The sequence below is a fragment of the Microcoleus sp. B5-D4 genome (assembly GCF_036705145.1).
Lineage (GTDB): Bacteria > Cyanobacteriota > Cyanobacteriia > Cyanobacteriales > Microcoleaceae > Microcoleus.
The window spans coordinates 57,672-109,609 of sequence record NZ_JAUBTV010000014.1 but is presented as its reverse complement, the minus strand read 5'-3'; the positions used below and the strand labels follow the sequence as shown (position 1 = coordinate 109,609).

Here is a 51,938-nt window from a genome sequence, read left to right as displayed (position 1 = left end):
TCCCAGATTTTCAGGGTTTTATCGTATGAAGCAGAAATCGCTGTTTTACCGTCTGGTGCGATCGCCACTGCTGTTACATAGCTACTATGACCGGTGAGGGTTCGCAGTTCGGTGCCTGTCTCGGTGTCCCAGATTTTCAGGGTTTTATCGTATGAAGCAGAAATCGCTGTTTTACCGTCTGGTGCGATCGCCACTGCTGTTACCGCATAGTTATGACCGGTGAGGGTTCGCAGTTCGGTGCCTGTCTTGGTGTCCCAGATTTTCAGGTCCGATGAACCGGAAATCGCCGTGAGGCCGTCGGGTGCGATCGCCACTGCACTTACCCCGGAACTATGACCCGTGAGAGTTTTCAGTTCCCGGCCTGTCTCGGTGTCCCAGATTTTCAGGGTTGTACCATCGGAATCCGAAATCGCTGTTTTACCGTCTGGTGCGATCGCTACTGCATTTACCCCGGAACTATGACCCGTGAGAGTTTTCAGTTCCCGGCCTGTCTCGGTGTCCCAGATTTTCAGGGTTTTATCCGATGAAGCGGAAATCGCTGTTTTACCGTCTGGCGCGATCGCCACTGCATTTACCCCGCCAGTATGACCGGTGAGGGTTCGCAGTTCGGTGCCTGTCTTGGTGTCCCAGATTTTCAGGGTGTTATTCCGTGAAGCGGAAATCGCCGTGAGGCCGTCTGGTGCGATCGCCACTGCATTTACCGAGTCAGTATGACCGGTGAGGGTTCGCAGACACCCTTCTCCCGATCGCTCTAAACTAGCCCTCAAAGGCCGCAGCCAAGGACTATCTTTCCACTGCTTTGCCTGTTCCAACATCCCCCGAATCTCAGGCATTTCAAAATCCACCAACCTCCCCCACAAATGCTCTACCAGTTGCGTTTTATCCAATTCCAAAACGTGCGCCGACTTGCGAATTGCCCCTTGAATCAACTTCAGAGTTTCAGTTTGCCCCTCCGACAACAGAACATCAGAAACTCTCGCCAAATCGTAATCCTCAATTAACGCTTGAACCCCCAACGCATCCAGCTTCGCCTCAATAAAATCAAAATCCGTCAACAATTGATGCAGCCGTTCCCCTTGAACACTCTCTGCCAAATGCCCCGGCAGAGTTTCCAAAGCATAAAGCCGCTTTTTCGGCGACAGTTTCCCCAACCGTTCTTTAAACTTACTCATCGCCGTACAAATCCTCCCACAAATTATCAGAAATCGCCGCTTCGATATCCCGCAGCGAAACCCCAGCTTTCTGCACTACATCCTTACGATGCAGAAATCTTTGGAAACTCGCGTGATAGATACTGTAATCTGGCGGAGTGTCGCTGCTACGGCGCAGAAACTGTTCCCAATCATCCAGAACTTCTTGCAAATCTAAAGCATCTTCCTCAGCAAAATCCGCCAAAATATCGCAGGAAACAGGCTTACGAGTTTTAGTCAACAAATAAATCACCTTCAACTTCCGGCGGCGCAATTCTTTATCTCTAACCGCCATTTCCATGCGCGCCCAGTGCTTCTCATAATATCCTTCCAACTCCCTCGGCAAATCTTGCAAATTCACATCGCTGTACTTGCCGCTATCGATATCATTCAGCACATAGCGCAGGTACATAAAGTTATTCTGGCTTTTTTCAGCTACCGCCGCCACAAACTGTTCTCGCTGCAAATTTTGACGGTTAATCCAACTCTGAATTGACGCGCTGTTGCTGGTGCGTTTGTCAATATAAAGCTTGACATCCGCCAAACTTTCTGCACTGTACTGCATCAAATCAAAAACCTGATGATTTGGCAAAGGCAGAGATTCCGGTCGCTTCGAGACAATAAAATAAACATTATCCGGCAAAGCATCAGGCAAATAGAGGACATTGCTGCCACGCCCATGATCGCTCCGATCTACTTCATCCAGGGCATCCACAATAAAAACTAACTTTTTTCCGCCCAGTTTAGCACTGACTTCCCCCAACAATCGACTGAGAAAATTGCCATCTGTAGTCGCATTTTCTGGCAATTTTGGGTAATCCAGTTTAAAGGCTTGAATTAACTGAGTGCAGGCATTTTCCAGAAATTGCTTTGCCTTAACCGTGCCTTGAGATTGCGAGTTAAAATGGACAACACAGCGCCGCTTCATCAGCAGCACTAACTTTGCCATAATTGAACTTTTGCCGACACCCGGATCGGCTTCTAAAACAAAATATCCTTTGGGATTTTTCTGCAAGAATTCGATAATGGCTTCAAAGACAAATTGGCGGCCGGTAAAGTCTTGAGTGCGGTCTTGAATAATCGTTTCGCACTCGTAGGGAAGCGGCAATCGGGGCGCGGAAGTATCAACAAATCGTTCCAGCAAATTCTGAACTTGCGCCAAATCGGATCGGATACCAATTTCTATGGCTTCCAATTTGACCATCACTTGACAAATCTGCTGCCCAGTTGCCACGGCCTCCAATTTGTCCAGAATTTCCCCATTTTGCAGCCCCAAATCTTTGAGTTGTGCCAAAGCAATTTGGTGCAGATTCAACAGCATCGCGGCAAACTTTTCTCCTCCCTTCGCGGCATCCAGTTTCAGCACTTCGCGGTACGCTTTCGGGAAAGTTGCGTACAGTTTCTCCGCGACAAATTCCACAATTTCCGCATCGAAGGATTTGCCCTCGCTGGCGGCGAATTCGTTGACGAAACTTGCCCAATCTGCCGTTGTCAATCCGGTAACTCGATCGAACTCCTCGGCCTCCGCAGAAAAAATCTTGGTTAGCTGGTCTTCGGAAATATTTAAACCCCTTGACAAGTCGGCTGTATTCGTGTTAATATCCAGCCAGTATTCAGGAGTTTTCTCTGCTAATTGACTGAGTGCTGTTTCTGGATAAGGCAAATTTTTGGTTTCGGCGATCGCAATTAGGCGATCGGACTTCGCAACCTCTCTCAAAATATAGCCGATCGCCTCACCCGCCGCCTTAATCAAATCGTGATTATCGAGAATCCTCGGATTTTTGCTCAACCCTTCCGTCAGCCGATTTCCGAGGTCATTAGCCGCGATATTCCCCGCTATACCAGTAGCAATCGCTGCTAAGATAGAAGCTCCCCCAAGTGCGATCGGGCCGCCCATCATACCCGCTGCTGCTTGAGTTGCCGGATTGGCGATCGCACTTGAAATAACTTGTCCAATAGCCATCACCGCACTGCATCCAATTACCCTAGTTTTAAAATTAGCTAAGTCCATTAGTGGCATACAATAAATATTTTTCTTTTCAAAAGTTAGGAGTAATTATATCTTGCCGGCTGCCGTTTAGTCCGTCGGGGGTTGAAATCCACATTATGCACCATTCTCACTAAGTCTTTCATGAACAGGCAAGATGCCTGTTCCACAAAGAGTAAATTTCTTGTGGAACAGGCATCTTGCCTGTTGCTGACGCAAGATGCCTGTTCCACAAAGAGTAAATTTCTTGTGGAACAGGCATCTTGCCTGTTGCTGACAATATTAATTATCTCGAAGTTCTTTTTCTTGCAAAAGTTGGGTAGCCCAAACCCGATCTTCTTCCGATAGAGACGGTACGGGTTCTTGATTATAGTCGATCCGATAATCATAGCCAGCGCGATCGTAAACACCTGCAAATATTTCTGGGAAATTAACAATAGGTTCTACATCTTCCTCGCGCAAGGGAAGCGGAAATATAGGTAGAGAATCGCGGAGATTAAAAGCATAAAGTTCGGCAAACGGACGGCGATTACTGGGACTGACCAAAACCCGATAATCGCTTTGAATAGAATTATTAAGAATGGGCATAGATTCCCATTTTCGTAGTAAATCGATTTCGACTAAATTGGTTAAGCTACCTAAAATACTCTGGCGTTTTTTGAGATAAGTAATTCTTCCTTCTCCACTACGTTTGTTGACAGGAGAAAGAATTTCAATTGCGGTGACAACTTGTTTCGTTGCCATTTCTCGCACTTCCAGGTAAGTCTGTTTAATTTTTTCAGGAGCAGGCACTTTAACGGTAGTCGGAAGTGTTATATTTAAAGTGGCAACTGAACCTGTAGGAAGATTCGGGTTATTAGATTGACGCTTAATCGCCACATCGGGGATACCTACTAAAAGGGAGTCGCTGTTACTGTCATTTGGATCGGTAATTTCATAGATGCGTTTGTCGATTGCAACCTCATATTTAGGGCGAATTTGAGGCATGATGGTATCAGCGATCGCGATAATCAATCGATTGTGAGTTTCCTGCCAGAAATCGGGGTGTTCTAAGTAGGGGTCCATTCCAGGAAAAGGTGAAGGCATAGGACTGTTTTCCGATGTATTGACTTTCAAATCATTTTAGCATTTTTAATTTGGTAGGTGCGTCGCTTTAAAGCGAGGCAGAGCCTCTGGATATAGGTTCCCAGGCTGGAGCCTGGGAACCAGTTAAAGCTTGTCAAGAACAGGCATCCTGCCTGTTCCACAGTAATTATTGGAGATGTCTATTTGTAGATGAATTTAATCTGTTGTGGAACAGGCCGGAAAGCCTGTTGATTTTGGGCGGGCAAGATGCCCAACCCCTACTCCCCACAACAAATTTAATCTACTGTGGAACAGGCCGGAAAGCCTGTTCATAAAATCAGAGACACCCCAAATATCAACTACAAAACAGCAGCAACACTTGCCATCAGCAACCCTTGAAACAATTTCACCCCATCAGTTTCGCCCAACATCGGATCGGAAGCCCTCTCAGGATGCGGCATCATTCCTAATACATTGCCCGCCCGATTACAAATACCGGCAATATTATTTAACGAACCGTTGGGATTGCCAGCATCGCTAATTTTGCCCGCCGGAGTACAGTAGCGAAACAGCACTTGCTTGTGCTCTTCTAGTTCTGCTAAAGTATCGGCATCGGCATAATAGTTGCCTTCGCCGTGGGCGATCGGCAAATCGATGATTTCACCCGTAGTATAAGCCGCAGTCCAACGAGTATTACCGCGCTCGACTTTCAAAGAAGCCCGATCGCAAATAAAATTCAATCCCGCATTCCGCACCAGAGCACCGGGCAACAAACCAGCTTCAGTCAACACCTGAAAACCGTTGCAGATGCCCAGTACAAGCTTTCCTTGTTTCGCGTGTTCCGCAGTAGCCCGCATCGCCGGAGAAAAACGGGCGATCGCACCGCACCGCAAATAATCTCCGTAACTGAAACCACCGGGAATTACAATGATGTCAATATCCGAAATATCGGTATCTTCGTGCCAAATCATCCGCGTCGGTTGGTGGAGTAACCCTTGAGTCACCCACACCACATCGCGATCGCAATTTGAACCAGGAAAAACAATAACTCCAAATTTCATAAGCTGAAGGAAGAAGGAAGAAGGAAGTTCGGCAACGGATTATGTAACGGATGTAACGGATGTCAGGAAGAAGGAAGAGGTGTCAACATAAGACTAAAATCTTATGTTTTTCTCCCTTGTATCGAAGTCTCGATCCCCCTAAATCCCCCTTAAAAAGGGGAGTAGGGGTTGACTTTGAGTGTTCCGAGTGCCCGCTTTTTAACAGAGATTTTGAGAACCTCTTGTCCCCCCCTTATTAAGGGGGGTTAGGGGGGATCTCCGGGTTTAAAAACACCCTAGGGACGATCGCATTTATGCTGCCGCTGTCTCCACAGCAACAGGAATTTCAGTCAAATCAAAGCGATAATTTTCAATCACTGGATTGGCCAAAAGTTGGTCGCAAACGCGATCGAGTTGTTCGCGGGCCTCCGACTCACCAGCAGCAGTCAGCGTCAATTCAACGTATTTCCCAATACGCACGCGCTCAACATTGTCGTATCCCATGTGTTGCAAACCAGACTGTACGGCAGTGCCGGCGGGATCTAAAACAGAAGGGCGGAGGGTAACATAGATTTGGGCAAGATATTTCTGAGTCACGGGAATGTTGCGGTAGGTGATGTGAAAGTTAGCCCCATTGTATTCTACAACCGAGCAGCGCGCCGATCGCCCTTTGGTTCGCCCAAGTAAGATAGCCTAGAAACAGGGACTGATTTGACTCTAGCAGATTACACAAAAAAATTATGAGAACCAACCGCACCCGCAGTCAGGAGCGTATTTTACACTTGCTCAAGCACTTGAATCGATCGCTCTCAGCACAAGATATCTACTTAGAACTGCGTAACAGCGACCAAAGCATGGGCCTAGCAACAGTTTACCGCTCCCTCGACGGTTTAAAGCGAGAGGGGTTCGTTCACGTCAGAACGCTTGCTAGTGGCGAATCTCTCTACGGTGCCGCCCACCAAGACCAACATCACTTAACTTGTCTGGAATGTGGCGCGTCAATTACGATCGACGAATGCCCCGTCCACCACTTAGAAAGCCAACTACAACAATCTCATTCTTTCAAGATTTATTATCACACTTTGGAGTTTTTCGGATTGTGCGCTCGATGTACTTTGGCTCAAGAATCTTAGAGAAGTTATTAGTCATGAGTGATATCAATTCCGGTTGCACTCAGAAAGGATAGTTGACTGTTGACTGTTGAGTGTTGACTGTTGACCGAAAGCATCCAGGATACCAGCCCCCGGATTCATTCCGAAAGCAGACTCAGGACCCAGAAATAAAAAACCTGTATCCGATAAAGGAGCCCCCGAATTTATCCGTGGGGTCAATGCTTCAATCTAAAATCTAAAATCTAAAATCTAAAATCGATTGACTCGGTGTCGAACCGCGCAGGCTGGTTTTGTTTGTGTAGCGACAGATTTCAACCTGTCGTTTTATTAACTAGCTCAAGGATTCAAAAACTCTAAATGGTCTCCTGGAATCGCTCGCAATTTTGCAGCCGAGCCTTGCATTTTCAACCGGCCGCGTTCTAACATGATAATCCAATCGGCGCGATCGATCACTCGCGGCCTGTGACTGATAAAAATCGTCGTTTTCCCGTGCCGATACATCAACAACTGTTCTAAAACTTCCGCTTCGCTTGCGGGGTCAAGCCCTGCGGTAGATTCGTCTAAAATCAATACGGGCGGGTTGTTGAGAATGGCGCGGGCGATCGCCAATCTTTGTCTTTGTCCGCCAGAAATATTCGCTCCAAACTCCCCTAAAACTGTTTGATATTTATCCGGCAATTGGCTGATAAATTCATCCGCCCCCGCAATTTTGCAGACTTTAACAATCTGTTCAAAGCTGATATCTGGACTGCCCAATCGAAAATTTTCCATAATCGAACGGCTCCAAAAATGCGCTTCTTGAGGAACCAATACTACCTGCTGTCTGAGACTGTCGAGAGACAAATCCTGTAAGTTGTAACCGCCAATTCTAATATTACCAGATTGCAGCGGGTACAGACCAGCAATTACTTTTGCTAGCGTACTTTTTCCGCAGCCGGAATTGCCGATTAAAGCAATTGCTTGACCGCCGGGAAATGTGACAGAAAAATTTTCCAGCAAGTCAAGTCTGCCGGGGTAGTGAAAATTAACACTCTTGCAAACAATACCGTCGCGGTCTTGAATAGTTACAAAAGGTTTATTCGTATCGTCTTTAGTTTCCGGTTCAGCATCGATGACTTCCGACAGCCGTTGAGTAGCTGTCTGCACGCGAGTCATCTCATCAGTAAATCCTACTAGCGAATTCACCCAAGTAGTAACGTTTTGATTCATGCTAATAAACGCTAGCAACTGACCTATACTCAATACCTTGTCAATCACCAAACCGCTACCAAGCCACAGCAGAGTAATGCTGCCAGCAGAGGCAACAAAACCAGAAAATATATTGTTGAGAATGCCAATTTGTGTAGTGCGGAAAGTGAGCTTTGCTAAGCGACCGAAGCGGGTTTGAAATTCTTCCCAAAGTTGCTGACCGCTGCTAGTAGTTTTGACAGTCAGCGCGCCTTTAAAAGTTTCTACTAAAACGCCTTGAGTTTCTGCTTCCAGCACAAATAAACTGCGCGTTTTTTGCTGCAATACGGGCAGAAATACCACTGTAGAGGCAGTCATTAACAGAGCTATAGCTGTAGCTGCTAAAGTCAGTTCCTTGCTGTAAAATAACATAAAAATAAAAGAAACTACAGCGATAAAAAATTGACTAGGCAAGCTGATAGCGACTTGAGAAACTAATTTATTGATTTCTTGGATATCTTGTAATCTACTGACGATTTCGCCACTGCGTCTGGTTTCGTAAAAGCTCAAAGGCAATCGCAGGAATTTGCGCGCGAATTCCATCACCAATCCCAATTCTAAACGCTGGGAAAACTGAGCAATTAAGTTCGACTCTACCAATCCTAAACTGCTGCTAAAAAGGTTCATAACTATAACTGCGATCGCCACACTCGCCAGGAGTTGTCTGTCGCCCCGCACCAGGATGTCGTCGGTGAGCAGTTGAACTAGAAAAGGCGAAGAAATCGACAGCAAACCCAACACCATATTCAGCAAAAATGCTTCCATTAAAATCGGGCGATAAATCCCAATCCGGCGCATCCATTTTTGTAAGGAATTAGCGGGCGGTTGACCCTCTGCTGCTGCAAAAAACCGCTCCGCATCGGGTTCTACTAGCAAGCACAGCCAATCTGTCCAAGCTGCTGCTAATTCTGCTTTAGAAACATAGCGCATACCGACGGCTGGATCGCCGATCGCATATTTGTTGCCCTTTTTGCCGTACAAAACAACCCAGTGATAGCCGCTCCAGTGAATAATCATCGGTAGAGGGGCATCATCGAGCTTGTCTAAAATAGCAGCCGCTGCTCGCACCGATCGAGCATTAAAGCCGATCGCCTCACCGCCTTGTTTCAAGCCCAGTAAAGTCGTTCCTTGCTGGCCGGTACCGACCAATTCTCGCAAGCGACTAATTGTAAAGTTCTGTCCGTAAAATTTGGCGATCGAAGCCAGACAAGCTGCACCGCAATCTTCTTCGCTCTGCTGGAGAACAACCTGATATTTCAGAGAATTATTTGTTTTTCCATAGAATGGTATTCCTGGGAAAAATGGGATATTTTTTAGCATTTTTTCAAATGAGTAGAGCCTAAAGAACAATACCCACCGCCGCCTGGCCAATCAGCAAAAAGCACCCATAAAATTATGGGTGCTCGCTTTCTTCACAGTTTTCTAACTGAATTAAATGAAACAGCCCTGGGGGTTAGGGGGCTGGGGGGTTAGGGGCAGGGCGGTTTCATTCTCACGAAAATCGCGATTTTGACTCTTGTAGTGTCCTGAATGCCTACCCCCCCACAGACAACTTCACAGGCGTTTGAGACATGGGGGCAGCCACGGGGGGCAGCCCCTACAAGAGAATGAAACAGCCCTGGGGGTTAGGGGGGTGGGGGTTAACTGAACCGTATTGGTACAAAATCTATCCAAATAATAAGAAATATGTAGAGTCTATTGTATAAGTCCTGTTCAGTATGCTTATATAGATTCAAGGCTTTGGTATAGCCCTACACAAGTAGCACCTAGCCAACTTAGACGATTGATCCTCGGTCATCCTAAGTTCCCTCGTCTGGCAAGCATAAGATTGTGCAGCACTAAAACTAATTCCTAGGGATAAACCAATTGTCCTAATTTTTCTTTTCAAAAATTAAATTTGTGGCAGCATACGCACCACTAGTTTACCTTGAAGGTAAAAACGCACGTATCTATCAATAGGTGTAAAAAAACTACTCTATGCTGATTAGTGTTTGGAATACGTTTAAATGCTAGATACATTAAGTACGCTCTCCCAGGGAGATAGTAGTATTTGTATCGCCGTTTTGGATGGTCCTGTTGACCAAAATCATCTTTGCTTCCAAGGCGCCGACTTAACGTTTCTTCCCACCTTGGTTAAAGCCCAGGCCCAGGTCGGTGGCAATATGTCCACCCACGGAACCCACGTTGCCAGCATTATCTTTGGGCAACCGGGCAGTCCGGTGGAGGGGATAGCTCCCAAATGTAAGGGAATAATTGTCCCTGTCTTCGCCGACGATCGCCTCAGAACTTCCCAGCTAGATTTGGCTAGGGGGATCGAGCAAGCAGTCAATGCCGGCGCCAATGTTATCAACCTGAGTGGGGGACAACTAACCGACTTTGGCGAGGCCGATGGCTGGTTACAGAATGCCGTTCGTCTGTGCCGAGAGAACAACGTCTTGCTCGTCGCTGCCGCTGGCAACAATAGTTGCGATTGCTTGCACGTACCCGCTGCCTTGCCCTCTGTGCTAGCAGTAGGCGCGATGGATGCTAATGGCAAACCCTTGGACTTTAGCAACTGGGGCGAAGCCTACAAAGACCAAGGCATCCTTGCCCCAGGCAAGGACATCCTGGGAGCTAAACCCGGTGGTGGCACCGACCGCCTGAGCGGTACGAGCTTCGCCACTCCGATTGTCTCAGGTGTAGCAGCCGTGCTGCTGAGTCTTCAGCGGGAGCAGGGAGAAACCCCCGACCCCCACAAAATTCGTCAAGTGTTGTTGCAGAGTGCCTTACCCTGCGATCCTGACTTGCCAGAAGAAACCCGTCGGTGTCTCGCGGGCAGACTGAACATCTCTGGAGCCATAACGTTATTAAGAAAAGGAGGAAAAATGGCTGAGAATTTCGCATCGGTGGGTGCATCAGAAGTAGAAGCCGCAGGCTGCGGTTGTGATGGCGGCTTAACCAACGCCAGTGAAGCGATGGCTAATCAAGGGCAACCGGCTCCTAGCTTGGTTGCTGCTGCCGCCAAGCCAGGAGCGGCTGAGGCTGTCCCTAGCAACACCCCTAACTTGCAAAACTTGATGCAATCGTTTCCTACATCTGTAACCCAACAACAAATGATGCCCAACATAACTGCTAACTCCGTCACCGCCAGCCAAGCCCCCAGCGAACTTCCCGATCTCGGTCAGATTGTTTATGCCCTAGGAACCCTCGGCTATGACTTCGGGAGCGAAGCCCGCCGGGACTCGTTCAAGCAACTGATGCCACCGTTTGACATAGGGGGAGGGGTGATGGTGCCCGCGAACCCCTACGACGCCCGCCAGATGGTGGACTACCTGGGCGACAATATTTCTGAGGCCCGATCGCTCATTTGGACACTCAACATTGAATTGACTCCAGTCTATGCGATCGACCCCACGGGTCCCTTCGGAGCCGAGTCCTACCGCGCCCTCCACGAACTGCTATCCGGTCAAATCCAACCCGAAAACGATGCCGAATACGTTGAGCGCGTCAGCATCCCCGGCATCTTGACCGGGCGCAAAGTCAAGCTCTTCTCCGGTCAAGTTATCCCGGTAATTGAACCCCAAAGCACCCGCGGCATCTACGGTTGGAAAGTCAACAGCTTGGTGAGAGCGGCGATGGCAGCGGTTCAAGCTGAAGACGGCACTGCTGATGAAGACCGCATCCGCAACACCTTAGATGGCTTCCTCAACCGCATCTACTACGACCTCCGCAACTTGGGAACCACTTCCCAAGACCGCGCCCTCAACTTCTCCGTCACCAACGCCTTCCAAGCCGCCCAAACCTTCAGCCAAGCGGTTGCCGTCGGCATGGAACTCGACAGCATTACTGTTGAGAAAAGCCCCTTCTGTCGCATGGATAGCGACTGCTGGGATGTGAAGTTGAAGTTCTTCGACCCTGAAAACAGCCGCCGTGCCAAGAAGATTTTCCGCTTCACCATTGATGTCAGCGATCTGATTCCGGTCACATTGGGCGAAGTTCGTTCTTGGTCTTCACCGTATTAAAGGGCAATACAATTGCGGTGAGAGTTCCACAACAAAATGGACTCTCGCCAAGACATCTAGATTTGTTCACCCTATCCATACGGAGAATCCTTAACCATGCGACTTCCTGTATTGTCTCCCCCCGTCAAACGGCCTCATTTCATCCAGCCTGCGCTGTGCGTGGATGTGGAAGATGGTCTTACCGAGGATTTGGTGCATATTCGGATGGATCTGCTCCATGGCGCTAACTATAACGATCCTTCAGCCTATGCCAACCGTAGTTTCAACCAAGTGATGCACTCTAGTGTCAGCCCGAGTTCAGCCAGCCAGGGCTGGGGCGGCTTTGGGGGCATGGGACGATTTTATTAACGGGCCACTGATAAGCCCCTAATCACGATGCCTCAGCAAACTGAAACCCTATGGCAAATTGGTCAAGCTGGTAAAGGAGGTCAGGAGTTTTCGCAGGTAGGTGGCTGGCAAGAGGAATTTACCTACGTTGTTGGGTCAGATCCAGACCCGATTAACCAGCCCCAAATGCCATCGTTGCTCGTGGTTCCCGGTCGCAAGACCAAACCAAAGAGCAAAGGAAAGCAGCTTTTTTCCACCGACAAACTGAATATCCAATTCACTCTTGCCCAAAGCTACAGCACAGGCGAACTTACGCTCTTTTACAACTTTTTTGGATCTCAAGTTGACACCCTGTGGGTTGATGGTGAGCCAGTGACCGAACTCGTCGGGGTCGGGTCAGGCAAGCCAACCAAAACCCAGATTCCCTTGCCAGCCCTCAGCGCTGGGCAACATACCCTGACCCTGACCACAGATCGTGGGTTGGGAGATGGGGCACACCGGATCGACTACCTCAAGCTAGAGGGGGTTGTGGTTCCCCAGCAACGGCAAACCCTCCAAACACCCCAAACACCCAAGGAAACTAAGGAAACTAAGGAAACTATGGCTAACGAGAAAAAGGAAACGGTGGCTAAGGAGAAAACAGAAGTAAAACCCTCGGATGTCTCCTCCACCCTTGAAGAGAAAAAGTCTTACGTGCCCACTTCCCAGACCGGGCTGCAAGATTATGCCTACTGGTGCGACTACGCCAAGAAGCAAGCCAAGGAGTCAAAGAGACACCCTAAACCCTTCCGCCGGGGCCGCATCTGGTCCTAATCCCTAGCCTGTCTTGTTATCGTCCACTTAATGACTGACTGTTCGCTCTATGCAATCCACCACACTCCTCCAAATTAAGCCGCACTTTCATGTTGAGGCGATCGAGCCAAAGCAAGTCTACCTCCTTGGCGAACAGAGCAACCACGCCCTCACCGGGCAACTCTACTGCCAAATTGTGCCCCTCTTGGATGGGCAATATACCCGGGAGCAGATTGTCGAAAAGCTGGGTGGGGAAGTCCCAGAAGAATACATCGACTATGTACTCGATCGCCTCGCAGAGAAAGGCTACCTCACCGAGGTTGCCCCGGAACTATCCTCGGAAGTCGCAGCATTTTGGAGCGAGTTAGGGATTGCACCCCCCGTAGCAGCCGAGGGGCTACAGCAGCCGGTCACGCTGACAGCGGTGGGCGATAACATCAGTGAAGTAACCGTTGCTGCCCTCGCAACTGCCCTGCGGGACATGGGCATTCCGGTGCAAAACCCCACAGACGCGGGTTCGGAGGCGGCGCTCAACATCGTCTTGACCGATGACTATTTGCAGCCGGAACTAGCCACCATCAACAAGCAGGCTCTGGAGCGCCAACAAACTTGGCTGCTCGTCAAGCCTGTGGGCAGTGTCCTCTGGTTGGGCCCAGTGTTTGTTCCCGGAAAGACAGGGTGTTGGGGCTGTCTGGCTCATCGGCTGGGGGGCAACCGCGAAGTTGAGTCGTCGGTGTTGCGGCAAAAACAAGCCCAACAGCAGCGCAATGGTCAAAACGGGAGTGTATTAGGCTGCTTGCCCACAGCACGGGCGACGCTGCCTTCGACCCTGCAAACGGGGTTACAGTTCGCCGCGACTGAGATTGCCAAGTGGATTGTCAAGCAACACGTCAATGCCACTGCACCGGGAACGGCACGCTTCCCCACCCTCGACGGCAAGGTTATCACCTTCAACCAGACAATTCTGGACTTGAAAAGCCATATCTTGATTAAGCGGCCGCAATGTCCGACCTGTGGGGACTCGGGAATTTTGCAGCGGCGAGGGTTTGAACCGCTAAAGCTAGAATCGCGGCGCAAGCAGTTCACCCGTGATGGCGGTCATCGCGCCACCACTCCAGAACACACGGTGCAGAAATATCAGCACTTGATCAGTCCAGTGACGGGCGTGGTGACGGAACTGGTGCGGATTACCGATCCGGCTAATCCGTTGGTACATACCTACCGGGCGGGGCATAGCTTCGGCAGTGCTACCTCCTTACGGGGTCTACGCAATACCCTGAAACACAAGAGTTCGGGCAAGGGTAAGACCGATAGCCAATCGCGGGCGAGTGGCTTGTGTGAAGCAGTGGAGCGCTATTCTGGCATCTTTCAAGGGGACGAACCTCGTAAACGGGCAACCTTGGCGGAACTGGGAGACTTGGCGATTCATCCAGAACAGTGTTTGTACTTTAGCGAGGCGCAGTATGCCAACCGGGAGAGCTTGAACGCGCAAGCAACGGCGGCTCACGATTGGATTCCCCAGCGGTTTGATGCGAGTCAAGCCATTGACTGGACTCCGGTGTGGTCGTTAACAGAGCAGACCCATAAGTATCTGCCTACGGCGATGTGCTACTACCACTATCCCTTGCCCCAAGATCATCGCTTCAGCCGGGGAGATTCCAACGGTAATGCTGCCGGGAACACCCTCGAAGAAGCCATTCTGCAAGGGTTTATGGAACTGGTGGAGCGCGACGGTGTGGCGCTGTGGTGGTACAACCGCTTGAGGCGTCCGGCGGTGGACTTGACGAGCTTTGATGAGCCGTATTTTGTCCAGTTGCAGCAGTTCTACCGGGAAAATGACCGAGAATTATGGGTGCTGGATTTGACAACAGACTTAGGCATTCCAGCTTTTGTCGGGGTGTCGAATCGGAAAACGGGAAGCTCGGAACGATTGATTCTCGGCTTTGGGGCGCACCTCGACCCCACTATTGCCATCATCCGCACCCTCACAGAGGTTAACCAAATTGGCTTGGAACTGGACAAAGTGCCAGACGAGAACCTGAAAAGCGACGCAACGGATTGGTTACTCACTGCGAAGCTGGCGGATCATCCCTACCTTGTCCCTGATGCCACACAACCCCTCAAAACAGCCCAGGATTACCCCAAGCGTTGGAGTGATGATATTTACGCCGATGTCCTCACCTGCGTAGACATTGCCCAACAAGCGGGACTGGAGACCTTGGTGGTGGATCAAACCCGACCGGACATTGGTTTGAATGTGGTCAAGGTGACAGTGCCAGGAATGCGGCATTTTTGGTCGCGCTTTGGGGCAGGGCGGCTCTATGATGTGCCGGTGAAGCTGGGGTGGCGAGATGAACCGCTCGCTGAGGCTCAGATGAACCCCACGCCGATGCCGTTTTAAGTTTTTTAAAGTTTGCGGGCGATGGGTAGTCGCTACGTACCGGATGTCGCCCGACTAAGCTTCTTCTTACGAAGAAGGGGACTGGCCCACCCCAACGGGTCAATACGCCAAACAACACAATGAGGATTATTCTCATGAACAAGAAGAACATCCTGCCCCACCAGGGCAAGCCCGTACTCCGCAGCACCAACGGTAAACTCCCCAGCCACCTGGCTGAACTCTCTGAGGAATCTCTCGGTGGTAATGGTGTGGGTGCGTCCCAGTGCTTCGTAATCTGCTCCTATGACGACGGTGTGGGCGCGTCTCAGTGCATGCCCTGCGTCTGCGTCCCCGTCTGCTCCTACGACGGTGATGATGCCTAAATGCCTCTGATTTAGTCATCGCCAGCGAGCGATGCCATCTTGATCTTCTAAGTTCGGTAACATTAGGATTAATTATCCTATGCATCGAAACGAAGAAAAGCTGGGCTCTGAGCTAAAAACGGGGCTAACAATGCTTGCACAGTAGACGTTATTTTCAAAGTCTGGTGTTCCTTCGTTAGCCTCGTTTTTTATTTAAAGTGCTATTACACTGACAGTCTAATCATTCTTTTGGCTCATCATCTTCACTGGAAATCATGAACAGCAACCTCATCCGTCCTCATATTTCTACTCAGAGCAATCGGGCTGCTGAAGTCGAAAAAGTTCGTACTTTTTATAACAAAAATTCTATCAACTTTAGTCGAATGGTTCCTGATGCAGTAGCTAGATCGCACAACCTTAGTCTAGCGACTCGGATGGGAATACAGCCCGGAAACTATATATTTGATGCTGGTTGTGGAGCAGGAATTCCGGCAATTCATATTGCCCAGTCGTTTCCAGGAGTGCGGATTGAGGGTCTCACGATTTCTGAGGTGGAAGCGGCAGAAGCCCAAATTCGGATTGCCCAAGCAAATTTAGTGGATCGGGTACGGGTACAAGTGGGTGATTTTCATGCCCCACCCTTTCCTGATGCTGTTTTTGATATCGTTTTTTTTAATGACAGTATTAAGTATTCTAATCAGTTGCCTCAAGTTCTTGCCGAAGTTAAGCGTTTACTCCGGCCAGGGGGGACTTTGTACATCACCGGTCTCTTTGTCAAAGAGCCTCCTCTCTCCGTTCTGGAAGAACAAGCCTTGAATGAAATCAATCAACAAGAGTTACAAGGTAGCCATGTTATTCCGCTGAATAATTTGGTTGAAGCTGTTAGACAAGCAGGTTTTCAAAACATTGATTATGACAAAGATCAAACCCTTAAGATCCCAACCTTGGCTTTACGTTTAGCTAATGCAAACTTGATTCATCCTCATCTACCATTATTTTTTGGCGATATTAAAGCAGTCAGGCCTGCAAAAGTCAAGGTTCAAACTCAAAAGCATGGTGTTTTTGTCGCCTCTAGCCATATTGCGAATCGTCACGAAGATAACTTGCGTTACATCGAAGAACACAAACAAATCTTTGACATTGAAAACACCTATCTCCTCAACTTGTTTGAGGAATTTGTTGGCAAGCGGCGTCAAGATAAAGGCGGGTCTATCTCCTGTTGCTGCAATATTGAATGCGATCGCTACTATCCAGGGCGCTTTTATTACCTTTCTGAGGTTTATGTCCCCAATCCAGCGGTCAGATTGATTGATCTTGAAGATTTTCTGACGTTCTCTCGCCAAATCGAAGCCCGGTCAGAAGTGCAGCTTAATTTGGGACTACTTCAGCAGTTTTTGGCTGCGGGTCTAGATCCTTCTAAGCTAGATATGGTCAGTGTTGGTATTGATGTTCGTTCAGAACTAAGACCGTCGCGGATCAAATTGTACTTTAACATTAGGGACTATCCAGAAAAGACGGCAATTGCAACTGCGCTTTGTGGAGAACAGCGCAATTGGGAACAATTAATTGTCAATGGAACATTGTTGGTTGGGTTTGACTTTTTCTTTGACAATCGAGCAGCCGTAGAGGTTTACCCCACGTTCTACCCCAATGACCTTCAGCGGCCAGATGTCCAAGGCTATCTAGCCGACATTCTCCCAGCCAGAGCATTTCAGCTCGTCAAGGAGACTCAGGTTCTTCAAATCGGCATTAGTAGCGAGAATGATAGTGATGTGATATACTTTTGCATGGTCAATTCTCCGAACAGCTTCGTTGACTATCTTGGGAATGAGATGGTTAAGCAAGTTCACGAGCCCTATCGAAATCGAGTTTTTCATGGTTTATATATTGGTGTTCCTGAATCGGAGTTTGCTGCCAATTCAATCCAAAGGGTAAAAATGTACTATCACATGAATGACTCTGTGAACCAGACGAAATTAAGATGAAGATCAACTCAGGACAAACTCTGAATGAGTGCATATAATTCGCCTTAGATCCTTAAAAAACGTTGTATGAGGAAATACGATTATGACGATCACTTCTGTGTTTTCACCTGATTATCTACGAGAGCAGCGCCTTCGGTTCATGCGGACTCATCAAGATGGTTTTGATGTAGAACCTAGTTTTCCGATTCCTCTTTTTGAAGAAGCTGTTCTTAAAATAGAAGGCTCGTGTGGTGTTGAGCCTACTTGTAACGTTGAAGGCAATCGGTTATTCGCAGGAGACTTTCAAGTTGCTAATTACGGACACACTTGGCCTAGATCTCTGACCGATGCCTCAAATTTTTTAGACAAAATTGAAAGCAGAGTAGGTGTTAAAATCAATCGTCACTTGCTCGATCAATTTTCAGCCCTATACATTGGCTCTAGCAAAATCGAAAATAACACTATAGGCATTGACTTACGTCCGACACTTCAAGATTCTCTGATCAAGATATATATGCATATACATCCTGGGGAAAGTAACGGAGATTTAGTGATGACAGCGATCGCACTTGATAGTGCCAAATATTCGGCTGAGTTGACAGAAGTTCTGCTCAGAGATGTTGTTGTGATTGGATTTAATCTTTTCTTGGATGGTCGTAGTAACATAGAAATATGGGCGGGTTCTCCAGGAGGAAAATACCAAACTCAAGAAAATTTTGGAAGATATCTCGCTGCCTACATACAAAAAAGATCCTCACGCAAAGTAAATTCTATTTTTAATGTTTCAGATTCGATCTCGGCGAGTTTTTCTAGGGAAAAGATAGAGCCACTCTTCCATTTTCACTTTTTTGATATCAAAGACATACCACAATATTTTGCGTTCAATAGCTTGGGCGATAAGATTTATGACTTTTGTCAGAGTCAGGATTGCGTTACCTATGCTGGTATCACCGCTAAAGCGAGAGATTTGGAAAGTATTCGATTGGAAAACTATGGTTTTTTCTACAACCAAAGTGATACATGTCAACCGGATATAGATATAGGTAGATTGGCGAAATTTGTTTAAGAGTGAGTCATTTGTGCTTGTCGATGTTGCTGCGACTAATCTTCAAACAAAATACCGCTCCCGATCGCTTCACCGATCGCTGCCGTCATAAACTCACTTTCCCAATCATCGTTTCCCATTATCCATCGCTATGAGCAATCACCCCTTCGCTGTTTCCCTCAATCCCAATATCCAAGTTAAAAGCACCGAAGACCACTACACGCTGCACTCGGCAGAATCAGATCCGACTGCTTGGCTCACCCTAGCTACAACCCCTGGATTCGGTATTGCTCTCGATCGTCTCAAGGCAGGCAACACCACCCCCGACTCACTGGTGCAAGGGTTAGCCGAACTCGATGGTCGGGTAGCCGGGGAACAGTTCGCACTGACGCTACAACAATTGGATGAGCGAGGTTGGCTCAATTACGCCGTGTTGCCGCTGGCAGTGGCGATCCCGATGGTGGAATCCGCTGAATTGAATCTGACAGAACCCTACTGGACACAAACCCGTCTCACCCTCTCCCGCTTTGCCTATCAGCATCCCTACGATGGCACAATGGTGCTTGAGTCCCCCCTCTCGAAGTTTCGGATTAAACTCCTGGACTGGCGAGGGAGTGCGCTCCTGGCTCAACTCGCCCAGCCTCAATCCCTCGCAACACTTACGCCACCCCCCAACCTGGGGCCAGAAACCGCCTATCAGTTCCTCAGCCTGCTGTGGGCTGCGGGATTTCTGACGGCTGACCCCGAACCCCCCTCGCTCCAGCTTTGGGACTTTCATAACCTACTGTTCCACAGTCGCAGCCGCTTGGGCCGCCATGACTATCTAGCAGAAGATTTTAACATTGGGCAGTGGTCAGATTTCCCAATGGTGAAACCGGCTATGAGCGACCAGATTGTGCCGTTGCCGCGTCCGAACTTGGGGGCGTTGATGTGTAACGATGCCACGCTCACGGAAGCGATCGAAACGCGGAAATCGATTCGAGAATACGACGAGGCACATCCAATCACTATAGAACAACTCAGTGAACTGCTTTATCGGACTGCCCGTGTCAAAGAATTGCTTCACCCAGAGGAGTGGTTCGGTGAGCAGTTCGGTGAGAATTGGCGAGAAGTAATAGGTTTTGACGCGGACATGGACTATGGCGAGTTGAGCCGTCGTCCCTATCCGGGTGGCGGAACAATGTATGAGCTAGAAATTTATCCGGTAGTGCGGCGTTGTCAAGGATTGGAAAAAGGGTTGTATCACTATGACCCACTCAATCACCAATTAGATCAAATTTCCGAATCAGAGGATGTCTTAGCTCTGCAACCTTATGTGTATTACCAACCCCAACCACAAGTCCTTCTCGTGGTTACGGCACGGTTTGGACGGCTGTTCCGCAAGTATCGCTCTGTAGCCTATGCGCTAGTGCTGAAACACGTCGGAGTGTTGCAGCAAAATCTCTATCTAGTGGCAACGAATATGGGTCTGGCTCCCTGCGCGTTGGGGGCTGGGGATAGCGAGGGTTTTGGACAAGCAGCAGGTCTGGACTATGTGGAAGAGTCGGCGGTGGGTGAGTTCATATTGGGGTCACTGCCGAAGCGCGATGTGCAAGCGAGTGGAGTTGAGTCAGTTGAAGACGTCGATCCCTCGGATGAGTCTGCGGAGGTAGCAGTCTCGGTGAGCGCGGTTGAGTTGGATAGGGGTGAGGCGGAACCTGAGCCTGCTGATGTTGGGTTTCGTTCCTCAACTCAACCTACATCTGAACTAGATGTTGGGTTTCGTTCCTCAACCCAACCTACAGAATGGGTGGAGACAACAGAGGCAGCGGTTTCGGTGAGTGAGGCTGAATCTGTATCCCAGACGACGACTGAAGTCATGGACTCAGAGGCTTCCGAGAGTGAAGTGGAATCGGATGTTGTAGTGAATGAAACTGAATCTGCGGCTATTTCAGCCAGTGGGGTTGAGAGTTCTGCAACCCCACTCTCGGCAGCACTTCACCCCCACGACCTTGACGATCGCATCCCTGGACTGGCTGACCTACGCAACCAAACTCTTGGCGACCCCCGCATCACCATTGTAGTTATTGAAGGCAACCCCGACCACTCCCTGTCCTGTTTCCAGGGAGCCGAAATTTCTAAAGTCTTTCCCTACTGGCACGAGAATCCAGAGCCAATTTCCTCAGAAGAATACGCAACTTTCCGATCAATTGAGGACAGTGATCGCACAAAACAGGAGAAACAAGAAGCACTCAAAGCGGCTTTTTCCGAACCGCTTATCATGCGTCTTAAAATTGATGACCATACTTGCCACGTCACCAGCATCATTGTGGGTCAAGAGAACACCCCTTCTGCTGGTATTGTTCCCCACTGTCGTGTGATTAATTTACCGCTTAACAACAGGGGGATTACAGAAGAATTTATCTCTCCCCTCAACCTAGCCCGCGCCTTTGAGTTAGCCCTCAATTTAGGGGCGAATATCATCCACTGTGGAATCTGCCGCCCCACCCAAACCGGAGAAGGGGAAGAGCTATTCGCTCAAGCCGTACAGAAGTGCCTAGATAACAACATTCTGATTGTCGGGCCGGCGGGTAACAATTTAGGTGAATGCTGGTGTCTCCCTGGTGTATTGCCAGGAACCCTGCCTGTAGGAGCAATGGATCTAGGCAGTCCACCCGCCCACTACAGTAACTGGGGAGGCAATTATACCGAAGAGGGGATTATGGCTCCGGGTGACGACATTTGGGGAGCGCAACTGGCAACCGAGAAACCCAGACTCAGAACGGGAACCAGTGGAGCCGCCCCCATCGTGACCGGAATCGCCGCGCTGCTGATGAGTTTGCAACTGCAAGAAGGCAAAACCGTCGATGCCGAAGCCGTCCGAACAGCACTGCTCAATACCGCGATTCCCTGCGATCCGGCAGTTGTCGCCGAACCGGAGCGCTGTTTGCGCGGCTTTGTCAATATCTCCGGCGCAATGAGGGTGCTGTTTGGGCAACCCTCCCTCACCATTTCCTTCGCGGGCGACAAAGTGATCCGCACCGAACGGGCAGGCTATGCCGCCCCCGTCGCGAGTCATGCCCCCCCCAGTACCCAAGAGGTTGCTGCCAGTGCAGCGATGCCTGCTGTCTTGCCCGCCACTCCTGCCGAGGAACCCGTCACCGCCGCCGCGACTCCCGCAGACACAGGCACTGTCGAAGCCAGCACCGCCTACTCTGGCAACGTTTACGCCCTAGGGACGATCGGCTACGACTTTGGGGATGAAGCCCGCCGCGACACTTTCACACAACAGATGGCTCCCGCCGAAGTAAACGGCATCATAGTGCCTGCAGACCCCTACGATGCTCGCCAGATGGTCGAACACCTCGATCGCAATCCAGATGAAGGCCGTTCCCTGATCTGGACCTTGAACCTCGATGGAGACACGATATATGCCCTAGAGTCAACGGACGGCGAGGTCTACGAGATGTTTGTGCTGATGTTGGCGGGGCAACTCGAGCCAGAAGCCAGCGATGAATTTGTGGAGCGGGTCAGCATACCCGCCCGACGCACCAACCGCACGGTGGAACTCTCCTCCGGTGAGGTTGTGCCTGTAGTGACGGTACCTTACCCGCGGGGAATGTACGGCTGGAAAGTCAATACCCTGGTGGACTCGGCGATGGCGGCAATCTCTCGTCAGGTGGACGAAGCCCAAGCACCCCTCGTGCGACAGGCTCTGACAGCCTTCCTCAACCGAGTCTACAACGATCTTCGCAATGTGGGGCAGACTTCGCGCGATCGCGCCCTCAACTTCGCCGCCACCAACATCTTCCAAGCCGCTGTGACCTTTGCTCGGGCGATCGTCCAGGGTCGTCAACTCGACACCATTAACGTCGAAAAAAGCCCGTTCTGTCGCATCAACAGTGACTGTTGGGATGTCAAGCTTGAGTTCTACGACCCAGACAGTAGTCGTCGGGGGCGCAAGGTATTCCGCTTTACCCTTGATGTGGTGCTTCTGATGCCGGTGACTTTGGGTGAGGTGAGAAGCTGGTCAATCCCTGCTAAAGTGAGTTGAACGCACTGGTGACGGACTCACGCCACAAGAGTCGATATGGCGTGAGCTTCCGGGCAATTCCAAAATTTCCTTCAACTGAGATATTGCACCATTCTCAATTAGCCTTTCATGGGCGGGCGGGACGCCCAACCCCTACTCCCCACAAGAAAACTCACTCTTTGTGGAACAGGCCGGAAAGCCTGTTAAGCGAGAATGGTGCAATATCTCAGTTCAACGTACTCGTAATTTTAGGAATAATCCTAATACCTTTGCGCGACTTAAGTTAAAGAGTTTTTATGAACAGGCATCTTGTCTGTTCCACAATTTGTATTACTAAAGCTCAATCAGTAAAAACATGGGAATAGAATTTAACCATTTATATGTTACTCTCGACACAGAAACGCTAGAGTCGATCGCCAAATCAGAGTTCATTAGCCAAGAATTCTGCACAATATCCAGAGATACCGTAGAAACTGATAAAGAGAGTTGGGCGGGAACTTATCTCAGGGGAAAACATAGCTATATTGAGCTTTTTGCTCCAGGGGGTGTGGAAGGGTTTAGGGAAGGTTTTTCGGGTATTGGTTTCAATAGTAAACAAGCAGGACAGATTGATATTGTAGATGAAAAGCTAAAATCCTTAGTAGCCCAAGAAATGTTTTCTGATTTGCAAGTTCGTCAAACTGAAGATGGAAAAGTGCCCTGGTTTCATTATTTGGCACTCAAATCAGAGAGAGAAGCCTTCAGTGCGTGGTTGATGGAATTTCATCAGGATTATTTAGACTATAAAAACATCAAGCTTACCAGTGCTGGTTGCTTTGACCGTGCTGCTTATCTGAAAAACAGTGTTACTTCCGAAACTTCTTTATTTGACGACATTTCAGAAGTTCATCTTGAATTGACTTTAGCGGAACACGAGGAACTAGCATTACTACTTCGAGTCTTTGGCTATGACTCATCTTGCGTAGGAGATATTACTACCTATCGTTCTGATGGTTTTACTTTACAAGTATCTCAGAAAGTTGCTCCCAGTTATCGAATTCGCAAGGTTTTTTGCACGATGAAGTCTCAAGCTCATCAGGAAAGAAAGTTCACTTTCGGTGATAATGCACAGTTAAATGTGGGTGGAGAGTTGGCAATTTGGCAGTTTGGATAACAGATCTCGGTTTATAGATTAGTTTCGAGCGAGATTAATTCCATTTCAGCCAATTAGTTAGGTAGACTGAAAACTCCAAAAAATATCTGAATTTGAAAGAAATTTTCAAATTTTAAAACCATAAGTCAGAACCATTTCAGGCGACCCCGAAAGTTCTGAAGTTTATGCTGTAGGAGTTACGCAATGGATAGAACAAAGCACCCATAAACTTATGGGTGCTTTATTAATTCATATCAATTCCGGAAGTCAGCCGGAATGATATCAAATCCCCGCTTCTTTTGTCTGGCGTAAAGTCGAATCCCGAGGCCAACAAATAATTAGTGCAATTTTCATTTTTTTGACCCGCCCGTCAACCGTCAACCGTCAACCGTCAACCGTCAACATCACCTGACGGTGTAACCGGAAATGATATTACCAGTAGCGGTACACTACTCTAAAGGAGCCGTCGCAATTCCGGCGGTACACGACGTGACGGGTCGGACGGTAACAGTTTCGATAGTAATAGTGACCGCCGTTGACGCTAGCTGATTCTTCAGATGTAAGTTCAGCAAATAGTGAATCTTCCTTTGTTTCTTTCATGATTTGACTCCGTTTAAGTTAATAAAAGTGAAGGGAAACTAGAAATATTATTTAATTTCTAGAGCCTCGTTTAACTACTGACAAATACTTCGGGTAGTGCTGTACCACCTCCGGAATATTGCGGACTTGTTTCAAGCCAAGTAAACTCGTCCCTTTTTGGCCGGTGCCCGCACATTCTCGCAAGCGGCTAATAGTAAAATTTTGTCCGTAAAATTTCGCGATCGAAGCTAGACAAGCTGCACCGCAATCTTCTTCGCTCTGCTGGAGAACAACCTGATAGTTCTTAAACCTGTTAACTTGTCCGAATAATGGCATTTTGCCGATCAAAGGGATGTTCTTTAACATTTTGCAAAATGAATAATGGTAGAGCATAAAGAAGATTACTCATCACCAACTACCCAATCAGCAAAAAGCACCCATAAAGTTATGGGTGCTTTCTCGATTCCACAGTTATAAATCTGAATTGACTAGCACTAAACTTTAGTAGTAGGCGTAGCGGACTACTCTTCTGTATGAACCGTCGCAATTCCGGCGGTACACGACCCAACTGCGCCGCTGCCGGTGATAATTGTATCGATTGGCATAATAGTGACCGCCGTTGACGCTAGCTGATTCTTCAGGGGTGAGTTCAGCAAACAGTGAATTGTCCTTTGTTTCTTTCATGATTAGACTCCGTTTAACTTAATAAAATTGAAGGAAAACTAGAAATATTATTTAATTTCTAGATTCTCGTGTAAATACTGAGTAATACTTCTTGTAGTCCTGTACGACATCCGGAATACTACGGATAAATTTTCAAAATTTACTCAATCGCACAACTTGACTCAGCTATCTAAACCACTAGAGTTTTGTAAGGGCGATGGCTGTTCGGATCGTACAGATAAAACTGGCTAGGCTGCGGCAGGAAAAACAGCATATTCAGACCATAGCTGCTGTTATCGGTCTCGCTGTTGCTTTTAGCACCGCTAACATCGCTGGTAATACTGCCACCGTTGACAGTAGCAGATTCTCCATCGGTTACTTCGATGAAGAGTGAAGCTGGTTGATTTTTTGACATAAATAACTCCTATTAATACCTATGTACTTACTTACTACCTACGCATACAGGAAAAACCCGGTAACAGTGCCAAAACTCATGGCGGAAACGCCGTATTTTCATGACCACGAATTTCAAAGGTGGTACCCGCCACGTGATTTATCCGTGGAATCAATCCCAAATCGAAAATCCTCAAGAAAGAGCATTTATCTCGCGCAAGTCAATCCAAAATCTAAAATCTAAAATCTAAAATCGAATGACAGTCGCCCGCTGGCTTCACTCCTCTTGATATTTGGCGAAGTTTGTGGGTGGGAACGGCAAAGCTGTGCGGATTTTTACCTTTACCCTGTGAATTTTGATTTAGACTTCTAAACCTATACTTGGTTTCCGGAAAGCTGATCGTAAAAGTGACAAAACAAATCAGCGATCTCTCCCTCCCCCCCAACTCAAAACTCCAAACTCCAAACTATTCCCCTCTCCCCTTGCCGCCATGTCTCTCACTCCTGAAACCACACCCGCTGAAACCTTTGATAACGACCAGTTTTTGCCCCCTGTCAGCCGCTGGACGACTTTGGGGGGTATTTTGATGGTGGCGACCTTTGGCGGGGCGATCGCCCTCGCTAGCGTCACCAAATACAGCGCTACAGTCAAAGCAGACGCGATCGTCCGTCCCGCCGGAGAAGTGCGCGTCGTGCAAGCAGCAACCGAAGGAACCGTCGAAAGCATTGCTGTCAGAGAGAATCAGACAGTAAAAGAAGGAGATGCGATCGCAGTTGTAGACGCTTCGCGTTTGGGCGCTCAAAAAAAACAGTTACAAGAAATAATTAATCAGTCTCAACCAGCAGCACAGCAAATCAACCAGCAACTGCGCGACTTAGAAAATCAAATTTTGGCCAGCGCCCAATTTAAAACCATCCAAAGTGAAACTTCCGCCCAACAGGAATTAATCGAATCCGCTTTAATAAAATTCGCCACATCGCTACCAGATGTCGCCGAGAGACTGGGCCGAAGTCGGCGGGTTTTGCTCGTCAAGCAAGCCTCCATTCAACAACAATTAATTCAAGCTAAAAAAGAACTCAATCAAATTGAGTTAAAACTCGAAAATAGCGTGATCCGCACACCCACGGATGGTACAATTCTCAGATTGGAAGTACGAAATACTGGTCAAACCGTACAAGCCGGCAGCGCGATCGCCCAAATCGTCCCCAGCGACGTACCCCTGGTAGTCAAAGCCAAGGTGACATCCCAAGACATCGCCCGCATCCAAATCGGTCAACCCGTACAGATCAGGATTTCGGCTTTGCCTTTCCCCGATTACGGCACATTAAAAGGAACTGTCAGCGAAATCGCCCCAGATGCGATCGCCCCTCAAAATCCCACTAATAATTTAGGTACAGCTTATTACGAAGTGGCAATTAAGCCCGAACAAACTTATTTAACAAAACTCAAATCCGCCAACGGCCAATTCTTCGGAAACTCCCAGGCAAATGTCCCCCGCCAGTATTCGATTCAATCGGGAATGGAAGGCAGAGCCGATATTATTACCGGCGAAGAAACTGTTCTGACATTTGTTTTGCGGAAAGCAAGGTTGCTGACAGATTGGTAATTAGTCAGTTGTCAGTTGTCAGTTGTCAGTTGTCAGTCGTCAGTTGTTAGTTGTTAGTTGTCAGTTGTTAGTGTTAGTTGTCAGTTGTTAGTTGTCAGTTGTCAGCAGTTAACAGTCAACAGTCAGCAGTCAACAGTCAACAGTCAGCAGTCAGCAGTCAGCAGTCAACAGTCAACAGTCAACAGTCAACCGCCAGAAAATTAGAGGCTCTGAAATTGAAATAACGTGTCAATATAGAAATGTGAGTTCAATTCTATTCTTTCCTCATGGGCAAACAGCGCGTTCTTTCTGGAGTTCAGCCAACCGGCAATCTTCACCTCGGCAATTATCTCGGTGCCATTCGCAACTGGGTAGAAGGTCAAAGTCAATACGAAAATTACTTCTGCGTAGTCGATTTGCACGCAATTACCGCACCGCACAATCCAGCAACTCTAGCCTCCGACACTTACACGATCGCCGCACTGTATTTAGCTTGCGGCATCGATTTAGAATATTCTACTATTTTCGTGCAATCCCACGTCTCGGCGCACACAGAACTAGCATGGCTGCTCAACTGTATTACGCCGATTAACTGGCTCGAAGATATGATTCAGTTTAAAGAAAAAGCAGTTAAACAAGGTGAAAATGTCAACGCCGGTTTGCTAAATTATCCGGTGTTAATGGCAGCAGACATTTTGCTTTACGATGCCGACAAAGTGCCAGTGGGAGAAGACCAAAAACAGCATTTGGAACTCACCCGCGATATTGTGATCAGATTAAATCACCAATTCGGCACACCCGAAAAGCCAGTATTGAAACTTCCCGAACCCTTAATTCGGACTGACGGTGCGAGGGTAATGAGTTTGACTGACGGCACGCGCAAAATGTCGAAATCTGACCCTTCCGAACAAAGTCGAATTAATTTATTGGATTCGCCAGATACGATCGCCAAAAAAATCAAGCGCTGCAAAACAGATGCCGTGCGGGGTTTGACTTTTGACGACCCCGATCGCCCCGAAGCTAGAAATTTGCTGACCCTTTATCTCCTGCTTTCCGGCAAATCTAAGGAAGAAGTAGCAGCGGAGTGTGAAAACATGGGTTGGGGAGATTTTAAACCCTTGCTGACAGAGACGACAATTAATGCCCTCAAACCAATTCAGGATAAATACAAGGAAATAATGGACGATCCGGGATATTTAGAGTCTGTACTACGTCGCGGAAGAGAACAAGCAGAAGCTATTGCTAATCAAACTCTAACTAAGGTTAAGACAGCTTTCGGTTATTCTTTACCTGTTTAGTTGTTAGTTGTTAGTTGTTATTGGTTACTGGTTAAGAATGACAACTGCCAACGGCCCACTAACAACTGTCAACTGTCAACTAACAACTGTCAACTGTCAAATAACAAATAACCAATAACAGACAAATAATCATGAACCGTTTTCGCACAGCCTGCACCACCCCCGGAGAATTTATAATTACTGCCGAAGTTGCCCCACCAAAAGGCGGCGACATGACTCACACAATTCAAATGGCTGAACGCCTCAAAAACAGAGTGCACGCCATTAATATCACCGACGGGAGTCGCGCAGTGATGCGAATGTGTCCCCTAGCAGTTTCGGCAATTTTAGTGCAGCACGGCATTGAGCCCATTTGTCAAGTTGCTTGTCGCGATCGCAATCAAATTAGCCTGCAAGCAGATCTCATGGGAGCTCACGCTTTAGGCATTCGCAATGTATTAGCACTTACAGGTGATCCCGTCAAAGCGGGCGACCATCCTAAAGCAAAAAGTGTATTCGACTTTGAATCTGTACGACTGTTACAAGTCATTCAAAAAATGAATGGCGGCAAAGACTGGAATGACAAACCTTTAACAGACGGATTTACCGATTTATTTGTCGGTGCTGCCGTCGATCCGCAATGCCCCAGTTGGTCTGGTTTGCAAAGTCGATTTGAGAAAAAAGTAGAGGCTGGAGCACAGTTTTTTCAGAGTCAATTAATTACAGATTTTGAAATTTTGGATAAGTTCATGCACCACGTTGCTGCAGGCTGCAACAAGCCAGTTTTAGCAGGAATATTTTTGTTTAAATCAGCTAAAAATGCTGAATTTATTAAAAAATACGTGCCGGGAGTTCACATCCCACAAGAGACGATCGACCGTTTAGCAAAATCTCCAGAACCCTTGCAGGAAGGCATAAAAATTGCTGCCGAACAAGTCAAGCTAGCGCGGCATATTTGTCAAGGAGTTCACATGATGGCAGTCAAACGAGAAGATTTAATTCCTCAAATTTTGGATTTGGCAGGAATCGAGCCACTGAGCTAAAATTGAACCGTAGGGGCGGGTTTTACCGATAATAATTGCCTAAAACCCACTATCTCGTAAACCCGCCCTCCCCGCTACCATTTTGAACATCAATAAAACAATCATGGTTCAAACTGTAGACAATCCAACAACTTCTCCCGCAATCGAACAACGTTTCACTTGGCGCGGTTTGACATGGCATCAATTCAAAGCAATTCAAGCTGGCTTTGAGGATGTGCCGAATGTACGCTTATTTTATTGTGATGGAGTTTTAGAAATTGTGGGAATTAGTAAACCTCACGAGGCAATTCGATGTCTGATTGCAGCACTACTGAGCAATTTTTTTCAATTTAAGAGAATACATTTTTTTCCCAGTGGCAGTTACAGTCAAATTGTTGAGGGAAAAGTGGAGTATCAAGCAGATTTGTCTTATTGTTTCGGAACAGATAAAGATGTTCCCGATCTGTGTATTGAGGTAGTTATCACTAGCGGTAGTCCGATTAAACTTCAGAAATACCGACTGATGGGAGTCCCGGAAGTCTGGTTTTGGGAAGATGGCACTCTAGAGCTTTACCATCTGCGAGAGGAAGGTTACGATCGCATTACTAGCAGCGAAGTGCTGCCTGAGTTAGACTTGTCTTTGCTTAAACGCTGCATTTTGTTTGCTTCACCTTTGGATGCGCTTGAGGAGTTTGCTAGAGGAATGGGCGATCGGGAAAATTGATCAATAAACTACTTTTGAAATTCCTCGATCAACTAAACGGTTATTAAATAGGAGCACCTGGCAATGACTGACTCAGAAATACTTAATTCTGATACGATTAAAACACTGGATACTCGCATCTGTGAAGTTACAGTTTACACCGATCGCGCTTTGGTGACGCGGCGCGGTACAGTCGCTTTGACGGGAAACGAGCGAGAATTGGGGATCGTATCTCTCCCCGCAACCCTGGAACCAGAGTCAGTCAGGGCTACGGGTGCGGGTACAGTTGCTGTGCGATTGCTGGGAGTACGCAGCGAAAGAGTGTTGAGCAGAGAACCTGTAGCGGATGGCATCGCCGAATTAACCCAACAGATCCAAGAATTAGAAACCCAAAAACGGGCAATAAAAGACAAGTTAGATGCCCGAAGAATTCAACTCAAATTTGTCGAAGATTTAAGCGAAAAAAGCGTCCATTTCTTTTCCAGCAGCATCGCCAAACAGCAGGTAGGTTTAAACGAAACTGGCGAATTGCTCAACTTTTTAGGAACCAATTACCTAAAATATGTAAGTGCGATCGCGCAGCACGAAAGACAACAGCACGAATTAGACACTCAAATACAAATTTTAAAGTATAAGTTAGACCAAGTAAGAACTTCCCATTGCCATCAAAGTTTTAACATCATTGTCGCCATAGAACCAAGCGGCAGCGGCAACTTTGAACTACAAGTTTCCTATGTAGTAAAGCGAGCATCTTGGACTCCCCTTTACGACTTGCGAGTCAATACCACCAACAACCAAATTAATCTCCATTATCTAGCCGATGTCAAACAAAATACAGGCGAAGATTGGACAGGAGTAGCGCTGACATTATCTACAGCAAAACCCGGATTGGGAAGTCTCCCACCACAACTAAAGCCTTGGTATATCGAGATATTCGAGTTAATGGCACCCGCTGGTCGGGGTTCATCAGAGGATGATTTCTTGGAGCTAGAAGAGATCCTAGAAGAAGGTTATGCAGGCAATTCATTCCGCGGTGGAGGACGGCGCATAGAAGCTGAAATAGCAACAGCTCAAGTATCCAGAGAAGGCGGCACAGTCTCATTTCAAATAGGCGGAAATACCAATATTCCCAGCGACAGTTCGAGGCAAAAAGTGACTATTTTTAGCGATAATTATCCCTTTCAGCCTGAATATATTGCAGTTCCGCGATTAGTCACTTTTGCCTATTTGCAAGCAGTTGTTGTCAATCCGCTGACAGGTGCTACTCTGCTTCCTGGTAAAGCAAATATCTTTCGCGACAACACTTTTGTCGGCACTGTGGAGTTAGAAAATGTTTCCCCCGGCCAAGAATATAAACTGAATTTAGGAATAGATGAACGGTTAAAAATAGAGCGGGAATTAGTGGAAAGACAAGTAGATAAAAAACTGATCGGCCAGCAGCGGCGCCTGAGTTACGCTTATCGGTTAAATGTGACAAACTTGCAGCAGGTGCAGGTGCACCTGACACTAAAAGAGCAATTGCCAGTCAGCCGGAATGAACAAATTAAAGTGCGATCGACTCTCACTAATCCGAAGATAGTAGCAGGTGAAATGGGACTGCTAGAATGGATAATGTCTCTGCCGCCGCAAGCAAAGCAAGAGTTATATTACCAGTTTGTTGTCGAACATCCTCCTGACTTAACAGTCACGGGTTTAGATATTTAATACCAATCAGTTGTCAGTTGTCAGTTGCCAGTTCTCAGGAATTACATCTTCCTTCTTCCGACGGACATCGGGCTTCTTCCTTCGGCTATAAAGCAGCTTATTTCTTCCCGCCACACGCCACCAATTTTTTCTCTATACACAACTGTTGAAACAGTAAATCTGCTATTGATTCATAAGCTGGGGCTGTGGGGTGTACGCCATCCCGAAAATAACTTTCTACCCTCGTTTTCGGCAATTTTGACCAGGCTGCATGAGTGTCTATGACTGGAATTTTTAAAGCTTTTAGCCGATCGACAAACTCGGATTTAAACTTCGGCTGAGTCGGTACGGGCAGTAAATCCGCTCGATCGCAAGTATACAACACAAACAACGGAATATTCTTAGCTCGCACCAAAGCAACTATTTGCTCAAATCGCTGCATATTTTCCATAAACTTTTGTGATTCCGACACCGGCACTCCCGCCGCCGGAGAATTCGATACAAAAACACTTGACAATTCGGGCATAACGTGTCTTTGAAACACTTCTTGAATTGCCAATAATGGTTTGCGATTCGGCATCAGCGGGTCATTTCCCACCCCCGCGCTGCTGCTTGGAGGTTGTAGCAAATCGTGAGTACCAATTTGCAAAATGACAGCATCGCTTTCAAAAGTGCCAAACTTGCGAATATATCCCAATTGATTGCCAATTCCCCAAGAACCGGCAGAAGCATTCAGCACCTCAACTTGCTTTTTTATGCCCAACAAACGCGCTTCAAACAATTCTGGAATAGTTTCTTTCTGATCGGTGGTATTATTACCGTTGAGAACAGAATCTCCTATCATCAAAATTCTGAGAGTACCTTCAGGCTTTGCTGAATCGATTTGTTCAGAACGCTGAGAAAATTGATTGTACTCAACTCTATTGCCAAAGCGATATACAAGTTGATTTGGTGCAAATATATAGCCCGCATTAGCATCAGCTTGCAGCAAGGCAGGATTTCCGAATCCGAGCAAGCGCAAGGCAAGTTCTATCGCACTCAAAGATGCGATCGCACCACCGGCAATCCAATACTTAGCTTTCAAAAATTTACCTGTAATTGGTAAACTGCAAAGCCATCGGATAATCTTCTTGCTTCAAGCGTTGAATCACCAACTGCAAATCATCCTTATCCTTAGCAGAAACGCGCACTGCATCACCTTGAATCGAGCCTTGAATCTTTTTAAACTCATCTCGAATTAATTTAGTGATTTTCTTGGCAATTTCCTGGTCAATCCCTTTTTTCAGTTTGATTTCTTGGCGTACTCTAGTACCACTAGCAGCTTCAATTTTCCCATAATCAAAAATTTTCAGAGACAAATTGCGCTTGGCGGCTTTAGTTTGCAAAACAGTGTGAATTGCGTCGAGAGTAAATTCGCTGTCGGTATTGACAGTAATTGCTTCAGCGCCCAATTCTACAGTGGTTTTGGTATCTTTCAAGTCGTAACGGCTTTGAATTTCTCGCGTTGTTTGGTCAACAGCATTGACTAATTCTTGCCGATCGAACTCGCTGACAATATCAAAGGAATAACTAGCAGCCATAAATTAGTAATTGGTAATGGGGCATTGGGCATTGGGCATTGGGCATTGGGCATTGGGCATTGGCAAAACAGGGCATTGGGCATTAACAACTAACCAATAACCAATAACCAATAACCAATAACCAATAACCAATAACCAATGACTACTGAAAATTAGCCGTTAACAGCCATTAAACTGAAATAGAATAAAGAAACAGTGCAAGAAGAACTAATCGCAAACATGAGCGATCGCCCCAGCGGCACATTCAGAATATAGAAAACCGAAAACAACAACCGGGCGATCGTAAAAGCGATCGCAGCCCAACCCGCCGATTCCGAATCTACCCCCGTCACAAAAGCCATCAAAGCCGCCGCTGAAAACAGCATAAACGTCTCAAACGAATTTTGGTGAGCCCAAGTTGCCCGCTGAGCGTAAGCAGGCAACTTATCAAACATAGCGCGGGGGGCTGCTTGGTCATAGCCTAGCTGCAAGCGGGCGATCGCAACCACCAAAAACGGTGCGTAAACCAGCGCAGCAGCAGCAGCAATACAATCAAGCAGAATAACCGACACAGGTAATCCCAACAGCATCATCCGCCTCGCAGTTCAATCAAAATAGAACAGAGTAACTACCTTGCGCTGTTCCTCCGCATCCTGGCAAGTTTTCAGCAAAGTGTGGCTTTCGTGAAAAGCAAAACATATCAGTTGCTGGCAGCGAGAAATAATCTCCTGATTGCACATGGCGCTTGCTTCCGGGAGAGACAAGCTATCATTTTTGGGATTTTCTACCAAATGTATCACTTGTTCGAGTTGGTCGCGAGACTCCCGAGGCTGGCGACTCATGCTTTGTGGCAAAATCACCGTCAGCAGATTAGGATCTGCTCGCATTGCCCCCCGAATTGCGGCTGAATTGGTGCCTGTAGCGCCAGAAGTGATGAGCTGATTGCCTCCCAGAACTATGGCGTAGCTCAGCATCTCAATTAGCTGCTGGTGGGTAATAGGAACGTGGCGAGAACCCAAAAGAGCAATCCGCTTGGAGCTGGTTTGCTGGATCGCCGCTAGTTCTTGTAAAAAATCATCTACTCTGGGTAGCTCAATTGATTGACTCAAAGAATTTATTAAATTAAATAAAACTACGTTGTGGATTTTAGCAGACTCACTAGCCATTGCCGCCAAAAAGAAGTTAAGAATTGCTGATTTACCGGATCAGACTAGAGGATGGGGAGATTTGAGTTCGCCTGAAGGCAGAATGTCTTAACACAGTCGGCAGCCGGAGCTCAAGGTAGAATTCAAGAAAAATTGAGAATTTAAGAATTTTACCTTTTTATTTATTTAAACAAAAAGTTCTCTCTGCCGAATACCTTCTTCCCTCAGCTCCGGCTCTCTTCTTAATGGACTCGATCGCTCAGGCCCAAGGATGCCATCATGCCATCAAGGTCAAAATGTTCTGCCATTAGCTGAGTAACGCATTCCACCTTGATCGGTTCGTGCAGGCGCACGCTGCCAAAGGTGCTGTCGATAATTTCCACCGTGGTTAAGGTATCCAAATCCACAGACAAAACCGGAATTTCCATTTCTTCTGCCCTGCCAATCACTAGGGGAGAAGGAGGCAAGTGGCCTGTCAAAATTAAGCACTGAGTCGAGCTTTCCAGAGCCGCTAGCTGAATGTCCGTGCGATCGCCCCCCGTCACCACCGCCATATTTCTCGCTTTGCGGAAATACTTCAGAGCCGAGCTAACATTCATCGCGCCAATTGTCAAGGTTTCCACCATCAAGTCCAAACGGTCTTTACGGCAGAGCACATCAGCTTTCAATTGGTGCACCAATTCTTTGACGCTGACACTTCGCAGCAAAGCACTTCTCGGCAGCATTCCCAAAACTGGAATACCCGCAGCCTCCAGAAAAGGCCGCACAGTCGCCGTTACGGATTCGAGTTTGTCCGTGGGAACGTCATTGAGTACCACGCCGAGCAACCGCGAACCCAAACGCTGTTTAGCCGACAGCAAATCGTCTACATACAGATCGATCGGGCGAGCTACCAACAGCACAGAGGCATCAATTGCCTCAGCGATTTGAGCCAAAGACAAGTCAAACAGACTGCCTTCCTCCAAATTAGCTGGGCCTTCTAACAGCGCCAAGTCTCCGCTGGGAGCTTGCAAATATTGCGCTAAAGACTGGCGGTAATCTGTCTTGTCTTCTCCCCGCAAACGCTTGTGAACCGTCTCTTCATCCAAATACAGCAATGTTGACGGCATCTGACTTTCTGAGAGATTCAGCGTCTCTACCGCGAACCGCACGTCTTCGTCCTCGATCCCAGCTCCGGGCGAGCTGAAACAGGTTCCCAGAGGTTTGCCGTAGGCGACGGCCAGTCCTTTTCCCCGGAGTCCGAGTGCCATCCCCAGGGCGATGGCCGACTTGCCGCTGTAAGCTTTTGTGGAACCGATCAGCAAATATTTAGTCAATTTTGGTACGCCTTCAATCCTCAATTTGCACCTGTCTATTTCAATAAATTTAGTTTTTTCTACAGTATTTCTGAACTGCGACTCAATTTGGCAATACTATTATACTCGATTTTGTCGCTTTTGGGCAAATTGTTTTTTTGCGGAAAATTTTTATTCACCTGTTCGCAACCCTTTTCTTCCCATTCTTTTTACTTGATTTTGGGAAACCACTTTTTCAATTGTTTGTTTTGCCAGCAGGTTTTGATAATTATTTATCGCCTATGATTCCTTTAAGAACCGATTTTAATTGTAATATTTTTAGGCCTTCTGATTGCGTACCTTAGATATTAACCTCGAATTTTATCGAGTAAAAATAACACGGTAAAAATGGTTTACCTTACCTTAATAGCCTACTTAGAGGGTTGAAGATAGTTTTTTTAGTGGCTAAATAGAGGATTGTATAGGAAGAGAACACGGTGCTTGCATAGGCAGTTTTGCATATAATTGAAAAGGGATAGGTTCTATTATTAGTTATTAATTATTAGTACGATCGCCCGCGTTAAAACAGATCGGTGGCACTGCGAGCAATAAGCTGCTTAGAATGGGGCTTCTAGCTTCTCAATACATAAATTGTCGGGCGGCGTGGGCTGGCATTTCGGCAGCCCCAAGGCTGATTGCGATGCTAGCCCGATCGCAGTTCAAGGGCTGTAGATTGATTTTCCTTGGGCGGATCTACAGCCCTTTCCTCTCAGCTACCGAGTCGCAAAATTTGAACGAAATCGGACGGCGCGATTCGTCTCACGGCGATAGCTTCGCTCGCGCGTACTCGCACAGCACCAATATCCGCAATAGGCTTTTAGACTTTTCCCACAACAAATACAGCAGTTTTCAATTGGATGAAATACAGGGAGGGACTCAGGCAAAGCCTGAGTCCCTACGCGAAATCTGTATCACGCTCAACTGAAAACTTCAGTATATTTACTTTACCAATGGGGATAAGTGCTGACCCCCAAAGGGATTATTGAGAATGATCCAACAACTCACTTACTATTTCCGCTTCTCAAATAGGGCTGGCGCACCAATCATGTAATGTTGCCGTCGTGGCTTTACACTATTGGCGCGTCAGTTATAGCGCCCGTCAATCGATTTTAGATTTTAGATTTTAGATTTTAGATTGAAGAAAGCAAGCCCACTGATAAATCCGGGGGCTGGCTCACGGGAGCGAGGAGCTTTTTTCTCGATCCACGAATCAATCCGGGGGCCCCGGATTAAATTGCTTGATTGTCAATTGCGGACTTTCGGGAGTGCGACTGCGGTGAAAGTTATTCATCCATTCGCATTTGAGTGAAGTGGTAGTCGGTGTTTCGTTTTCCAGCTAAGAGTGCGACTGCGGTGAAAGTTATTCATCCATTCGCATCAGCTTGCGGTAAAACGTTTTAGAAAAATCGACGGTACGAGTTCGCTGAAAAGTCAGGAGAACCTCAATTAAGCAACTAACAAACTCAGAGCTTTGCATAGTCACTTCGTAGCTGAGTTCAGCATTGCCGTCAAACAACACCCGACAGCGGGTTAAGTCGATCGGCAGCGACGAGATATTCCAACTAGCGACAAACGGCACGCTGTCCCCACCGTCAATTTTTCTTGCCCCCTCCAAGCTTTTGAGCTTGTAGAGGGCAATAGCGTGCGGTAAAAACTTGCGCCTGGGCTCTTGACAGAAAGGCGCGTAGACTTTCACTTCTTTGTCATCGGCTGGCTTGAGTTGAGGAATAGACATATTTCCACCTCAGACAATTATTACTAACAGATAGTTTAGATCCCCTGAAAAAACTAGCAGATATTCCAGGTCGATCGCAAGCAAAAGTCAACCCAAATACTCTATGCAGTACCCGTTTACCAGGGCCGTACAAACACCTAACCCGCTGGTTGTCCTCCCGTCCGCTTTCGACAAAAGCCCAGAAACTGATACAGTAGATGCTTATATCTAAAATCAAAAACTATTGGTGGTTGAATCAAGTAACCTATGCAGGAGAGTTCTTGGCCAGAAAACGACGCTCGCAGCGAGCTTAACTTAGACATCTCTGATTTAGCTCAAGAAGAGCTCAAGAGTTTGACCTCGCACTCGAAGCTCAGCAAAGTATTTGCTATACCAGACATTGGCGACAAGGTGTTTGACGCGGAAACAAAAGCAGATCTCCCAGTTGCGGTGCCTGTGCCGGGAACTCCCTCTTTTCCTCAAAATCTGTACCGGGGACGGCGCGGAAAAGCCGCCGCAGTGCTGACTGCGATTTGGGCCGGCACGATCGCCCTGCACTTGATTTCTTGGGGCGCGTGGGTAGTGTGGGGGTTGACGGGACTGCTGTGGATGCAAGCATTTCGAGTTTTGTTTGCGGAACCCAAGCCCGCACTGCCACCTCTTGCCGATGAAAGTCGAGAGGATTGGCCTTACGTGTCGCTGCTGGTGGCAGCGAAAAATGAGGAAGCCGTGATTGCCAGATTCGTAGAATCCATCTGCAATGTAGATTATCCGATCGACCGCTACGAAGTTTGGGCGATCGACGATCACAGCAGCGACGCCACGCCGCTAGTATTGGAACAGCTAACCAAAAAGTACCCCCAGCTCAAAGTATTTCGCAGAGGAGCAAATGCCAGCGGCGGCAAGTCGGGAGCACTGAATCAAGTGTTGCCGCTGACTCGCGGGGAATTTGTCGGAATATTTGACGCCGACGCGACGGTAACGCCGGATTTGCTGCGCCGGGTGCTGCCAGTGTTCGATGGAGAAAAGGTAGGGGCTGTGCAAGTCAGAAAAGCCATCGCCAATGCTGCGGTAAATTTTTGGACTCGTGGCCAAGAAGCAGAAATGGCTCTCGACAGTTTTTTCCAGCAGCAGCGGATTGCGATCGGCGGCATTGGAGAATTGCGCGGTAACGGCCAATTCATGCGCCGCACCGCCTTGGAAAGCTGCGGCGGCTGGAACGAGGAGACGATTACCGACGACCTGGATTTGACGGTGAGGCTGCACCTAGACCGATGGGACATTGAATTTCTCGCTTTCCCAGCCGTGTCAGAAGAAGGAGTCACTAACGCTCGCGCTCTTTGGCATCAGCGCAATCGCTGGGCAGAAGGTGGCTATCAGCGTTATCTTGACTACTGGCGGCTAATTTGGCGGAACCGCATGGGAACTGGGAAAACTTGGGATTTATTTGGATTTTGGGTATCTCAATATTTCTTACCCACAGTAGCCCTACCCGACTTTGTGATGTCAATTGCGCTGCGCCGGATGCCGATCGCCAGTCCCATAACTTTTATGACCCTTACCTTGTCGGTGGTGGGAATGTTTGTCGGTTTGCGCCGCACTCGCAAAGAGACCAAATTTGACGTAAGGCGAGTTTTTGTCACCTTGCTGCAAACGCTGCGGGGTACTGTGTATATGTTCCACTGGCTGCTGGTAGGGACTGTGACGGCTCGGATTGCGGTACGGCCGAAGCGACTCAAATGGGTCAAAACTGTCCATCAAGGTGCTGCTAATAGCATCAAGTAAACAATTCGCAGAAATATCTAGGCAAAGTATCGCCGAACGTCCGAAGATTTTCCGAGGCAAAAAAACACCAACGCTCGCCAAATACCTCCCCGCCATCTCCTAAGAGTAAAATTTGGCAATTCCGAGAAAAAAACACTTTGAAACAGCTTAGGTAATAGGTAATCGGCGAGCGGTAATAGCGAATAAGTAATCGGCAATACAAAAGTCTAAAATTAAAAGATAAAAGCGAGAATTTTTAACTTTTAACTTGACAAAAAACCAATTACTATCTATTAATTATGAATTGCCAATTAGGACGAATTGCTTGTTGCCAACTACCCGTCACCCGTAATTGATAATGGATTTGTTAGAGTACCAAGCTAAATCTTTATTTCGCCAGATGGCAATTCCGATTTTGCCGTCGCAGCGGATTGACAATCCCGCCGACCTCAAAGGACTGAAAATTCCTTACCCCGTTGTACTCAAGTCGCAAGTGCGGGCTGGGGGACGGGGCAGGGCGGGCGGTATCAAGTTTGTGGAAAATACGATCGATGCAGTAGCAGCCGCTCAAACAATTTTTAATTTGCCGATCGAGGAGGAATATCCCCAAGTCCTGCTGGCAGAAGCAAAGTACAACGCCGACCAAGAATTGTACTTAGCGGTACTCCTAGACCCCGTAGCGCGACGCCCGGTGCTTCTGGGTTCGAGCCAAGGAGGTATGGATGTCGAAGGGTCGATCGAGCAAATGCAGCAAGTTGCCGTAGATCAAGAATTTTCCCCATTCTACGCGAGGCGTCTCGCGCTGAAAATGGGATTGCAGGGAGACTTGATTCAATCGGTGAGCACCATTGTCGAAAAAATGTACCGGCTGTTTGTCGAAAAAGATTTAGATCTAGTAGAAATCAATCCTCTCGGTATCAGTCCGACGGGAGAGGTAATGGCTTTAGACGGTAAAGTCACCGCCAACGACGATGCCTTGGGGCGGCATCCAGATTTGGCCGCACTTTCGGGGAAGAGGCAAAGCAGCGGGTTGGCACGGGAAAGGAGAAGTCCCCATGCTGGGGGCGATCGCTCCCATTCCCAGTCCAAGGTTCAGCAGTCGCCGGAGTTTGACCCCAAATCTAAATCTTCAATCTCGAATTCCGAATCCCTGCAATTAATCGAACTAGACGGGAATATCGCGATTTTGTGCAACGGAGTGGGCCTGACAATGGCAACTTTAGATGCTGTAACCCACCAAGGAGGAAAACCAGCTAATTTTGTGAATATTGGTTCCCTAGACCGCTACTATGCAGCAAATGCCCTGCGCGATCGCGTGGAGTTGGGTCTGGAGTTAGTCGCTCAGGATAAAAGCGTTAAGGTGATACTTGTAAATATTTTGGGCAGCGCCTCCAAGACCGAGGAAATAATCGCTGCAGTGGCCGGCTATTTGGAACGGAAAGCTCGCGCTAACCGCCACATCCAAGTTGTGCTGCGGCTGGTAGAGATCGATGCTGATGCTGTAAAAAAGCGTTTGGGACAGTTGCCGGTGCAGCTAGCTAGCACTTTGGATGAGGCCGCGGCCGCTTCTGTATCCTCCGCCAAGTAGGTAGGGGCTGTCGATCGGCAAAAAATTAGATTTCTGTACAGGTCAATCACCCGGCGCTGCTCGGAGTACCGAGACAGCGCGGGCACAGAAATTGCCTAGTTGACCAGTCTAAGTGGTTCGCCCACTACGTTTAAGGTAAGTGTTGAAGTACCTACCGGAGGATGCGTGCTAGTCTTCCGCTCTAGAACTTAAAAGTTAAACAGGTGTAAGGGTTAAGCCAGTGCTTTTAAGATAGTTACCGACCTTAAACATTGACGAAGCAAACATTACCCCGTAAGGGAGGACTTAAATGTCTAATTTGGTTTTTGTACTTGATACCAAAAAACTACCGCTCAATCCAATCCGCCCAGGATTGGCACGTAAATTGCTAACTATTGGCAAAGCTGCTGTCTTCAAAAGGTATCCATTTACGCTAATTTTGAAAGTAGAGGTAACAGTACCGCAAAAACCAATTACTCTCAAAATAGATCCTGGCTCTCGAACTACTGGAATTGCGTTAATACAAGGAGAAAACGTAATCTTTGGTGCAGAGCTAACACACCGAGGACAAGCTATTAAAGCCAGCCTTGAATCTCGCCGTTCATTGCGTAGAGTCAGGAGAAATCGCCATACCCGCTATCGTCGGGCTAGATTCTCAAACAGGACTCGCCCTAAAGGTTGGTTAGCACCAAGTTTGCAACATCGTGTCGAAACAACCCTTACATGGGCAACTAGATTGATGAAACTCGCCCCCATTGCTTCTATTGCTCAAGAGCTTGTGCGATTTGACTTACAGCAATTAGAAAACCCAGAGATTTCTGGAATCGAGTACCAACAAGGCGTTTTGCATGGCTATGAGATCCGCGAGTATTTGTTGAACAAATGGGAGAGAAAATGCGCTTACTGTGGTGAAATAAATACACCATTACAAGTCGAGCACATTCATCCCAAAGCCAAAGGCGGATCTAATCGCATTTCTAATCTTTGCCTTGCTTGCGATGCTTGCAATAAAAAGAAAGGTACTCAAGATGTTGAGCAATTCTTGTCTAAAAAGCCAGAGATTTTGAAGCGGATTCTATCTCAAGCAAAGCGTCCGTTAAAAGACGCAGCAGCCGTTAACTCAACTCGTTGGACATTATTTAATCGACTCCGTACAACTGGCTTGCCTGTTTCTACAGGTAGTGGTGGCTTAACGAAGTTCAACCGCATTCAATTAAATTTACCTAAAACTCATTGGCTAGATGCAGCTTGTATCGGAAAGGTTGAGTCATTGAAGATTTTAACAAGCAAGCCACTATCGATCAAAGCAACTGGTCACGGGACACGTCAAATGTGCCGCACTGGTAAATTCGGCTTTCCATCTCGCTATGTTCCCCGGTTTAAGTTTGTTAAAGGTTTTCAAACGGGAGATATTGTCAAAGCGATTGTAACCTCTGGCAAAAAAATTGGTACATACGTTGGACGTGTTGCCGTAAGAACCAGTGGCTCATTCAATATTTCCGCCTCAGAATTAGTATCAGGAATTAGCCACAAATATTGTTCAATTATTCACAGAAAAGATGGTTATTCGTATGCAGCATAAACCTTGCCCCCCTTTTCCTCTCGCCCCTGACCTGGGTACAGGTACAGCGGGAGTCTCCAAGGGGGAAGAAAGATGAATTTAACTCCTGAAAGCAAAGTCCTAGTACAGGGCATTACAGAATCTCCCGCGTCCACCCGCGCCGCCCTGATGATGAAAGCATACGGCACGAATGTAGTCGCCGGTGTCAGTCCCGGTCGGGGGGGGCTGGAAGTGGAGGGAATTCCGATTTTTGATTTGGTAGAACAAGCAGTGGCTGCAGTGGGTCACGTTGACACTGCGGTAATTTTGGTAGACGCTTACTCAGTGCTGGATGCGGCTTTAGAAGCGATCGCCGGAGGAATTCGGCAAATCGCGATCGTCACAGGGGGAGTGCCTCCTCTGGATATGGTGCACTTAGTCAGAAAAGCAGAAGCCACCGAAACTTTGGTAATCGGGCCCAACAGTCCGGGGATTATTGTGCCCGACAAACTGCTGCTGGGAACTCACCCCAAGGAATTTTACACTCCCGGCCCGGTGGGAGTGATCAGCCGCAGCAGCACTTTGACTTACGAAGTTGCCCTAGAACTGACGGAGGCGGGGTTGGGACAGTCGATGGCGGTTTGTATTGGCTGCGACGCGATTGTCGGTTCTTCTTTTATGCAGTGGCTGCAAATTTTGGACGAAGACGACAGTACGGAAGCGATGGTTTTGGTAGGGGAAGTTGGCGGGTGGAGTGAACAAGCTGCTGCTTCTTACATCGCCTCGGCGATCGACAAACCCGTGGTTGCTTATCTAGCCGGCCGCTACGCTCCCAAGGGGCCGTCTTTGGGCCACGCCGGCATCCTGATCAGTTCTCGGGCTGCTGCCCAGAAAGCCTTTGGAGTTTCGGCCCCAAACAAAATGGCTGCCTTTGAAGACGCCGACATACCTGTGGCGGCTCGACCTTCAGAGATTCCTAAGTTGCTCAAAAAATTGCTCAAGAAAAATTGATTGCTTTGGGAGTTTTCACAAAAGTCCTAACCCTCTTGGGGGTTGGGATAGGGGTAGGGCTGGGGCGGGTTTGGTCTCATATCATTTCCGGTAACACTCATACATGATGTTGACGGTTGACGGTTGACTGTTGACGCCGTGAACCGTCAACAGTGAACAGTGAACAGTGAACAGTGAACTCGGATTTACTATTCCGATGAAGAGTGGATTTGATATCAAAAGTGTCTGCAGAATGCCACAACAGCCCCTTCAACCCGCCTTTAGCACAAATTTATGATTTTTTTACCAAAGCCCTCTGACCGGCCTCACAGGCTGCGGTGCTGGTGCTGGCAAGGGCGCAGCGCGGCGCGGCGCTGGAGGCGGAGTTGTGGGCTGCACGCTGGGGCGAGGTTCGATCGGGCTTTCGGGGCGAGTTGTTTCACTTGTGCGAGCTGTCGATCGCGTCACATCTTGAAGCAGGCTTCGCAGAGTTCCGGCTATACTCTGAACTTTCCCAACAGCGGTGCGAAGGCTGGCAACATCTACGTAAACCTCGTTGAGAGGATACTTTTTCAGGATTTCTAGCAGTGATACCTTACCGTCATCCCCGGATGCCAGGATCACCGCTGCCCGCAAAGCTTTCCCGCTTTCTGTGCGGCGCTGAGTCCGAATTGCTTGACCGATGTCGTCAGTGATTTTTTCTCCTGGGGTGCTGTAAACGACCCTGGCCAGATTAGCAGGCTTCAAACCAATTTCTAAACCCATGAACCCCCGCAGCATTTGCGCGTCCATTTTGGAGAACCGGATAATTTGTTGGAGGGTTGGCGTCGTCGTGCCGTTTTTAGCAAATTCTTCTAAGTCGCTGATATTGATGGCTTGTCTGATCGGGCCAAATGTGAGGACTACTTTTTCTGCCCCTAATGCTCTACTGCTGCTAGATAATATGCTCCCGCTTGATCCTAAAAGTAGGGCAATGCCGATCGATACAAATTTTGTTAATTTCATATTCACCGCTACATTAAAATTATTTTTTCGAGATTTGTACATTTTTGTACATTATAGATGCAGCAGTTATATTCTACAATGTCGCCCGTGTAATTTGTGCCCGCGTCACACCCACAATCTCGACAGAGACTTTTTTTCGATCTTGACTTGAAAAATAAGTTACCACATCTGCCGAAATCTGTTCGCTTCTATTCCTTCTGCCTTCTACCTTCTAAATCTCCAGCCTTCTACATCAGAGTGTCTTCCGCCTTCTACATAAGTGCCTTATAAAAATTCTAGGTACTGCCCTGACGGGAGGACTTTCTTAATAGCACAAACATAAGGACTCGATTGCTTCTTCTTTCTCACTTAGGCAACTAAATCCCTCTTCCTTCTTCCCTCCTTCTTCCTTCTTCCGACGGACATCGGACTGACATCCGTTACATCCGTTACATCCGTTATAGAATCCGTTGCCGAACTTCCTTCTTCCATCCGTTACATCCGTTACATCCGTTATAGAATCCGTTGCCGAACTTCCCTCTTCCATCCGTTACATCCGTTACATCCGTTACATCCGTTACAAAATCCGTTGCCGAACTTCCCTCTTCCATCCGTTACATCCGTTACATCCGTTACATCCCGTACATTGCTCGTTGCCGAACTTCCTTCTTGTATATGTTGAAAACCAAGCGCAAATCCAAGAAATCCAAACACAAGCACAGCGAAAAAACAACAGCGCTAAGCAAAAAAGAAGTAGCTGCACAAAAACGCAAAATTTCTGAAAAGCGCAATGAATTGGTGCAGGCGATCGCCCTAAGCTGCTTAGTCAGCGTTGCTCTCAGCATCCCCCTGTTGTTCGTAGCCCGCCCTAAGATTGCTATTGCAGGAGGCGCAGCCGCAGCCATCTTGCTGCTTTCCTACAAATACCCCCGTCAAGCTTTGTGGACTTTTCTAATTTACTTGCCTTTCAGTGGTACAATTACCTACGCAATTGGTGGCGGAAATGCTGCATTTCAAGTAGCCAAAGATGCTTTCTACATACCAGCCCTCATCGCCCTAATTCAAAGCTGCAAAAAGAAACAGTTGCCCCTGTTCATTCCTAAACAAATGCTTTCTACCTTCAGCATCCTGTTGATGATGGCAATGCTGACTTTAATTTTTGTCAACGGGGAGATGCAGCTCAACCCTATGAAAGGCGACAAACCAATTCTGCAAGGAATTCTCGGTTTAAAAGTATTGATAGGTTACATACCGCTGATTGCTTGTACCTATTATCTGCTCCGCACTAAGAAGGATTTGGTGTTTTTTAGTCGAATGCACATCGTTTTGGCGATCGTTTGCTGCCTTCTCGGTTTGATTCAGTACCTGTTGCTGCAAAGTGGAAAGTGTGCAGGAACCAGAGGCATGACCGGAGCAGAATTATATAAAGCAACGCTGGAAGCTAGATGTTTTGTCGGCGGTTCTTTAGTGTTCAGTCCAGAAGTCAAGTTTGTCCGCTTGCCGGGAACTTTTGTCGCGCCTTGGCAGTGGGCGTGGTTTTTAATTTCTAATGCTTTTTTAACCTTTGCCTCTGCCTTTTGCGACCCTTCCTTCTGGTGGCGAGTTATCGGTTTATTTGGCATGGCATTAGTATTTGCCAATGCAGTTATTTCCGGTCAAAGAGCTGCTTTAGTTATGGTTCCCGTTGCTACAGCAATCCTGCTAGTTCTCACCGGTCAATTAGTTAATTTAAAACGATTTATTCCCATCGGTGCAGGACTGGCGATTCTGCTGTTTGTCGGTGCAGCTATTAACCCGGGAATTGTCGAGCAGCGGTGGGAGAGTTTTGTTAATCGCTGGAATGCTGCACCGCCCCAGCAGTTTCTCTTTAATCAGTTCGAGCAGAGCAACAATTTTATCATTGACAAACCTCTCGGTAGAGGTGTGGGACGAGCAACTAATTCAACGCGAATATTTGGTGCAACGCAGCTAATTGAAACTTTCCAACCTAAGTTGATCTACGAACTCGGTTATCCGGGAATGATTAGTTTTCAGATCATGCTTTTACACTTAGCTTTTCTAACTTTTAGAGCTTACCGATCAGTCAAGGACAAAAGTTTGCGGAGTTACGGAGCTAGTTTTTGGGTGTTTGTTGGATTTATTACGATCAATACTCAATACTATCCGCTAGATGTAGATCCAGTGTCCGTGTATTATTGGGTTTTAGCTGGGGCGATTTTAAAGTTGCCCAAAATTGATAAACAGGTGCAGGATGAAAAGCACCAGGAAGTTGAGTCAAAGGAATTGCAAGTTCACCAGCCATTAAAGGAGAAAAAAATTATTGCGTCTTCCCCAATTTGAGAATAGTTTTGAGTCTTGAGTTTGGTGGATTCTTTCTTGTTCAGTAACCCGCTTTCTCTCCAAGGCGGTGCAAAGATAGCCCGCCCTTCTGGGTTTATCTGTGCTAAAACCCACCCCGACAGCATATTTTGGCTCTTAACTTTACTGCGGTTGCCAAACCGGATGGCTAGCATTCAAATCCTGGTCTTTTGTCAATTTAGTTAATGCCGAACCGTCCCGATTAATTACATACAAGTTGCTTTTGTCTCCTGGGATTTCATTAAATATAAAAGCAATTTGCTTGCTGTCAGAAGACCAAGCTAATTCTGAAATTCCCGACGGTTTTAGCCTGGTAGCTAGTTGATTTAGCTGGTTCGCGTCAGCATTGATTGTGTAGAGTTTTTGATTGTTGAACTCTCCGGCGACGAAAGCAATAACTTTGCCATCCGGCGACCACGAAATTTGGTTGTAGTTTCTGGGTTTTTGGGTGAGATTCTTGGCTGTCCCCCGGTTAATGTCGAGCAGGTAGATATCTTGCTGTTCGCCTGATGAATCGCCCGATTTATTGTAATAGTAAGCAATGCTGCTGCTGTCGGGCGCCCAAAATATTTTGACGTTGTAAACCTCATTGTGCGGGTTGTTCGTCAAATTTTTGAGGTTGGTTCCATCGGCATTAATTGTGTAAATTTGCTGTTTCGGATAAGCACCGAACAGGAAAGCAATTTTTGTGCGATCGGGCGACCAAACAAGTTGACTGCCGCCGGATATATATTCGCCGGGACTTTTAGTTAGTTTGGTCATTGCCGAACCGTCGGCATTCATTTTGTAGATATTTTTATCCTTGACAAATGCTACCTGCTGACCGTCCGGCGCAAGGTAAAATTCCGATGAAATTTCTGTTTTAGGCGGCTCTCCTCCTACTTTCAATTCCCGAACTAATTTAGTTCCTTGGATACCAGAAGTGTCGCTTATATAAAGTGATTGACTGCCGGGAGTATCAGAGGTAAAACCGTCGCAAGAACGGGCAAAAATAAATTTCTGGCTGTTGGAAAACCAACCTATTGCAAAATTAGCTGCTTTGCAACCAGCCTCAGCAAACTGTTTAGTTAGTCGAGAACCGTCAGCATTGACTGTATAGATGTCGCTGTATCCGCCAACGAAAGCCAGTCGCTGGCCGTTGGGCGACCACACTAGGGGAGGGCTAACATCTATATTGGGTGTAAGTTCGCGGCGAGCGGAACTGGTAGCATTGAGGGCAAATAAATTGGATATGGTCTCGCTGCCGCGCATTTGGAGGGCGGTAAACGCTAGTATCCTTGGTTTTTGGGCTGCGGTTGGGGGAGGGCTGTGAAGGCTCAAAAACAATGTGATTGAGAGTGTTAGGGAAATAAGAGCGATCGAACTAAGTCGCAATACTTTATTCAAAAGCATTTTGTCAATATCATCTCCTTACTTTTAAATTTTCACAGTCTTCAGTCCTCATATCTCCGACTTCTTAAAGTCCTGCGGGGATATGGCAAATTCTAAGTCGAAGCTATTACCAATGCCCCATTCCTAATGCCCCATTCAAAGTGTTTGTCTGTCTATATGTCTCGACAGCCTCAAACTCTGTTTAATTCTGCCAATAATTAGCTCGAACATTTTTTTGCGGGACGGATTCTTGCTGCTGGGCGGCATCCCTAACTCGCAACACATCAAGTTCAAGTCAGTTGCACTCATTGCCAACAACTTTTGCCTCACCTCTTCTTCATTACCCTTCTTAGCTTGTAAACGAAGTTCTTCATAAACTTCTAGAACATTGGCCGCCGATAAATTAGCAGGTTTATTAACATCAGCACCCCTGGGAATATCCGAAGTTTTTGAGCCAGCAGAAACCACTCCCCGTTTGACTTGAGTCTCAAGCCGGGTTAATTTTCGAGCAACGTCCCGCAAGATTTCCTTAAGTTCGCCAATTTCCTCAACCAACCCCCCGCTTTCTTGTTGGGAAGCCGCCAAAATTTCTTTTTTACTCATTTCAGATACTCCTCACACTCGCGCCAGAGTTTTTCAAATTCTCTAACTAATTCTCGCGGCAGTTCTCCCTCATTAATCGCCCGTTTTAGCCCGACGCTTTCCCGAATCGTCGATTCTAAAAATCTAACTTCTATGTTATTATCTTTTGATATCTCATCGCAAAGTCTCTTTACTTCTCTCATGTAAAACTGAACTTCATTTGTCAGCAATCCTCCATAGGTTTTAGCTTTATTCATAAAGACTGCTATCTTGGGAAACGGATAAGGCTCAATCCGTTTCTGGAGCGAGTTTAAAACTAGACTCAATCCCCTAGAACCAAAATAATCGGGATTGACGGGAATTAATATTAAGTCGCAGCAAGAGAGTACGCTGTAGGTGAGGAGACTGAAGGAAGGCGAACAGTCAAAAAGCATCAAGTCGTATTTGGGGAGATTAGCAGAGTTGGCGATTTTGCCGATGAATCGGCGGATGAAGTCTTTAACACTTTTTCCCTCAAATCCATCGATATCCAACCAATACAATTCTTCAACTGAAGGAACAAAATGTAACTGTTCGTCAATCTGATAAATGGTGTCGAAACCAACGGGAAATTTAAAATTCTGTCCGGCTTTTTTAAAGACTTCTAGAGCGTCATAAATTGTAAGTCTGTGCTTGAGAGATTTTTCGTACCACTTACCAAATTTGTCATCTAAATGACCTGTATTTTCGTTAAGTCCGATCGCCTCTGTGAGCGACATTTGCGGATCTAAGTCTAACATCAAGACTTCTAAGTCGGTTCCTTGGGATATAATATTTCCCAGACTCCAAGTGACGGTGGTCTTTCCGACACCGCCTTTGAAGTTGATTACGGCTATTGATTTAGGACTCATGGCTGGCTTTGTTTGGATTTTGCTCAATTTTTTATTAAAACATAACGATCGCCCAATTAGCGTTTGCTAAGTATTATTACTCGAATAATGGCGATCGCCTTGAGTAGGCGATCGCCAGATTAACAGCGAGTCTCTTTTTAGAAAAGAACGTCAGGAAACTTGAAAACGTGACTAGCAATATTCCGCACCTTTACTAATGGAACAGGTAATCCAGTTACACTGTAGCCTCGATTTGGTACTACTTTCTGCGAGAGTTCTGGCTGTTGCTGCGAAACTAACAACCTGAATTTACCCGGTTCGACGACCAATATCTCCTGTTGAGGAATGAAAAATATCCAGAGATCGGCTTGCGAAGTCCATCCCCAACAGGGACGGTTGCGATCGTCAAAAGCTTCAAAAAACAAGTTTCCAGTTTGCTTGGCTTTTAAATCGGTCTTATACTCAGCAGTTGCAGTTGAACCGTTTGGGCGAATTAGTACGCGGTCAATACCTGCTTTCTGATACTGTGGCAAATCTGAGACATCCTCAATGCGATAGCCATGAATCTGCAACCACTGGTCTACGATCGCCTCTCCTGTCTTTCCTACTTTCTTTTGAGTTTGGAAGTCGTATTCCTGTTTTTGGGAAAGCGGGGGTAGTTGCTGGGATAATTTGGCTTCGCTGTGCTGATTGTTGTTGTACATGATTAATTCCGTCAGCTAAGTTTTGAGTAGTGAATCACTACATCTTTAGCTTCGCAGAACTTTCTCTGGCAGCTACCAAACAAGTGTTAGGAACTTTCTCTGGCAGCTACCAAACAAGTGTTAGGAAGTTTGTTAGGATAGTTTGTTAGGAACTGAATAAAACCCTAGAAATGGCACCTAATTCACCAGAAGAACAATTCATCCTAGCTGCTAATGACTGGGATTTAGAAAAGTTGTACAAAGATTTGGCTGATGCCAAGCGACAAGTAGCATCGCATAAGCAAAAGGAACTTACAGAAGTCGAGAAGCTGCATTTACGAGGATTGCTTTGTGATTGTAGTCCTAGTGACATCGCTAAAAAGCTTCACAAACAACAGGGAGGATTGAGAGCCGAGCTAAGTTCAACTGTGTATCTGTATGTCAAACACCTTACTCAGGGAAAAGTAGACATCAAGCTAAAAAACTGGAGATGTATCCTTGCTTGGCTTGAGCAAGCAGGATACAAAACCAGGTCATCTAATTCAGTTGAAAATAAGCCTGAGATTACACCTTCTGTTTCGGAGAGTGATATTGATGATCTGTTGGAGAGGGTGCGCTCGAACTCTCCTCTCTGTGCTGAGGATTTCAATAAACTGGGAATAAAAAAGGCTGAGGAAGAAGATTTTGAGGTAGCACTTGAAAATTTCGATCGAGCAATTAAGCTCAATCCTGATTATGCAGATGCCTACAATAACCGGGCTAGTGTTCGCCATGAACTAGGAGACGATGCCGGAGCAATTGAGGATTACACAAAGGCGATATTGCTCAATCCTGATCGTGCAGTTTATCACAACAACCTGGGTATTATTTCTTATAACTCAGATGATTACCGAGGAGCGCAGGCCGATCACACCCGAGCAACTCAACTAAATGCTGGCGATGCTCAAGCCTACAATAACCGAGGTTTTGCTCGTTTACGCCTGGGCGATCTGCAAGGGGCACTTAAAGATTTTACCCAAGCAATTGAACTAAATGCTCATGATGCCCTTGCTTGGAATAATCGAGGTGATGTCTACTTCTTGAAATTAGGCGATCTGCCAAAAGCGCTTGATGATTACACCCAAGCAGCTCGGCTGAATCCTAATAATCCTAAAACCTTCTACTACTTGGGAGTTATTCACTCTCGTTTGGGGAACAAAGAGAAAGCGCTTGAGGATTTCACCAAGGCAATTGAGCTTAAACGAGACTTTGCTGAAGCTTATCAAAACCGAGGCATTGTCCACTATGAACTGGGCGATTCCCAAAAAGCAAATGTCGATTTTCACAATGCTAAAAATTTATATCGTGTCCAGGGAAAAGAAGAAAATTACCAAAAGTTACTTGATATAATAGAAGGACTTCAGCAAGAAGATTGAGAGCGATCGCATTTAGTAAATTGATAAAAAGAGCAATCGCTACATTGCTTAAAGCTTCATTCACTATAATGATTCTTACAAGCTGCGATCGCAATTTCTTCATCTGTAACTTGGTAAACCAAACGATGTTCGTTATCAATGCGCCTCGACCAAAAACCACTTAACTCGTATTTCAGAGGTTCAGGTTTGCCCAATCCTTCAAAGGGCGATCGATCTATATCTTTAATCAATTCTACAATTTTGCGATAAATCTTTTTGTCTAATTTTGCCCATTCATTAAAATCTGCAAAAGCCGAAGATTCAAAAATAATTCTTCTACTCATTACAAATCCTGTAAATCGACTTCAACTAAATTTTGTCTGTCTTTAACATTTTCAATAGCTTTCAACAGTTTGTTTTTATTGATTTCCGATTTTAAAAGATATTCGGTTTCATCGCATTCTGAGACAATTATTTCAATCTCTTTATCTCCAAAAATCGCTTTAATTTGTTCTAAAAAGTTACGATCTAGTTCACTGGCT

General features: G+C 47.0%; 45 protein-coding genes and 1 pseudogene (1 of these 46 only partly in view). 22 read left to right on the top strand and 24 right to left on the bottom strand.

The features are described 5' to 3' along the window. The 5 genes and pseudogenes from QUB10_RS09815 to purS all read right to left on the bottom strand — a co-directional run. Window positions 1-1,172: pseudogene (locus QUB10_RS09815) on the bottom strand (WD40 repeat domain-containing protein); the annotation flags it as partial. Then, window positions 1,165-3,201, bottom strand: a complete 2,037-nt coding sequence (locus QUB10_RS09810; protein WP_333201632.1) for an ATP-binding protein — start codon at window positions 3,199-3,201, stop codon at window positions 1,165-1,167. The pseudogene QUB10_RS09815 and the gene QUB10_RS09810, both read right to left, overlap by 8 nt. 258 nt (window positions 3,202-3,459) lie before the next feature. Continuing rightward, window positions 3,460-4,263: a DUF4058 family protein gene (locus QUB10_RS09805; RefSeq protein ID WP_333201644.1), complete on the bottom strand. Its 804-nt coding sequence runs from the start codon at window positions 4,261-4,263 to the stop codon at window positions 3,460-3,462. 338 nt (window positions 4,264-4,601) lie between these two features. Next, window positions 4,602-5,303, bottom strand: a complete 702-nt coding sequence (gene purQ, locus QUB10_RS09800) for a phosphoribosylformylglycinamidine synthase subunit PurQ (RefSeq protein ID WP_333201630.1) — start codon at window positions 5,301-5,303, stop codon at window positions 4,602-4,604. Window positions 5,304-5,594: 291 nt separating this feature from the next. After that, window positions 5,595-5,879 carry a phosphoribosylformylglycinamidine synthase subunit PurS gene (gene purS, locus QUB10_RS09795; protein ID WP_333042010.1) on the bottom strand — a complete coding sequence of 95 codons (285 nt, stop codon included), beginning with the start codon at window positions 5,877-5,879 and terminating at the stop codon, window positions 5,595-5,597. Window positions 5,880-6,022: 143 nt separating this feature from the next. On the opposite strand from purS, the gene QUB10_RS09790 reads away from it, so the two are divergent. Next, window positions 6,023-6,415 (top strand): Fur family transcriptional regulator, encoded by a 393-nt coding sequence (locus tag QUB10_RS09790; RefSeq protein ID WP_333201627.1) that lies wholly within the window; start codon window positions 6,023-6,025, stop codon window positions 6,413-6,415. Window positions 6,416-6,730: 315 nt separating this feature from the next. Here the strand turns inward: QUB10_RS09790 and QUB10_RS09785 are convergent, their stop codons facing one another. Beyond that, on the bottom strand, window positions 6,731-8,941 hold the full coding sequence (locus QUB10_RS09785) for a peptidase domain-containing ABC transporter (RefSeq protein ID WP_333201625.1): 2,211 nt from the start codon (window positions 8,939-8,941) through the stop codon (window positions 6,731-6,733). 686 nt (window positions 8,942-9,627) lie between these two features. Here QUB10_RS09785 and QUB10_RS09780 point away from each other — a divergent pair. The 9 genes from QUB10_RS09780 to QUB10_RS09740 all read left to right on the top strand — a co-directional run bounded on the left by QUB10_RS09780 (window position 9,628) and on the right by QUB10_RS09740 (window position 23,657). Then, window positions 9,628-11,622 carry a PatA/PatG family cyanobactin maturation protease gene (locus tag QUB10_RS09780; protein WP_333201623.1) on the top strand — a complete coding sequence of 665 codons (1,995 nt, stop codon included), beginning with the start codon at window positions 9,628-9,630 and terminating at the stop codon, window positions 11,620-11,622. Between the two features lie 96 nt (window positions 11,623-11,718). Further along, window positions 11,719-11,970, top strand: a complete 252-nt coding sequence (locus tag QUB10_RS09775; RefSeq protein WP_333201621.1) for a cyanobactin biosynthesis system PatB/AcyB/McaB family protein — start codon at window positions 11,719-11,721, stop codon at window positions 11,968-11,970. A 27-nt stretch (window positions 11,971-11,997) separates the two neighbouring features. Further along, window positions 11,998-12,762, top strand: coding sequence for a cyanobactin biosynthesis PatC/TenC/TruC family protein (locus QUB10_RS09770; RefSeq protein ID WP_333201619.1), 765 nt, complete (start codon window positions 11,998-12,000; stop codon window positions 12,760-12,762). Window positions 12,763-12,811: 49 nt separating this feature from the next. After that, entirely contained in the window at window positions 12,812-15,142 is a 2,331-nt protein-coding gene (locus QUB10_RS09765) for a TOMM precursor leader peptide-binding protein (RefSeq protein WP_333201617.1), read from the top strand. 119 nt (window positions 15,143-15,261) lie between these two features. After that, window positions 15,262-15,504 (top strand): DUF5837 family cyanobactin class RiPP, encoded by a 243-nt coding sequence (locus QUB10_RS09760; RefSeq protein WP_445300757.1) that lies wholly within the window; start codon window positions 15,262-15,264, stop codon window positions 15,502-15,504. A 254-nt stretch (window positions 15,505-15,758) separates the two neighbouring features. Then, window positions 15,759-17,468 carry a DUF5838 family protein gene (locus QUB10_RS09755; protein ID WP_333201613.1) on the top strand — a complete coding sequence of 570 codons (1,710 nt, stop codon included), beginning with the start codon at window positions 15,759-15,761 and terminating at the stop codon, window positions 17,466-17,468. Between the two features lie 82 nt (window positions 17,469-17,550). Then, on the top strand, window positions 17,551-18,513 hold the full coding sequence (locus tag QUB10_RS09750; protein WP_333201611.1) for a LynF/TruF/PatF family peptide O-prenyltransferase: 963 nt from the start codon (window positions 17,551-17,553) through the stop codon (window positions 18,511-18,513). 130 nt (window positions 18,514-18,643) lie between these two features. Beyond that, the gene (locus QUB10_RS09745) at window positions 18,644-22,525 is read left to right on the top strand and encodes a PatA/PatG family cyanobactin maturation protease (protein WP_333201609.1); all 3,882 of its coding nucleotides are present in this window, start codon (window positions 18,644-18,646) and stop codon (window positions 22,523-22,525) included. A 334-nt stretch (window positions 22,526-22,859) separates the two neighbouring features. Next, window positions 22,860-23,657, top strand: a complete 798-nt coding sequence (locus QUB10_RS09740; protein WP_333201607.1) for a DUF5829 family protein — start codon at window positions 22,860-22,862, stop codon at window positions 23,655-23,657. A gap of 411 nt (window positions 23,658-24,068) precedes the next feature. On the opposite strand, the gene QUB10_RS09735 is transcribed toward QUB10_RS09740, so the two are convergent. From QUB10_RS09735 to QUB10_RS09720, 4 genes are all read right to left on the bottom strand, one after another. After that, window positions 24,069-24,236, bottom strand: coding sequence for a hypothetical protein (locus tag QUB10_RS09735; RefSeq protein ID WP_333201605.1), 168 nt, complete (start codon window positions 24,234-24,236; stop codon window positions 24,069-24,071). Window positions 24,237-24,287: 51 nt separating this feature from the next. Then, window positions 24,288-24,581: a cysteine peptidase family C39 domain-containing protein gene (locus QUB10_RS09730; RefSeq protein WP_333201603.1), complete on the bottom strand. Its 294-nt coding sequence runs from the start codon at window positions 24,579-24,581 to the stop codon at window positions 24,288-24,290. A 135-nt stretch (window positions 24,582-24,716) separates the two neighbouring features. Further along, the gene (locus QUB10_RS09725; RefSeq protein WP_333201601.1) at window positions 24,717-24,899 is read right to left on the bottom strand and encodes a hypothetical protein; all 183 of its coding nucleotides are present in this window, start codon (window positions 24,897-24,899) and stop codon (window positions 24,717-24,719) included. A 169-nt stretch (window positions 24,900-25,068) separates the two neighbouring features. Beyond that, the gene (locus tag QUB10_RS09720) at window positions 25,069-25,293 is read right to left on the bottom strand and encodes a secretion protein HlyD (RefSeq protein WP_333201599.1); all 225 of its coding nucleotides are present in this window, start codon (window positions 25,291-25,293) and stop codon (window positions 25,069-25,071) included. Between the two features lie 469 nt (window positions 25,294-25,762). Here QUB10_RS09720 and QUB10_RS09715 point away from each other — a divergent pair, with 469 nt between their 5' ends. The 6 genes from QUB10_RS09715 to QUB10_RS09690 all read left to right on the top strand — a co-directional run bounded on the left by QUB10_RS09715 (window position 25,763) and on the right by QUB10_RS09690 (window position 31,563). After that, window positions 25,763-26,878 carry an HlyD family efflux transporter periplasmic adaptor subunit gene (locus QUB10_RS09715; protein ID WP_333201598.1) on the top strand — a complete coding sequence of 372 codons (1,116 nt, stop codon included), beginning with the start codon at window positions 25,763-25,765 and terminating at the stop codon, window positions 26,876-26,878. 57 nt (window positions 26,879-26,935) lie between these two features. Next, complete coding sequence (locus QUB10_RS09710; protein ID WP_333201596.1) at window positions 26,936-27,082, top strand: hypothetical protein; 147 nt, start codon at window positions 26,936-26,938, stop codon at window positions 27,080-27,082. Between the two features lie 62 nt (window positions 27,083-27,144). Further along, window positions 27,145-28,155 carry a tryptophan--tRNA ligase gene (trpS, locus tag QUB10_RS09705; RefSeq protein WP_333201594.1) on the top strand — a complete coding sequence of 337 codons (1,011 nt, stop codon included), beginning with the start codon at window positions 27,145-27,147 and terminating at the stop codon, window positions 28,153-28,155. A 131-nt stretch (window positions 28,156-28,286) separates the two neighbouring features. Further along, a complete protein-coding gene (locus tag QUB10_RS09700) occupies window positions 28,287-29,177 on the top strand; it encodes a methylenetetrahydrofolate reductase (protein WP_333201592.1) in 891 nt (296 codons plus the stop codon). A 103-nt stretch (window positions 29,178-29,280) separates the two neighbouring features. After that, window positions 29,281-29,880 (top strand): Uma2 family endonuclease, encoded by a 600-nt coding sequence (locus tag QUB10_RS09695; RefSeq protein WP_333201590.1) that lies wholly within the window; start codon window positions 29,281-29,283, stop codon window positions 29,878-29,880. 63 nt (window positions 29,881-29,943) lie between these two features. After that, complete coding sequence (locus QUB10_RS09690; protein WP_333201588.1) at window positions 29,944-31,563, top strand: mucoidy inhibitor MuiA family protein; 1,620 nt, start codon at window positions 29,944-29,946, stop codon at window positions 31,561-31,563. Between the two features lie 97 nt (window positions 31,564-31,660). On the opposite strand, the gene QUB10_RS09685 is transcribed toward QUB10_RS09690, so the two are convergent. From QUB10_RS09685 to ebsA, 6 genes are all read right to left on the bottom strand, one after another. After that, window positions 31,661-32,626 carry an SGNH/GDSL hydrolase family protein gene (locus QUB10_RS09685; protein WP_333201586.1) on the bottom strand — a complete coding sequence of 322 codons (966 nt, stop codon included), beginning with the start codon at window positions 32,624-32,626 and terminating at the stop codon, window positions 31,661-31,663. Window positions 32,627-32,630: 4 nt separating this feature from the next. After that, window positions 32,631-33,122 carry a YajQ family cyclic di-GMP-binding protein gene (locus QUB10_RS09680; protein WP_333201584.1) on the bottom strand — a complete coding sequence of 164 codons (492 nt, stop codon included), beginning with the start codon at window positions 33,120-33,122 and terminating at the stop codon, window positions 32,631-32,633. Between the two features lie 152 nt (window positions 33,123-33,274). After that, window positions 33,275-33,691, bottom strand: coding sequence for an MAPEG family protein (locus QUB10_RS09675; RefSeq protein ID WP_333201642.1), 417 nt, complete (start codon window positions 33,689-33,691; stop codon window positions 33,275-33,277). 15 nt (window positions 33,692-33,706) lie between these two features. Continuing rightward, window positions 33,707-34,210, bottom strand: coding sequence for a hypothetical protein (locus tag QUB10_RS09670; protein WP_039887610.1), 504 nt, complete (start codon window positions 34,208-34,210; stop codon window positions 33,707-33,709). A gap of 278 nt (window positions 34,211-34,488) precedes the next feature. Then, window positions 34,489-35,586 (bottom strand): phosphotransacetylase family protein, encoded by a 1,098-nt coding sequence (locus QUB10_RS09665; RefSeq protein WP_333201582.1) that lies wholly within the window; start codon window positions 35,584-35,586, stop codon window positions 34,489-34,491. A gap of 1,354 nt (window positions 35,587-36,940) precedes the next feature. After that, entirely contained in the window at window positions 36,941-37,315 is a 375-nt protein-coding gene (gene ebsA / locus QUB10_RS09660; RefSeq protein WP_333140917.1) for a type IV pilus biogenesis protein EbsA, read from the bottom strand. Window positions 37,316-37,561: 246 nt separating this feature from the next. Between ebsA and QUB10_RS09655 the strand changes: the two genes are divergently transcribed. The 4 genes from QUB10_RS09655 to QUB10_RS09640 all read left to right on the top strand — a co-directional run bounded on the left by QUB10_RS09655 (window position 37,562) and on the right by QUB10_RS09640 (window position 43,176). Then, window positions 37,562-39,079 (top strand): glycosyltransferase family 2 protein, encoded by a 1,518-nt coding sequence (locus tag QUB10_RS09655; protein WP_333201580.1) that lies wholly within the window; start codon window positions 37,562-37,564, stop codon window positions 39,077-39,079. 337 nt (window positions 39,080-39,416) lie between these two features. Further along, window positions 39,417-40,646 carry a succinate--CoA ligase subunit beta gene (locus QUB10_RS09650; RefSeq protein ID WP_333201579.1) on the top strand — a complete coding sequence of 410 codons (1,230 nt, stop codon included), beginning with the start codon at window positions 39,417-39,419 and terminating at the stop codon, window positions 40,644-40,646. Between the two features lie 289 nt (window positions 40,647-40,935). Continuing rightward, entirely contained in the window at window positions 40,936-42,207 is a 1,272-nt protein-coding gene (gene iscB / locus QUB10_RS09645; protein WP_333201577.1) for an RNA-guided endonuclease IscB, read from the top strand. Window positions 42,208-42,279: 72 nt separating this feature from the next. After that, window positions 42,280-43,176 (top strand): CoA-binding protein, encoded by an 897-nt coding sequence (locus tag QUB10_RS09640; protein ID WP_333201575.1) that lies wholly within the window; start codon window positions 42,280-42,282, stop codon window positions 43,174-43,176. A 282-nt stretch (window positions 43,177-43,458) separates the two neighbouring features. Here QUB10_RS09640 and QUB10_RS09635 read toward each other — a convergent pair whose 3' ends face one another. Together QUB10_RS09635 and QUB10_RS09630 are read right to left on the bottom strand one after the other, a co-directional pair. After that, complete coding sequence (locus tag QUB10_RS09635) at window positions 43,459-44,160, bottom strand: alpha/beta hydrolase (protein WP_333201573.1); 702 nt, start codon at window positions 44,158-44,160, stop codon at window positions 43,459-43,461. A 348-nt stretch (window positions 44,161-44,508) separates the two neighbouring features. Beyond that, window positions 44,509-44,631 (bottom strand): hypothetical protein, encoded by a 123-nt coding sequence (locus QUB10_RS09630; protein ID WP_333201571.1) that lies wholly within the window; start codon window positions 44,629-44,631, stop codon window positions 44,509-44,511. Window positions 44,632-44,814: 183 nt separating this feature from the next. On the opposite strand from QUB10_RS09630, the gene hpsL reads away from it, so the two are divergent. Then, the gene (hpsL, locus tag QUB10_RS09625) at window positions 44,815-46,479 is read left to right on the top strand and encodes a hormogonium polysaccharide biosynthesis protein HpsL (protein ID WP_333201569.1); all 1,665 of its coding nucleotides are present in this window, start codon (window positions 44,815-44,817) and stop codon (window positions 46,477-46,479) included. A 141-nt stretch (window positions 46,480-46,620) separates the two neighbouring features. Here hpsL and QUB10_RS09620 read toward each other — a convergent pair whose 3' ends face one another. The 4 genes from QUB10_RS09620 to QUB10_RS09605 all read right to left on the bottom strand — a co-directional run bounded on the left by QUB10_RS09620 (window position 46,621) and on the right by QUB10_RS09605 (window position 50,023). Next, entirely contained in the window at window positions 46,621-47,883 is a 1,263-nt protein-coding gene (locus QUB10_RS09620; protein WP_333201567.1) for a hypothetical protein, read from the bottom strand. Window positions 47,884-48,024: 141 nt separating this feature from the next. Further along, window positions 48,025-48,471, bottom strand: a complete 447-nt coding sequence (locus QUB10_RS09615) for a hypothetical protein (protein ID WP_333201565.1) — start codon at window positions 48,469-48,471, stop codon at window positions 48,025-48,027. Further along, the gene (locus tag QUB10_RS09610; protein WP_333029965.1) at window positions 48,468-49,340 is read right to left on the bottom strand and encodes a ParA family protein; all 873 of its coding nucleotides are present in this window, start codon (window positions 49,338-49,340) and stop codon (window positions 48,468-48,470) included. The genes QUB10_RS09615 and QUB10_RS09610 overlap by 4 nt, the downstream gene beginning before the upstream one ends. 137 nt (window positions 49,341-49,477) lie before the next feature. Beyond that, the gene (locus QUB10_RS09605) at window positions 49,478-50,023 is read right to left on the bottom strand and encodes a hypothetical protein (protein ID WP_333201563.1); all 546 of its coding nucleotides are present in this window, start codon (window positions 50,021-50,023) and stop codon (window positions 49,478-49,480) included. A 170-nt stretch (window positions 50,024-50,193) separates the two neighbouring features. On the opposite strand from QUB10_RS09605, the gene QUB10_RS09600 reads away from it, so the two are divergent. Next, window positions 50,194-51,417, top strand: a complete 1,224-nt coding sequence (locus QUB10_RS09600; RefSeq protein ID WP_333201561.1) for a tetratricopeptide repeat protein — start codon at window positions 50,194-50,196, stop codon at window positions 51,415-51,417. Between the two features lie 56 nt (window positions 51,418-51,473). Here the strand turns inward: QUB10_RS09600 and QUB10_RS09595 are convergent, their stop codons facing one another. Then, window positions 51,474-51,740 (bottom strand): Txe/YoeB family addiction module toxin, encoded by a 267-nt coding sequence (locus QUB10_RS09595; RefSeq protein ID WP_333093428.1) that lies wholly within the window; start codon window positions 51,738-51,740, stop codon window positions 51,474-51,476. Continuing rightward, window positions 51,740-51,938, bottom strand: partial view of a hypothetical protein gene (locus QUB10_RS09590; RefSeq protein ID WP_333094472.1) — the 3' portion only. It continues 23 nt past the right edge of the window; the window shows 199 of its 222 coding nt (coding positions 24-222); its start codon lies beyond the right edge, outside the window; it ends in the stop codon at window positions 51,740-51,742. Before QUB10_RS09590 ends, QUB10_RS09595 begins: the two co-directional genes overlap by 1 nt.

Bases quoted from the DNA above. Each gene is read 5' to 3' on its own strand.
- QUB10_RS09635 (WP_333201573.1), bottom strand. From the start codon at position 44,160: ATGAAATTAACAAAATTTGTATCGATCGGCATTGCCCTACTTTTAGGA.
- QUB10_RS09630 (WP_333201571.1), bottom strand. From the start codon at position 44,631: ATGGAAGAAGGAAGTTCGGCAACGGATTCTATAACGGATGTAACGGAT.
- QUB10_RS09780 (WP_333201623.1), top strand. From the start codon at position 9,628: ATGCTAGATACATTAAGTACGCTCTCCCAGGGAGATAGTAGTATTTGT.
- QUB10_RS09745 (WP_333201609.1), top strand. From the start codon at position 18,644: ATGAGCAATCACCCCTTCGCTGTTTCCCTCAATCCCAATATCCAAGTT.
- QUB10_RS09735 (WP_333201605.1), bottom strand. From the start codon at position 24,236: ATGAAAGAAACAAAGGAAGATTCACTATTTGCTGAACTTACATCTGAA.
- QUB10_RS09720 (WP_333201599.1), bottom strand. From the start codon at position 25,293: ATGTCAAAAAATCAACCAGCTTCACTCTTCATCGAAGTAACCGATGGA.
- QUB10_RS09615 (WP_333201565.1), bottom strand. From the start codon at position 48,471: ATGAGTAAAAAAGAAATTTTGGCGGCTTCCCAACAAGAAAGCGGGGGG.
- QUB10_RS09730 (WP_333201603.1), bottom strand. From the start codon at position 24,581: ATGTTAAAGAACATCCCTTTGATCGGCAAAATGCCATTATTCGGACAA.
- QUB10_RS09755 (WP_333201613.1), top strand. From the start codon at position 15,759: ATGAACAGCAACCTCATCCGTCCTCATATTTCTACTCAGAGCAATCGG.
- QUB10_RS09750 (WP_333201611.1), top strand. From the start codon at position 17,551: ATGACGATCACTTCTGTGTTTTCACCTGATTATCTACGAGAGCAGCGC.
- QUB10_RS09740 (WP_333201607.1), top strand. From the start codon at position 22,860: ATGGGAATAGAATTTAACCATTTATATGTTACTCTCGACACAGAAACG.
- QUB10_RS09650 (WP_333201579.1), top strand. From the start codon at position 39,417: ATGGATTTGTTAGAGTACCAAGCTAAATCTTTATTTCGCCAGATGGCA.
- QUB10_RS09680 (WP_333201584.1), bottom strand. From the start codon at position 33,122: ATGGCTGCTAGTTATTCCTTTGATATTGTCAGCGAGTTCGATCGGCAA.
- QUB10_RS09600 (WP_333201561.1), top strand. From the start codon at position 50,194: ATGGCACCTAATTCACCAGAAGAACAATTCATCCTAGCTGCTAATGAC.
- QUB10_RS09715 (WP_333201598.1), top strand. From the start codon at position 25,763: ATGTCTCTCACTCCTGAAACCACACCCGCTGAAACCTTTGATAACGAC.
- QUB10_RS09605 (WP_333201563.1), bottom strand. From the start codon at position 50,023: ATGTACAACAACAATCAGCACAGCGAAGCCAAATTATCCCAGCAACTA.
- QUB10_RS09695 (WP_333201590.1), top strand. From the start codon at position 29,281: ATGGTTCAAACTGTAGACAATCCAACAACTTCTCCCGCAATCGAACAA.
- QUB10_RS09690 (WP_333201588.1), top strand. From the start codon at position 29,944: ATGACTGACTCAGAAATACTTAATTCTGATACGATTAAAACACTGGAT.
- iscB (WP_333201577.1), top strand. From the start codon at position 40,936: ATGTCTAATTTGGTTTTTGTACTTGATACCAAAAAACTACCGCTCAAT.
- QUB10_RS09775 (WP_333201621.1), top strand. From the start codon at position 11,719: ATGCGACTTCCTGTATTGTCTCCCCCCGTCAAACGGCCTCATTTCATC.
- QUB10_RS09805 (WP_333201644.1), bottom strand. From the start codon at position 4,263: ATGCCTTCACCTTTTCCTGGAATGGACCCCTACTTAGAACACCCCGAT.
- QUB10_RS09765 (WP_333201617.1), top strand. From the start codon at position 12,812: ATGCAATCCACCACACTCCTCCAAATTAAGCCGCACTTTCATGTTGAG.
- QUB10_RS09810 (WP_333201632.1), bottom strand. From the start codon at position 3,201: ATGGACTTAGCTAATTTTAAAACTAGGGTAATTGGATGCAGTGCGGTG.
- QUB10_RS09785 (WP_333201625.1), bottom strand. From the start codon at position 8,941: ATGCTAAAAAATATCCCATTTTTCCCAGGAATACCATTCTATGGAAAA.
- QUB10_RS09675 (WP_333201642.1), bottom strand. From the start codon at position 33,691: ATGCTGTTGGGATTACCTGTGTCGGTTATTCTGCTTGATTGTATTGCT.
- QUB10_RS09790 (WP_333201627.1), top strand. From the start codon at position 6,023: ATGAGAACCAACCGCACCCGCAGTCAGGAGCGTATTTTACACTTGCTC.
- purQ (WP_333201630.1), bottom strand. From the start codon at position 5,303: ATGAAATTTGGAGTTATTGTTTTTCCTGGTTCAAATTGCGATCGCGAT.
- QUB10_RS09770 (WP_333201619.1), top strand. From the start codon at position 11,998: ATGCCTCAGCAAACTGAAACCCTATGGCAAATTGGTCAAGCTGGTAAA.
- hpsL (WP_333201569.1), top strand. From the start codon at position 44,815: ATGTTGAAAACCAAGCGCAAATCCAAGAAATCCAAACACAAGCACAGC.
- QUB10_RS09700 (WP_333201592.1), top strand. From the start codon at position 28,287: ATGAACCGTTTTCGCACAGCCTGCACCACCCCCGGAGAATTTATAATT.
- trpS (WP_333201594.1), top strand. From the start codon at position 27,145: ATGGGCAAACAGCGCGTTCTTTCTGGAGTTCAGCCAACCGGCAATCTT.
- QUB10_RS09760 (WP_445300757.1), top strand. From the start codon at position 15,262: ATGAGGATTATTCTCATGAACAAGAAGAACATCCTGCCCCACCAGGGC.
- QUB10_RS09655 (WP_333201580.1), top strand. From the start codon at position 37,562: ATGCAGGAGAGTTCTTGGCCAGAAAACGACGCTCGCAGCGAGCTTAAC.
- QUB10_RS09640 (WP_333201575.1), top strand. From the start codon at position 42,280: ATGAATTTAACTCCTGAAAGCAAAGTCCTAGTACAGGGCATTACAGAA.
- ebsA (WP_333140917.1), bottom strand. From the start codon at position 37,315: ATGTCTATTCCTCAACTCAAGCCAGCCGATGACAAAGAAGTGAAAGTC.
- QUB10_RS09725 (WP_333201601.1), bottom strand. From the start codon at position 24,899: ATGAAAGAAACAAAGGACAATTCACTGTTTGCTGAACTCACCCCTGAA.
- QUB10_RS09595 (WP_333093428.1), bottom strand. From the start codon at position 51,740: ATGAGTAGAAGAATTATTTTTGAATCTTCGGCTTTTGCAGATTTTAAT.
- QUB10_RS09610 (WP_333029965.1), bottom strand. From the start codon at position 49,340: ATGAGTCCTAAATCAATAGCCGTAATCAACTTCAAAGGCGGTGTCGGA.